The following is a 57,671-nucleotide window of genomic DNA, read 5'->3' on the forward strand; positions in this document are numbered from 1 at the left end:
GATATCGACGCCTTGTTGGATGAACCTGAGGAAGGTGAAACAGAAAGTGATGATGATATCGAGGCCTTGTTGGAAGAATCGCAAGATGATGAGCCATCGCTTTCATCAGAGATGGGCGAAAGCCAATTCGATGTTTTGCTCGATGATGATGACCAAGATATTCCAGAGTATCCATTAAGCACTGATGGAGAGTCAAAATTACAAAGCGTCGATGAACTGTTAGATGAATTAGATAGAGAAGAGCAGGAAGACTGGCATGATGAGCCTCTAGATGAGGAGGAAGTCGCGCTTGGTGATGATCCTCTAGCAGATGAAGTTGATTTGTCGGAGGAAGACAATGATGAAGAACTGGAAGATCTAGTTGAGCCAAGTATTGAGCTTGATAGCTACCCTGAGCTTGAGTTAGATGATACGTCACAGCCTTCTAATATTAGTGAAACAGAACGCAGTTTGGCTGAAACATTAGCTGACGGCGGCGCTTCTGAAGATGATTTAGACGCTGATCTGGATGACGAGTTATCAGAGCTTCTTATTGATGATGTACTGGATGATATGCCAGACAGCATGGATAACGACGAACTAGATTTAGAGTCGGGTGAGTTTGACGAGCAAGCCGCACAAGAATCAATGGCCGATGAGCCAGAAGAGTCAGACGTTGTAACGGATGAGCTTGATAGCGACGATGATGAACTGGACATAGAGTCTTTGGGCGAGTTTGACGAGCAGGCTGCACAAGAATCAATGGCCGATGAGCCAGAAGAATCAGACGTTGTAACCGATGAGCTTGATAGCGACGATGATGAACTGGACATTGAGTCTCTGGGCGAGTTTGACGAGCAAGCTGCACAGGAATCAATGGCTGATGAGCCAGAAGAGTCAGACGTTGTAACCGATGAGCTTGATAGCGACGATGACGAACTGGACATAGAGTCTCTGGGCGAGTTTGACGAGCAGGCTGCGCAAGAATCAATGGCCGATGAGCCAGAAGAATCAGACATCGAAACCGATGAGCTTGATAGCGACGATGACGAACTGGACATAGAGTCTCTGGGCAAGTTTGACGAGCAGGCTGCGCAAGAATCAATTGCCGATGAGCCAGAAGAATCAGACATCGAAACCGATGAGCTTGATAGCGACGATGACGAACTGGACATAGAGTCTTTGAGTGAGTTTGACGAGCAGGCTGCGCAAGAATCAATGGCCGATGAGCCAGAAGAGTCAGTCATCGAAACCGATGAGCTTGATAGCGACGATGACGAACTGGACATAGAGTCTCTGGGCGAGTTTGGCGAGCAGGCTGCGCAAGAATCAATGGCTGATGAGTCAGAAGAGTCAGATGTTGTAACGGATGAGCTAGCAAGCGACGATGACGAACTGGACATAGAGTCTCTGGGCGAGTTTGACGAGCAGGCCGCACAGGAATCAATGGTCGATGAGCCAGAAGAGTCAGGCGTTGTAACGGATGAGCTAGCAAGCGACGATGATGAACTGGACATAGAGTCTTTGGGCGAGTTTGACGAGCAAGCGTCAATCACCGACGAACCAAAAGAGTCAGATGTATCAGAAGATGATTTTGACATGGATGATGTTGAGTCGTTACCTGAGTTTGAACTAGAGTCAGATGATGACACTGCTGGCTCGGAACAGGTGGACGAAGATATTGAGCTTGATGAAGCTGCAATAGAAGATGAGTTTATGTCTGATCTAACTCAGTCAGACTTTGATTCATTGCTGAACGAGCTGGCTGAGCCTGAACCCATTGAAAAAGTTGATTTAGATGAAGTTGATGTCGATTTTGAATCACTCTTGCAAGATGAAGAGAGTATTTCAGATATTGAAGGTGATGAACAACAAGGTGATCTTGAAGATGAACAATTTGTTGATATAGACGAATTGCTTGCGCAAAGTGATGACTTTGAGTTAGAAGATGAGCCATATGCAGATCCTGATATGGATGTAGGGCTATCTGAGTTCGATGATTTGCTGGCAGGTGATAACGCAACCGATGTTGACCTTGAAGAAGAAGGGTATTCTGCGAAACTTGACTTAGCTAGAGCTTACATTGAAATAGAAGACTATGACTCAGCAAATAAAGTGATTGATGACGTTATAAGCACGGGCCCACAAAGCGTACAAGAAGAAGCTAGCGCTTTACAAAGTAAGATAAAAGGTAATAGTTAGAACATCTGGATATCTCATCAAGGACTGTGTCATTTCTGTGGTTAAGCAGTAATGACACAGAACCCTTCATTGTGACCTCTATTAGCAATACCATCGAGCCATCAGAAAAATCAAATATTCTGACACGCAAATGATCCCGTCCACTGTAGTTAAAGTGGGTCTAAGCTGAAAACTAATACTAGTCAACGGGCTAAAGGTTTGGTACTAATAAAGGAACTTTTAAATCAAGAACGACAATAGAGGGCCTTGATGAACACGTTATACCGCATTCTCATCAGTTTGCTGTTACTCATTGCTGCAATTGCGGCATACAGTTATGGCAGCACTACAGGTATTTTTCTATTTATCATTTTGGGGGCTGCTTTTGAAATGGCATTTTGGTTTAAGCTATTCCCACTTAAAAAAAGCGGTAAAACCAATTGCTGAACCACCAGCGCAGCTTGCTCACAGGTTTACTATGACTATCACAGCAAACCTGTAATGCTATCTTACTCGCTAGGCTATCCGTCGGCTTTATAGGCGAGAATATCACCAGGCTGGCAGTCTAAATACTGGCAAATTTGCGCCAAGGTCTCGAATCTTACGCCTTTTACCTTACCGCGTTTGAGCAGTGACAGGTTGGCTTCAGTGATGCCAATGGCTTTGGCTAACTCTTTTGAACTGACCTTACGCATCGCCATGACTACGTCTAGATTTACGACTATTTCCATATCAGACAAACTCTTTGTTTTCATCTTCGATGGCTTTGGCCGCCTTGAGTAAATAGGCAACGACACCCATCAAAATTAATGTGGTTAGGTAGCCAAATTCAAATTGTATGATCAATAGGTTGCTATCAAATAGGGCATCGTGCCATTTTGCGACAACAAAGCCCAACAGCATTTTATATAGTAAACCTGCCACCTTAGTCCAAATAAAGGCCACATAGTAACGTAGCGCTAAAGGGCTGAAAAACTCACCTTGTTGAAATTGCCCAAGCAAAGCCAAGATCCAGTAGACGCTTAGGATCATCAGCATGAGGATCGGGGCGAGTAACAAAGCGACAAGGCTGTTATTGGCTTGGTCTGATTCCCAAAGCTCATGAAGCATATGATTCTCAAAGTACACAATTGTGTTTGCAACCCACTGTTGATAAAGCAAGTAGGAGATCACAACAACTGCAATAAGCACCACTGTCCAGCGCATGACGCCACTGATTTTCTGTATTTTATCCATTATTGATTTGCTCTTATTGTTCCTATGTTATAACGGTTATTTTGCCTTAATTATTATAAATCACAAAGTAATGATTGCAAAAAAACAATAAATTATCGTTTTACAATAATAAAATTATGTGTAATGATGATTTCAAATTTAAGGAGGAGTAATTCTATGACAACACAATTGACCACTTTTAAAAGAACCCTACTTGGTACCGCTATGGCTGTAGCCGTATGTTTAACTGGATGTCAGGGAGCCGCAGTGCTAACAAATGCCAAGACTGCATCTGTCGAGCAGCAAAGCGCATTGATCCAGATGGAAGATCTATTTGATAAAGCGCAAATTAGTCGCGTAAAACTGTCTAAAGACGGTCGCTTTTTGGTGTTTTTGAAAACCCTAAATGGCGCAAATAACCTGTTTATTGTTCCCAAGGGTGGCAAGGCTTCTGAAGCGGTTGCACTCACACAGCTTAAAGACCCAGTAGATAGCTATGCTTGGTCATCAAGAGACGGGGAGCTTTTCTTTTTCAAGGATCACCAAGGAGATGAAAATACTCAGCTTTTCTCGTTGAAGTTTGATGTTAATGACCTACAAAAAGCACCGAAAATAACAAAACTGACAACCAACCCTAACGCACAGTTTGAGTTCATCCAACAACTGAGTGAGCAACCACAAACATTAGTGGTTAAGGCAAACCACAGTGACATCGGCAGATTGGATGTGTATCACCTTAACGCAGATACCCTTGAGTTTAAGTCAGTTCACACTAATACGCTGTTTTTTGCTGACGAGTATATAAATGAGCAAGGTGAGGTGGTACTTGGTTTAGTTAAAAATAAAGACAATACCCGCACCTTGTATCGTAAGAATAATGGCCAATGGCATAAGGTTCTGACCACATTACAAGGTGAAGATATTGATTTTTATCACTTTGATAAAGACACAAATACGGCGTTGGTGAGTGCAAATATTGAAGGACGTGACAAAGAGCAGTTACTGTCACTGAACTTAAGCAATGGTGTTATTGAGCCAATTCACCAAGACCCGAAAAATGAGTCGGATTTAGAGAAGGTCATTCTCGATGATAACGGCGCACCATATTTGGTGACTTACTATGGCGACCGACTTCGTAACTATCCTCTACAGGAAGAGGCTAAACAGCAACTGGCTGTGATAGAGTCACAGTTTAGCGATGAAGACGTTGACATTTTAATCAATAAAATAGATCACGAAAAAGGTCATTGGGACATCAGTATCACTTCTTCGGTACAGCCGAGAAGACGCTTTGTTTATGAAGCGCAAACGCAAAAGTTGGTGGACTTATTGAATAAGGCACCAAAAATAGCGCCAGAGCTACTGTCACCTAAAAAGACCATTTATTACACAGCTCGGGATGGGGAGCAGATCCAAGCGTATCTCACTTTACCAAAGCAAAATGCACAAAACCTACCAACCATCGTTTTACCACATGGTGGGCCTTGGGCACGTGATCACTGGGCGTATGACAGCGATTATTTCAACCCAATTGCACACTATTTTGCGAATCGAGGCTATGCGGTGTTGCAGGCAAACTATCGTGGCTCAATCGGTTTTGGTAAGCGCTTTACCTTGCTCGGAGAGCGCAATTGGGGCACAGGCCACATGCAGCACGATTTAACTGATGGCGTGAACTATCTTGTTGAACAAGGTATTGCGGATAAAAACCGAGTTGGCATCCTAGGTGCTTCTTATGGCGGATATGCAGCCCTATCAGGTGCGGCTTTTACACCTGATGTTTATAAAGCAGTGATCTCTTATGTTGGCCCATCTAGCTTAATTACGCTGGTAGAATCTTTTCCAGAGCGATTTCGCCCATACCTAGGTGATTGGTTTAAAGCGGTTGGTGACCCATTAATTGAGGCTGACCGCCAAGATATGGCATCACGTTCTCCAATTAACTTTGTTGATGACATTAAAGCACCATTGATGTTGCTACAAGGCGCAAACGACCCAAGAGTAACTAAGGCTGAATCTGATAATATCGCACGAGCGTTATACCAAGCGGGTTCACCAGTGAAATATTATCTCGCCAAGGATGAGGGGCATGGTTTTTTAAAGCGTGAAAACAAACTCGCATCAATCCGCGCAATGGAAGAGTTCTTTGCTCAGCACCTAGGAGGACGTATGAGCAATAATGTGAGTGCGAAAACAGCGGAGCAATTGGCAAAGCTTGAAGTGGATATTAGCAAGCTATAAGCTAACGCGCTTGCGACTGACTGATATGTTTTAGGTTGGATAGGGCAAATTTGGCCTATCCAACCTCCCATCCAATTAGATAAATGCAGGTAAGATCCTTTGTGCGGTTAATTCCATAATACGTTCCTCACGAGTGCTCGCGGTAAAAACAATGATCAGGTCTAGCTCATTAACGATGATAATGTACTGACCACCACCACCTTGTGCAGAAGTAGTGGCATAGCGCTTATCTCCTACCTGCATATCCGCTTGCCAAAAATAATAGCCGTAACCTGGATTTATGATGTGCTCTCCTGTAAAGAAGATATCATCTTGTCCTAGCGTGCTATGACTTTGCGTGGCCTTGCTCATAAATTCTTTTGAGATCAGTTGCTCGCCTTGCCATTTTCCCTCGTTTTTAACCAGTTGGCCCCATTTGAGCATGTTACGAGAGGTCATCTGTGAGTGGTAAGGCGCCATGGGCAACCCACTTACGTCATCTTCCCATTGATATACTTCTATACCCAGTTTATCGAGTAGCTCTGTTTTGATGAATGCTTTTGCACCACCAGGCACGACAGCATCCAGTACTTGCATCACTAATTTAGGGTCAAGGTTCTGATAGTTAAAGCTCTGTGATTGCGCTGAGATAGCAGGGCTGTGCTGTAAATAGGTTTGCACTTGAGCTTGGCCTTTCATTTGTTCGCTTTGTTTGGCAAGTTCGTCTTGCTGCGCGCGTGTAAGGCGAATACCTGAACGCATATTTAGCGCTTTATGTAAGGTGATTTTGTCAGCACCTTTTACCATCTTGCTGGTGTCGAGTTGCTGCAAAAAATGAATGATGGGCTTGTTTAAGTCAGCCATTGAAAGATAACCCAACTCAATAGCGCGACCGAGGGCCATACTTACATAAGATTTGGTGGCCGATGCCTGCGGGTGAGGCAAGTCAACTCTGCCTCGTAAGTAATAAGACTCAAATATTAATTTATCTTTGTGGGCAATGAGTAAACTGTCAATATCGCTGTGCTTTTGATTTGCTATCTCTTTTGCCAGCGTAATTATGTGTGCTCTATCACCACCATCAATGCCAAGCTGGCCCACTTCTATACCATCTTTTCTTTTGCTAGGTGTACTTTCAAGGTAGGCCTTTTCGAGGTTTGGGAAGTCCCAAAATGACAGCGTTTTTTGTGTGTCTAATATCACAGGCGCAGGTGTTGTTGTTTTAGCACATGGCTTTGTATCTATGGTGTTGGCGTAAAGCGTTGTACTCATTGTAGATAGTACTGACATCGCCAATAGGTGTTTAACAAACATATTCATAACAAGTCCTTAGCAGAATTATTGGTGTGTGGTGTTTTTTAGGCCAGCCAGCCAAGTCAGGCTTTGCACTAAAGTTGCTGGAAAAGCACTTTGATGATCCCCTGTCACCTTAACGTTGGTGACGTTGACGTTTGCACTGTGTTTTTTGTTTAGCGTCGCCACAAAATCATTAATTACCTTAGTGCGGTCTTGTTCCAGCGTACCGTGGGCGATAAATACATTGATATTTGTGTCGAGTTGCTTGGCTTTTATGTTTTGATGTGAATCTTCAAGTTTGGCTAAGTTGTTTCTGAGTGATGGGCTACCCAGAATATAGTTTTGAAATGTGTTCGGTTGTGCCATTAAGGCATAAGCACCGAACAAGCCGCCCAGTGAATAGCCAAAGTAGGTGCGCTTAGTGGGGTCGCCTCGATAGTGATCTTCGACATATTTGATCACATCATTGCGAATAAACGCTAAGTGCTTATCTGCCTGACCAAGCTTATATTTAGCTTGATTGGCTGCATTTGTTGATGTTCTGATGGTGTAATCACGATACCGACTGGCATACTCTTCTTCATCCAGTAATAACGGATTGTGGTTATCTGTTTGCCATGATATGCCGACTAGAATGGCATCGGTTATCAAAAATTCACTAATGCCCGAGAGGCTTTCAATGTGCCACACGGCATCGGTGTAGTAGATCACGGGATAGGTTAAGTGTTTATTTTTTTTATAGCCTTCGGGTAATTTGATCAGTAGTTCATACTGATAGCCCATGCGGCTGTCTTTGAGATCAATGATGTGTGTTCTGGGCATCACATATTGGTTTTGCTCATTGGCGTTTGTCATCAAAATGGGTTGCAGTAGAAAAATAACGAATAAAATGGCTCTAGACATATCAGAAGTCCTTGTGCTTAGGTGTTGAATAACCCAAGCATCACGCAACAGCGACTTAATAACTTGATGTTAAGGTGATTTTTAACTGACGTCTTAATGATAAAATAAAAAGTAGTTTTATCAGTCTGTTAGGTATATTTAGTTTGACTAATGAACTGGGTTCGATAAGGTGTTCATCTTATTCAAGCTCTTTTTTGAATGCGCATATTCATCAAAATTAAGGTAACAAGCAATGCAGCACTACTGGATTGGTGACTTTTTTATAGATTTATCGAGAAATCAGATCACACAACATAACACCACGCAAATACTGGCACCCAAAGCGCTTGCGGTACTAACATATTTGGCGCAGCGACAGGGGGATGTGATAAGTCAGGATGAATTGCTTGATAACGTGTGGGCAGGGACGGTGGTGTCGCCAAATACCTTACAGCGTAGTATTGCGCAGCTGCGCAAGGCGCTCGGAGATGATGGTAAAACTCAGGTGTTGATAAAAACACATGCCAAAAAAGGGTATAGCTTGGAATGTGAAGTTCGCAGAGAAAAAGCTGCGACAAAGCGTGTCACAGATTCTTCAACAGAACATGCTACCACAGCAAGCATTACACAGCACGACGCCGAGGTCCATCAGCCCGTTGCGATGTCAGCTAAAGCCCCCGTAAAGTGGGGAAGTTTAGTGATTACTTTGTGTGTCATGTTCATGGTCGGTTTTCATTACTTTTCAACGTCAAACTCAGTGCGTATATCCGTTAGTCAGATAAGGGCTCTGACCGCCACTGACTATAAAGAAAGTACCGGTATTTATTCACCTGATGGTAAATTCATCGTTTTTAGCCGTTATTCAGATGAGTTATGTATTAACCATATCTGGGCTAAAAATATCGAAACGCAGGAAGAATTCCAACTGACCAAAAATCTTAGAGCCTATGGTCCACATAGCTTTTCTACCGATGGCAGTAAGTTGGCTTTTATTACACAAGACGAATGTGACAAGCCCATCACGCAAAAAATGTGTTATCAATTGGCCAGCTTAGATTTAACTCAAGCGCTAAATGCTCCTCAGTCACCCACGGTATTGATGGAGTGTAAGAACTCCGAGATCCGCAAGCCAATTTGGTTAAATAACAATGATATTGCCTTGTTACAAAAACATACTGATGCTTGGAAGTTGATACGTTATTCCGTGGCACAAGATGAGAGTGCGCTGTTGTACGAGATGCCCGGTGGCAGTATTAGTGACTATGATGTTGCCACCAACAGCAATAAAATTTCGTTGACTGGGTTTCATAATGATGGCCAATACTATATTGAAATGCTCTCACTGCAAGGTGAGGTACTATCTAGTCACCGCATTGAGTATCCAGAAAATATTGCAAAGCATACGCTGATTTATCCAAATTTTTCCCCGCAGGAAGATCAACTGATCTTTAGTACAGGAAGACGACTGTTTACGGTAACACAACAAGGCAAAATTTCAGAGGTTAGCTTGCCGCTTGATCAACCTATCGCTGCACCTGTGGTTCATCCACAAGGGGAGAGAATGTTGGCCATCAAGGGTTATTTCGACAGTGATGTGATAATCGCTACACTTGATGACATTACAAACAGTACAGCTGCACAGGAACAAAGCGATAAGCAGGGTGTGTATCGCGTACTGCATCGATCTAGTGTTGCGGATGATAGCGCAACTTTCCAGCCCAGCGGAGAGTTGATAGCCTATGAGTCAGCGCGTTCGGGTGATCCACAAGTTTGGTTAACCGACGGCCGCAAGACCCGCCAGCTGTCAAACTTTGCAATGGACTCAATGATGGCGGGTATGGTGTGGTCGAGGCAAGGGGATCGATTGCTGGTGAATTTAAATCGCTCACTTACCTTAATTAATTTAGAAGGTGAGGTAACTAGCTTTGTATTAGATCACCCTGTAGAACGTTTGTTTCAATGGCACAGTGACACCAATATGGCACTGGCTCATGTTAGGATTGCTGGAATCGTCAAGTTGGTACAGATCAACCTGAACTTAGCCAGCACCCAAGTCATTTTAGACACACAAGCCACCTGGGCAGACAGTAGCGATGATGGGCAAGTTGTATATAAAGACAAAATGAACCGCTTTTGGTTGTCTTCTGCCTTGGAGGACAGATACCTTGAAGCATTGCAAAATCAAGGCAGTGATAAAAACTTTGTCGTGAGAAACAATCACATTTACGGTATTAACGACGCACTCCAACTATGGTCATATGATTTAGACAGCGAAGAATTTACCGTTATTGGTAAGGTACCAAGTAATGTAAGCAACCTGACTGATGTTAATGCAAGCCAAGTGTTGATGGATATTACACTGGTTTCAAGAAAAGCTGTGGTTGAGTTGATTTTAGACGACTGATGTAAGTTACTGAGATCAAGGTGACGAACAACGAAAAAGGGACCCATGGTCCCTTTTTTAGTTGCCGCCGTGAATGGCTTGCATTAAGGCTCGAAGAACTTCTTGGTCCCGCTCTTTTTTAAGCAAAGGTTTGAGCTTTGACTTTACATCCACATCATCACTTTGCTGTTTTGCCACAGCATTTATTGCACTGAGGCGTAATGATTTGCTCGCTGATTTTTGGGTGTAAGCCATTAGGGTATCTAGCTGTCGGTGACTGAGCTTGTTGTTACCCATCGCCTCAAGAATCGCACTTTTAGCCTTATTGTTTTGCTCTGAACCTAAGCGGGTTTCGAGCATTTTTAGGCTTTGCGGGTTAGGCATTTTGCCGAGCGCTTCAGCTGCACGGCGACGTAGTTCGGCGTTGTCGTCACTCATATACTTATTGATATTATCTTGGTGACGCATATCGCGGCTATTTCCTAATGCATTCAATAAAGTTGCCTGCTTTTGCTGATCGCGCGTTGTGATGAGTTTGTCTGCAAGTGTGTCTGTCACTTTATGCGCAAAATCACTGCCACTTTGATTGTGAGCAATGACCCCCATGACCATCATGGCGCTGCGAGATAGTAGCTGTTCTTCATCACTCAGCTCGGTACTATCGAGCTGCGAAAAAATCTGCTCAGCCAATTTCTCAGAAAGTGGGTTTTGGATGTATTTAAGCGCCATTAAGCTACGAAAACGCTGCTTTGGGGCTATTTCACCATCAAGATACAAGTTAACCAACAACTGGTGTGCGTTAGTTGAATCATTCTGACCTAATTTTAAAAATAAGCGGCTTAGCGCTTTATCATTGAATAGGCCATCACGAATGGCTTGTTGCAATGACAGTAGGTAGGCTTGATTGTCATACAGCAGTTGTTCTAGGGTCTTTTCATCAAGACTTGCTAAGTCTAAGGCTGTCAGTGTATTGATAAACGTTTGCACATCTTGCAGTGGATTTGGCGCAGGTTTAGGGTATACCACACTGCTTGGCAACATTGGCCATTTCTTTGGATCTAGAGGCAGTGTTAATAGCAAGGCCTCTGAGGGCACAGGCTGTTGACTCGTTTTATACGATACTTGTTGTTGCACGTTGATGCGAATATCGCCCTTTTCACTTTCCACATAGGTTTTGTTTTCGCCCTCAAGCAAAGAGATCCAACAGGCATTTTGCTGAATGTTGAAAGTGTCGGCTTTTACTTCGGGTAGCTTGAAGTTAAACAGGTTGCTACCTTGAGTGGTTTGCAGGTAAACCAACTTTTGACGTATGAGCGATGTGTTATCAACGCGTTCATAGCGTACCTTGTAGCGCCCCATATTGTCATTTTCTTCAACCGTAACTGGAACAGTTAAATCTAGGTGTTTGAGGTGCTCGATATGCATTGCTTGATATAAAGCGATGAGCTTTTGTTCATCTTCACTTTTGAGCTTGGCAGCAAAATGGTATGCCAATATTTGGCCCGACTGAGCGCCAACTTTGACAGCAAATGGCACCTGATAGAGCGGCGATTTTGCAGTGTTACTATCAACGCTTAATGTTGCTTTGTGAAGTTGCAGACCTAACCAATACGCTTTCTCTGTGCGCAGTAGGGGTCTGTAAACCAATGCGCCTGAGATGCTTAAGCGGTTGTTACTAGGGCTGTTTAATGTAGTCATTTGTGTACTTGCTGAGGTTGTAAAGTTACCCCAGCTGGTACAGTTATCGTTGGCGCTAGCACTGACACTGCCAAATGGCAGTGTCAGGGCGCTAACCATAAATAAGGTTAAACGCGACATGTTACTCCTTAATTAGCGAAGTTCAGAGTGTCTTGGTAGTTAACTAACTGCCAAGTTTTATCGTATAAAGCGCCTGTGTTGTAAAGCGTTTTTGTGGCTTCTCTGGTTGGGAATGAACAACAGAATTCGTAGCCTGGGTATTTAACCCATAGATAAAACTCACCCTCAATCGCTTTCATGTTGTTGCTAACATCGATGCCATAGATAAACTCTGAGTTTGAGATAACATTGCTGATATCTACATAGGCTTCTGCCGAGAGCGTATCGGAAATAATCAAGAAGTCGACGCCGATACCACCGCTGGCAATTAATAAGTCAATCCCAGCCGTTGCGTATGCTTCAAGGCTTGCTGTTAATACGTCGCCGCCAATACTAAAGCGTTGATCTTCATATTTAAGATCTGTGTTAATACCAACACTGCCTTTTACGCCTGCTGAAACGCTAATTGGCACAATCACAATCGTGAAGGTCGTGGAGAATAGCTTTTGTTCTTCTTCCCAATCAAGGCCATAGCTTTTATTTAGGGCTTCGAGTGTTTGCGACTCATCAATGAGAGAGTTACCTATCAAGCTCACATTCACACCATACTTGATAGTGCCAGCGCCACCATCTGCATTACCATAGGCACCTACGCTAAACAGGCTCTTACTTTGATTAAACATGTATAACGAAAAAGCACCGCTGGCGGCTGCTGTAGCTCGACCACCGTTGACATTGGCATAGGCTAAAGACGACGTAAATAAAGGAACAACAGCGACTTTTGACTTATCGCCATACACATTAGCAAACATGTCCATGATAAATAGCGAGTCTTGTCCTTTTACAACGACCGCAGATGTATCGACGTTATCGTTGATGGCTCTTGCAGCATACGGATAAGGCATTGCATTGGATTGAGCTGCTACTTGATTGAGTTCATCAGCCATAGGATGATCGTCAGGCACTTCATTTTTATACAGCGAGTATGGCACCTCAATAGTCAGCGTATTGTTAGCTGTGTTGCTTTCATCATACTCAGAGGTGTCTTCAAGCGTCATGGTTAGCTCAAAGCTATTGCTATCAGCGTTTTCATCATATGCTTGTTGTAACTTACCAAGTAACACACCATTGATAGCAATATCATACGGGAAATAATGGCTTTGCTCGTGATCTTTAAACTCAATATGCATCTTATCATCATAGTGATTTAGACCTTCTTGCCAAAAGTGAACAGGCAAGGTTTCGCCGTTGATGGTAATGGTCGCTGATACATTTGCGCTGTTTACACCTGAGCCAAATTTACTGGCATCAAAGTGGCCAATTAAGTCCGCTTCTTTATGTTCTGGCGCATTATCAGATGTGGTTTCACGCAAACCAATGTAAGGGAAAAGAGCATAGCCATCACCTACAACCAGCTTGTCCATCACAAAATCGTGATACTTAGACGAGTCTACCGTAACTTGTGCGTAGGTGGTGAAGTCACCGCTTTCGTGTCCGCGTGAGGCATTATCTTCTAGGTCTTGCTCATTTTCGATGCTGCGTGCACTATCAACATAGCCTGCTACTAGGTATTCACCGCTTGGCATCTCTTGGTTTGGTAGCATCAGCTGGGCAGTAAAGCTTTGCTCTCCGGGCGTTAGCTGCGCGATGTAATGCACACCTAAGTTATAACCTTCTGGATTGTCGTGCGTTTTTAGCTGCTCTACTTTGTCTTTTGGAATAGCCATAAAGGTCACACCAACGTGCTCAGTTTCAAGCAATGTCGTATTAATTGTGAAATCTAGGCTGATAGGTTGACCTGGTTGGAAAAGCCCTTGTTCGGGATTTTTAATTTCCACTAATGCAACGTTTTCAACATCAGTAGTGATTTGGTCATCTACAGTAACTTTTAGAGCGTTGTCGTCGCTCGAACAGGCCGCTAAAAAGAGTGGTAGCACTAAGGCTAGATATTTTGTGCGCATATTTTCTTATTTCCATTATAAAAAACAGTGCTTTTGTAGCAATTAAAAATGGAGGGAATATGGAGGGTTATTCTGTTCAGACCAGTTTTTAGTGATTAATTATTCTTTGTTATTCAGTCACTAGAGGGCCTCATCGATGATGATGAATTGAAAAGGCCGAGTACGTTTTTTGTAAGTTTTAATACAATCCGCCCGATTCGCAGGTGTGAAATGTATTGTGTTGCTGTGGGTATTTCCTATTGCTGATATAGCGTCTCATTCACAGTGTTTGATTACACGGTGAGCTTGAATATATGGGCCCTGTTGATGGTGCTCTGTGCTATCACCGCGCATAAGCAATTAGTCATCAGTGGTGCAAAGGCAAACCAAGCTTGTAACGTTAAAACTTAACTTCGCTCTCATAGTGCTGCGCCCATGTTTGCTGTGTGCTTTCTCCTTGTTGCTCAAGCGTTGTTATCAAAAAATCTAGAAATACTCTGACCTTAGCAGGCAAATATTCGCGTTTTGGGTAAATTGCAAATACACCGCTGTCGATTTGTGGTGGCCGGATATGAGGATACAAAGACAGCAAAGCGCCATTTTCAAGATGTTGTTTGGCTAAAAAGTGCGGTATTTGCGCAATGCCCATTGCGCTTACGCACATATTTGCCATGGACTCACCATCATCGGTTATGTGGGTTCGGTTGAGCTCGCATAACTCAAACTCGCCGTGCTCATTGGGTAGGTAAATAGGTTGTAGTTGGTGTGTCTCCTTGATGCGAAAGCCAATCCACCTATGATGTTCGAAGTCTTGGTATGTTCTTGGCGTACCGTGCTCTTTTAAATATAAAGGAGATGCACAGGTAAGAAAGTCCATAGGGCTTAGTTTGCGGGCAATCAGGCGACTGTCTTTTACAAATCCCGTTCTTATCGCTATGTCGATATTGTTGTCGATAATATCAACATGTAGGTCATTAATTTCTAATTCCAATTTGATATCCGGGTAGCGTTTACAAAAAGCAGGTAAAATCCGGCTTAGATACAGATGTCCGTAACAAACGGCTGAGCTGATCCGTAATGTGCCGCGTGGCGCATCGTTGCTATGGCGCAACTCCTTTTCAACATCTGACAGCTCTTGGACAAGTTTGCGTACGGTGTTTGCATAGTGCAGGCCACTGTCAGTGATGCGCAGTTGTCTTGTTGAGCGCTGAAACAGAGTTAGATTTAACTGTGCCTCTAAGCGAGAAATCGCCTTACTGACTGTGGATGGGTCGGTCTTACAGGCCTTTGCAGCATAGGCAAAGCTGCCACTGTCACAGGTGGCTAAAAACATTTCCAACGCTCTAAGTTTATCCATTCCTTGTATCTCAGTTACCCAGTATCAATGTTGAATATAGCAGTAAGAATTCGTGAATACTATTCATGATTGTTTGGTGAGAACCCCCATTTTTCTCTTTTTTTCAGCAGCATAGAATCTAGCTCATGAACAACAAATCAATTTGTGAGTACATCATGTTAAAACACATTCGACTCGGTAAAGTATCGGCCGATAGCATGTTAGGTTATCTATTTATGGCTTTTGTTGCCATGGTGGGTCTGGCTTATCTTAACTTTTTACCCTCTGTTGTGGATGCTTTAGTGGGTGGTATGGGATTGAGCGAATCGCAGGCAGGGCAGGTTGTGGCGCTAAACGGATATGGCGCTTTATTGGGCTTGATGGGCGTGACACTGCTAATCGACCGTTTGCCATGGCGAAGCATGCTATTTGTTGTGCTGGCGTTATTGTGCGCGGTAGATATTGGTACGGTTTGGCTTAATGATAACTCGCTGATACATAGCTTGCGGTTTATTGGTGGCGTGCTTGGCGGGATGGGCGTTGGTATTGCGTTTACCATCTTAGCTAAGCTGCACAATGGCGATCGTGCTTTTGGTTTACTGTTGTTGATGCAGTTTGGTATTGGCTCCTTGGTGATCTATGTACTTCCTATGTTAAAGGCTTGGGGAGGTGAACTGGCGGTGTTCTACGTGATGGCAGCACTGTGTGCACTTGGTTTGATGTGTACTTTGTTGCTACCTAACTTTAACGCTCAGCGCGTGCCCGCAAGTACCCATGAATCACATCAGGGTAAAAAGTCACAATCAAGCTCGCAGGCATATCGACTATTGTTTGCTATGAGCACTTATTTAATTGCTGCTAGTGCTATTTGGAGCTACGTGGGCCAAATCGGCCTTAAAGCGGGGTTCGATGAACACACGATCCATATTTCCATCGCGCTGACGGGGTTGTTGGGGCTGGCAGGGGCCATGTTGCCGATCATTGGTATTCACCGAGTGGGGCGTTGCTACTGGTTAATGATTGGGGTTGCGCTATCGATAGGTAGTGCTGTTTTACTGTGCTTTTCACATCAGCTGCTGGCCTATGTTATTGCCATGTCGTTGCTATTTTTCGCTTGGCCTGCGGTTCATTCCTACTTACTTTCGTTGATTACGCAACATAACAACCATGTGAAGCTGGCAAGTATAGCTGCATTGGTGTCATACGGTGCGTTGGCAACCGGACCTATGCTGGGGTCTGTGTTACTTAGCAAAGCACACTTTTCTATCATGCTAAGCGGCTGTGCATTGTTGTTTGCCTTGAGCTTTTTATTGCTGATCAAGCCAGTGCTTAGACACAAAGCAACCAACAGTAAACCGCTAAACTCGCCATCACATCAACAGACGGTGCGATAGCGTGTAGAAACAACGATACCAATAACTGCTCAAGGAGATGACAATGATCAACTTTATATTGAATAAGACCCTGCGTGCTCACGCTGAACGTTACGATTACGACGTGAGTTATATGCAAGACATTTTAACCAATGACTTATCGGCTTTTACAAGGTTTATGGGGTTTCAGACGATGGCCGCTTACTCAGGTAATTTGCCGGCAGACGCTGTCTTTGCAGCCAGGCTTAGAGCTATCCTTTGGGAGGATTGCGGCCCGTGTACACAACTGGTTGTTAATATGGCCTTAGAAGCGGGTGTGAGTGCTGAGCATATTCAAGCGGTTATCGCCAATGATACAAAACTGTTACCTCAAGAGTTAGCGCTGGTTGTTGAATTTACAGACAGCGTGTTGGCTCATAACCTCTATGCGGATGAATTAAGAGCAAAGATCCAAGCGATTTGGGGGCAAAAGGGGATTGTCTCGCTCGGCCTTGCTATTAGTTCGATGCGGGTTTATCCCACACTCAAATATACGCTGGGTTATGGCAAAAGTTGCAGCCGCATAACGCTCAATGATATGACACTGACCCCTAACATAAGCCGTGTTTAGCGGGGGGAGGTTTGACATGTCACAACGAATGAGTGTCACAATCGCATTGCTGTTAGGTGTACTTGCTGTGGCAAACGGAACATTTATGATCTTGGCTCCCGAGCCTTGGTATTGGCTGGTGCCAGGGGTACCTGACAGAGGGCCATTTAATCAACATCTTGTGCGAGACATAGGCATAAATTACTTGCTCATTGGGATTGCCTTTGTACTTGGTTGCACCTTTGAGAGATTTCGGTTAGCACTTTGGTTCTATCCCGCTGCTTGGTTGTTAGGTCATGGCATTTTTCATATTTGGGAAGTCCTCGTTGGTCTATGTAGTCCCGTTTTTCTTGCGATAGATTTTTTAGGGGTGACTTTACCTGCCCTGTTAAGTGTGTATCTAACTTATGTCAGTTATACATTGCATCGTTTGTAGGCGCTTCAAGCTGACAATTTGCGTTATTTGTGTGGCTATCTTGCTTGGAGTGGCGTTGTCTTTTTTTGCCCCCAAGGCTACGTCGGTAAGTGGTATTGAGTGGTTAGAAAAGCCCAAGCATATAGTGAATTTCAGTCTGCAAACACAAACAGGAGAATACAACCGACAATCACTACTTGGTCGTTTTACTATTGTGTGGTTTGGCTTCTTAGAGTGTGTTGATGTGTGCCCATTGGCTTTAATGCAGGCTTCGGAGCTTGCAAAACAGCTTAGACGTTTGGGCAGAGAATCTGTGCCGATATCTTTTGTTTTTGTATCCGTTGATCCTATGAGAGATAGCACAGAGCGCATAACACAGTTTGTAACGTATTTTGATACATCGTTTGTGGGCGCAACGGCAGACAAGCTAGCACTTGAGAGGTTCACTGGTAGTTTAGGGGTACGGTTTCGTGTCTCATCTACAGAGCAAAACTATAGCGTATCACACAGTGTGATGTTTTCTGTGATAGCGCCAGATGGCACCTTGGTAGGGCGGTTTGCACCTGATTTTGATGCCAAGGTATTAGCGCGTGAGTTACGAATAAAAATGCAAGCGAGTATGTCGCCTCTCCAAGAGAAGTCATAGAGTGTGATTGTTATTTCAACCAACAAATTTAAATCACTCAGCATATTAACCAACGAGTTAACGGGGAGGGTTTGGCTGTGATAAGAGTGGGTATGAGAGATAATAATATTAACAGGCATCAGGCCGCTAACAGATACACAACAGAGCTAAGGCTGCGTTTTCGCGATTTGCGTAGGGAAAATGGCTTATCACAAGCCAAGCTCGGTGAACTAATCGGGGTAGATCAAGCCACGATAAGTAACTTTGAAAGCGGAAGAACGGTGATGAGTGTCAAGCAAGCCTATGAAATGGCTTTGATTTTTGATGTTGAATTAGCATAACTGATATAGCAATACATTTACTGAGCTGAATAAGTCTTAACTTTACCTGTCAGATTTGATTGTTAGGGCTTAATCAAATCTGACCGTCGTATAAGGCAAACTCCGCCGTTCAACAGCAACTTAATATCTTAAGTCCCGGGTGTTCACCCAACTCGTATTTGGACAGAAACGCGTTAGAGACTAAGGGCAGCTTTGTGCCAAAATCGGAAATTCAAAGCGTGAATGTGACACTCTGTTGGGTGGCGCCTTCGGCTTAACCAACCTACCAGTTGACGTAGGTCGGCATAAGGCGCGCAGCGCCGCCATCCGACAAAAATAATGAGTTTACTTAGAAATAGCCTGACCTATCGTATTTAGAAAACAAATCGACTTATCGCAGGAATGAATTAGATGAACGGCCGTTTTGTAGAATGACGCAACATAGCCATATAATGATGATCTTGAAGCGCTCAAAGCCGCCTGTCAGGCGAAGTCTAAACCTGTTCTTTAAACTGTAAGATCGGATATGAGCTAATACAACTGAGCATGTTCATTGACATAATAAGTTGCAAAGAAAAGGGCCACAAGGGCCCTTGATTCTGGGGAACGATTTTATTCGTTTACGGTAATAAGGAGCGTTTTTACGCTTAAGTAGTACTCATTATCTATTGCTGCGACTTCTACTTTCTGTTCGCCGGCTTGACTAAACTCATATTCAAGTATGGCTTCTCTAGAGCTTAAGTATTCGCCGTTTATTCTCCAAACGAAAAATTCAACCGAGCCGTCGGGGTCATAGCTTTTTGAAGCATCAAAGTGACAACTTAGCTTTTCACACTCGTAGCTTACATTGGTTACGGGCAGAACAGGGCCATCCATTTCGAAGCTTTTCTCAACAATGGTACGCTGAGCATAGTTGTTCTCGACCTCTAGTTTGGCTGTTTGTGTACCTTTGAGCCCCCAAAACTGTACGCTAGGTCCGTGCAATGGTACTTCGCTGTCATTGATGTACCACTTGTAGGTTAGAGCGTCCCCTTGAGTTGGCTCTTTTGTTGCGGTCAGCGCGCAGCCGCCATATACACATTCTGTTATAAAGTTTGCCTCAGGTGCTGAAACAGGGGCTGGAGCGTTATTATCAAGCGTCAGCTGTTGGGTTGCTTTGACGCCCCAATTACCATCTCTATCCTGTGCTTGTACAATAAAGGTGTAAGTGCCGTTTGGCCAATACCGAGTATCTAAAGTGTGACTGATGAACTCCTCGGGCGTATCAAATACACCATCAATAGGGCTGAGCTTAACTTTTTTGCCAAACTTTTTACCGTTGCGCTCAACTCTCAGGCGTACTTTTTTGATAGCTTGACCTGCTTCGATTGGGCCATTATCAGGTGCCAATAAAAACTCATCGCTGATTTTTGCTTGTAAGGTTAGTTCACTCCCTTGCGGCACAGCCATTGAGCCTGCGCCAGAGATCCTTAAATCTAGCACTTCTGGCCCTTGTGGTGTGATGTAAGGGGTGCCAGCTACTTTGGCTGCATAAAGCAATGCTTGTAAGTTGTTGGGCAATACTTCCTGTTGATAGTCTTGACAGCTTTCAAAGAAGGTTCGGCCTAGCTCAAATACAAAACTGGGGACGCCCAATTCAGAGTAACCAAGCCCTAGTGACGTACCATCTGCTGGATACAAGTCTACTGCGGGCATTGCACGGTAGCCCGTGAAAGCTGCAAAGCGCTGAGCCAATTGTTTTAACTGCGGCTCATTGGGAGCAGGTTCATAGGTTGTATCAAAGGGATATAAAATCATACCGCCCGCGCTGTGAATATCCAAAAATAGACCCGGAGTATCCAGTGGTGCTGGGTCGGTTGGTAAGTCGCCACGACGGTCTTCAAACAAACTGCGTACATAACGCTCAATAGCCTGAACTTCAGGCTCTGAAGCGGCAACTGGGCCACGGTAAGTTTGGTCACATTGCTCACCACTGGAGCCATTATCAATCGCAAACCATTCGTAGCTAAAGTTACGGTTCAAATCGACACCACGTCTTTGCGGTGTATCTGCGCAATAGTTTTCATTGGTATTCTTACGCCACAACACTCCCGTTTCGGCTTGTTTGCGGCCATCAGGGTTGGCAACAAAGAGAATATGGATGTCACGCTCTTGTAGTATCCATTGTGCGTCGGCGTTACTTTGATAGTTGTCTACCAAATAATTAGCAAATGCTAGGGTCGTGGCCGCTGTTGTGTATTCTCTGGCATGTAATGCGCTTTGCATAAACAAAATAGGTTTAGGCTTTTTGCGTTTTTTGCTGTTATCACCAAGCACAAGCACGTTTAGATCATAGCCACCTAAGCCTTGTTCTTTTTGCCAAGATGGGCCAATTGAGCGCCATGAGGCCAGTTGTGGGTAACGTTTTGCAATATTTTGCGCCTGTTGATAGGTTTCTTCCACAGTGGGGTAACACGCAAACCCAGGGATCCCAGCTGACTCATTTAGATTGCTCAATTTGGTTGAACGCGTCAGTTTGCTGGTGGTTTTTTGTTGTAGCGCTTGCTGTAAATAAGGCTGATTTTTAAGCACTTGTTTGCTTTCTACTTGCACGACTAAGTGCCCACGTTCACGCAGCTTATCGGCATCATGTTCGTCTAACAATAGCGTCACAAAGCGGTTTTGTCTGTCTATCAGGGCATCATGATATTCGTGCGCCAGTTGATAGCTGTGTTGCGCACTGTCGGCGAGTATATGATAAGTTTTTAATGAATTTGTTGTACTTGCAACATCGCTAGGAAGCTGAGAATGTGATTGTGTGGTGGCGTAGCTGGTCGAGACAGACAACGCCAACAGCATCATTGCTGATGTTAGTTTCATGTTATTTCCTTATTACTGATAGTTATTGTTATTTGGTGATATTTTTACAGCGTAAATGCTTTCCTTATGTTGATTGTGTTTAACCTACCGTAATTTGAAGTTGATTATTTTTCAATCTCATTTTTCATCTAAATTACCTCTTTTTGAGCCAATTTATGCAAAATTTTGTGCTCAGCCTAGGTATATTCTGCGCTACAGGGAAATGAAGGGATTTATAAAAAATTCATAAAAATTATATAGCTATGAAAATAATCATATCTATGCGATATGTTTGTCTCTTAAATGGGTGTTTTCGGTGAGATACATGGTGTGGGTTTAGATACCAAACAATATTGACAGCAAACACAATGCGTTTTAGCCTTAGCACCTCTAGCCATGAAGTGAGGACGACCTCACCGCTCTATCTCATTCGGGGACGGCCCCATAGATGGAGTGTAGTATGTCTTGGTTTTATCTTGTTCTGGCTGGTTTGTTTGAAGCTGGCTGGCTTATCTTTTTAGAAAAATCTGCATCATTTTCTAAACCACCGTTTGTGTTTTTAGCATGTGGTTCAATGGCAATTAGCCTTTATTTATTCGCAATATCAATCAAAGATATAGAAGTTGCAATTGCCTACATGGTATGGCTTGGTGTGGGCGTTTGTAGCCTTATCTTTTTTAATCATGTATTTCTGGGTAGCGCAGTGTCACTCATGCAGGGCATTTTTATGCTGTTGTTATTTATTGCAATCATAGGCCTTAAGGTGAGTAGTTAACAGTATTTAGGAGAGTAATTATGAATGGTGAAACTAACTTAGCAATCTTGCTTAAATCAATGCAACCTACCTTGTTAGCTGAGGAGTTTGTATTTATCACTTTGCAGCAAGGCAAGTATGGTGATGCTGCACAGCTAAACCCCATTGCTATGTTCATGGAATCAGAAGGGATGACTTTGGTTATTCCCAAAGCGCGAGCAGATCAGTATCAGCAGGCTTATAGCTCGGTATTCAAATGTATTACGCTCAATGTACATTCGAGCCTCGATGCCGTAGGACTAACAGCGGCGTTTGCCACACGATTAACTGAAGAAAAGATTAGCGCCAATGTGATCGCGGGTTTTTATCATGATCATATTTTTGTGCAAGCGCACAAGGCACAGGATGCGCTGGTTGCACTACGCCAGTGTTAGCAAGTACAGTGTCTGAGCACTAAAGTTATCTCTTTGTGGAACGCGACTATCAATTAAGTTGTGACACATTTTGTAATACTTTCAGACACTTTTTTAATCCATTTTCTGTGGTTCCGTGTATAGACTAAGGGACAACATGAACAATGGGATAAAAAATGAAAAAAATAATATTAATGCTCACTGTGGTGGTGCTAGCAGGCTGTTCCACCAAATTCGTGTACAGGAACGCTGATTGGCTAACTTACTGGTATTTAGATGACTATATCTCGTTGGACAGTGAACAAGAAGCGCGTTTTGATGAACGTTTGCTTGATTGGCTGCAATGGCATAAGTCGCAAGAGCTTGGTAAATATGTTGCGCAACTGAACGACTTAAAATCCGATATACAAACCGGCAATATAACCGAACAAAGTATCGAAGCACACCAAAATAGAATGTTGTCTCATTGGCATAGAATTAGAGATAAGCTAACTCCTGATTTGGCGCAAATGGCAAATATGCTTAGCCAAGAGCAAGTGGATGAACTCTTTGATGAGCTGGCGGAATCCCAGTCGAAGAATGCTAAAAAGCGTGAAAAGCGAACCGAAGAGCAGCGCAAGAAGCGCTGGGTTGAGGGAAATAAAGATAATTTAGACCAGTGGTTGGGTAAGCTAACCGATGAGCAAGAACAGTTAGTGGAAGATTTGTACGGGAAAAAACAACACACAGCGGATCTTTGGCATCAATATCGTACGGAATATCATCAACAACTAAAAGCGGTGTTTGAACAACCTGATAGAGGTGAAAATTTCACTCACACTTTGCTGGCACTATTGAACAATCCAGAGCAGTTTAGATCTGAACAGCTCAATGCAAGAAATGAGCATAATCAAGCGTTAGACCGCATGTTTCTAGTTAAAATTTATAAAAGTTTAACGGACAAGCAGCGCAAACACTTGCTTCGAGAGCTTGACGATCTGGCAGAAGATTTGAGTTCTTTGCAAAAGTAACGCCGTAGCGGCTTATCAGATGAACCGCTAAGTTTTGTTTTGTTAGAAAAATATTATAAGCAATAAAGTAATGCCCCTCGCGCTAGTTTCAGGTGAAAGTCGCTTGAAATTGCAGATGCAGTTTAACTAAGCATCCTTAGGCCTTTATTGGTTGTTACACGACTTTAGGAGCAAAATAATGCGTTGGTTTTTGTTGTTTATCGGTTGGTCTTCGGTTGTCGGAAGTTTTGCTGATGGCGCGCTTGGGCTATACGCCTTGTGGGTGGTTGTACAATCCAGTGGTAATGAAGTGTTAATGTCTTTGGATGCATTCATAAAGCAGCATGTTGCATTTATTTATTGGCTAAAGCAGCTCGCTTACTATGTGATGCCAAATGGGTTTGTCACTTGGGTGTTTTCACTACCCGCGCTGGTGTATTTTCCAATTCGTTTAGTAACGAGTATCGTCATAGGCTGGTGGGCGCTGAAAAAGGCAGCAGAACTATCAACACATCGGCAATTATGAAGGCTGTTTAACCAACCCCAAAGCGAAGCTGTCAAAATAAGGGCAAGCATATGAGTATCAACTTCCAAGTGTTTAACAGTAACGATGCTAATTATTTAAAAGTGATCGATTTATATAAAGAGGCATTTCCCAGTGCACAACGTATACCGACTTTTGTGCTTCGTTATAAATTGAGAAATGGTCCCAAAAGCTTCAATGTATTGTATGAAAATGATAAATGGGTGGGTCTTATTTATTGCACATATTACCAAGACATTGTTTTTGTACAATGCTTAGCTATCGCAGAGCAGTTTCGCTCCAAAGGATACCCAAGCAAGGTAAAGAATACTATGTCGGGCATGTATCCTAATAAGAGAATCGTCCTAAATATCGAACAAATTGATACGCGAGCAAAAAATCTTCAACAACGGGTAAAACGTATAGCGTTTTATGAAAAAAATGGATTTACTTCTACGGGCTTTCTTGTCGCAGAACCTGGTGAAACACACGAAATGCTTATACGTGGAGGAAATATTAACCAAGAAGAAATCGAATCAATGTACAAAAGCCTCTTTGGTAAAGTTATAGGGTTTTGCATTCGCCCAAAAGTCATAAAGATCTGAGCCAAGGTTGCAAGTTAGCTATTTTATTCGGCGCCGTAAATTCAAGGTCATAATCTCGTCGTAACTTAGTGGTGCTTCACTTTGAACAGGCCACGCAAAGTGATGTTAAATGCGCAAAGCACTCGTAATACGAAGTATCTGGTTGAGTCATATAACAAACTGTTTAGACATTAAGGAGTGAGTGATGGAAGACATAGGAAAGGTTAAGCTCTATTTACTCAGAGCGATGTATATTTTTATCTTCGTGGGTCTGGGGCTGTCAAATACGCCTGAGGCCATATCTGAAATGGGAGTATCCACAGACTCCTACACTGTGATCAATGCAATGCTCATGGGCTTTATGTTGATGTCACTACTGGGTGCCTTTTACCCATTAAAAATGCTGCCAATTCTAATGTTTGAGTTATTGTGGAAAATATTATGGTTGGCGTTGTTTGCATTACCCATGTATTTGAATGCTGGTTTGGATGAATATGCTATAGGTGTTGCGTTTGCGTGCATCATTGGGGTTGTTTTAACGCCCATTGTTTTGCCATGGCGTTATATCATTAACACGTATTTCAATTAAATATATTATGCCCTTAGCTGCGTCAAAGACCATGAAATAAGCACAGAGAAGGGGAGCCTCTGTGCTTACATTGGACTAATCTAAGATCTTAAAATTCCCAGTTAATACTGGCGAAGTAAGTTCTGCCAAAGGTGTCGAATAACCCACCGCTAGTGCCAGTGTAGTAGCTAGCACCGCCAATATCAGCCTCAGGCATTTGTGGTGTTTCTTTATCAAACACGTTATTGGCACCTATATTGATACGTAGCTGCTCATTGATGTTGTAGGATGCCGTTAAATCGGTATACATCATAGTGGGTGTTTCATGAGGTGTAACGATAGATGCTGTATAGGTATCTTTGCTGCGCTGATTGCCCACATAGCGAGTTGATGCACCAATGCGGAAGTCGTCATTTTCATAGCTAAGGTTAATTGTACCTTTCCAACGCGGATGAGCAAACAGGCCAACTGTAGGTTCTAACTCAAGTGTAGGGTCGGTTTGAATATCTCGTCTAATGAGCTTTTGCACTATGGAGTTAATGCCAAATGTGCCACCTAATGCATCAAACTTATAGTTTGCAATTATGTCTAAGCCACTCGTACGACGTTCGTTTAAGTTCAGGGTTTTTAGGTTGACGTGGGTGATGATGCCATCAGGCTGGCGCGTTAACAGGGCACAGAATTGATTATCCAGTGAGCTTTGCTCAACACAGGCATCAACAACCGTAGATACATTAAAACTGCTAATTAGCCCAGAGAGCCTAATATCCCAGTAATCAAATGTCACTTCAAGGTTTTCAATACTTTGCGGGGTGATCACCAAACCTGCTGTTAGGGTATTGGCAGTTTCTACATCTAACTCTTTGTTACCAGAGGTGAGCAATATGCCTGGTTGGTACCAACGAATATCACTGGTGGTGATACCATCTTCATTTTTAAAGACATTCACACCCAGTTTTTTGCAATTCTCAACCACATGTGGTTCGGCAGTTTGAATGCGGTTTTGACTACATGGTTGATATAGCCATGCAAACCCTTCACCGTCAGAGGTAAATTGCTCACTAATATTTGGCGCACGGGCCGAGCGAGAGCGAGATACACGTATCGTTAAGTCATCGATAGGCTGCCAAGTTGCACCGACATTCCAGCTAGTGTTTTGACCTGCTTCACTATAATGTGCTGAACGGGCGGATAAGCTCATATCAAGCTTGGAGGCCATAAACACATCTTTGAGCAACGGGATGTTTGCCTCAACAAAAACATCTTTAACATCGTATTCTCCCACCACAGGACGTGATACAGCGTAGCCTGCGCCGTAACCTTCTCGAAGCGCTTCTGACGGTTCTGTTTCGCTACTTTCCTTGCGATATTCAGCACCTAAAGAGACTGCGATTGGGCCAGCCCATCCTTCAAAAAGGTCACCGCTGGTGTTGAAGTGCAGTACCTTTTGAGTTTGCGATTGCGAAGAGGTGTGCTCAAGGTCAATATAGTTGAGTAAGTCATCCGTCATGGGGGTGAACACATCATGGGGAACACAATTACTGTAATCGTTGCCCGGAATTGGGGCGGCTGTACTATCAATGCTTGCACGACAAACGGCATTGCCATTTTCGTCTCTTACTGAATCAAGGCTAGCAAGCCATCGGTCTTCATAATAGCTATTGATGGTGGTGTTATCTGCGTTAGCCTTACCGTATTGTGCATAAAACTCCCATAGCCAGTTGTTGGAGAACTCGCCTTGAACCGCCGCGACAATCTGGAACAAGTCTCGGCTGTAATCACTGCCTTGTTGGCCCATTTCACTAAAGTGACGGGCAATGGGCAAATAGTACATTTCGTTCTGATCCATCAACGCGCCGAGATCTGAGCGAATAAAGGCGTTATCTCTGGTAAGCGGTACACTGCCATACAATGAGTGCGGAAACATACGAGATTCAGACTCAGTTTTGACATACTTGGTGTCCAAAGAGAAATGGTGGCCCGAATCAAATTCATAGTTAATGGTATTATTAAATAGGGCCTTTTCAACTGGTACGCGTAGGCGTTGGAACTCATATGCGCCTAGCTGCTCACCGCCTTCATCGGTTTGAATACCAGTTAAGCCATTTTCTGGGCGATACAGTTCACCGCTGTTACCCAACTTTACTGGGCGCATAGAGCCATCATTGTTGAAGGTGTATGCGACACCACCGATAAATACCACAGTGGTGGGGCTGGCAGAAATTGAATAACGTCGAGCCATGATGTTGTTTGGGATATCATCATGTTTGGTGATCTCGGTCACTTCTTCAGAGGTTTTACCTTCCGCGAGCAGTCTTAGTTTTAAGTCAACGTGTTCTGGATTAGGTAAATATTGCCAGTTTGCGTTGGTATATGGTCGGTCTTTGGCGTCTATTTCTGCTTCCTTGTTATAAGAAAAGTAGAATGTAGCGTTACCTTTGTTGTCGTTAAAATTTAGACCGTGAAGAAAGTTAAAGCCGTGTTTTTCACCATCTGAGCGAGAAGATATACCCGCTGACAAATCTAATTTTGAGCCAACATAATCCGTTTTAGTGATGATGTTTATTACACCTGCTACCGCATCGGCACCATATACCGATGAAGCACCCCCTGTGAGTACTTCAATACGTTTGATAAGCCCAGTTGGGATAGAGCTGATATCTACCGTACTTTCACCCGGAATTGAGCCAACATGGCGACGGCCATTGACCAGTGTCAATGTTCTTTTAGCGCCTTGGCCACGTAAGTCCTGTGTGCTGACACCAGCACTGCCGTTATAGTTACTGGTACCTGAGCTTAGGCCGGGTGCCATGGAAGGAAGTTTGTTCAGCAGTTCTGCAATATCTGTTGCACCACTGGCTGTAATTATGTCCTCTCCAATCACGGTCACTGGAGAAGGCGAGGTGGCTTCAATACTTAACAAACGACTACCTGTTACGGAGATCCGTTCGACTTTTTCTTCACCATTTTTATCTGTATTTGCTTGTACACAAGAAGTTGATAAAAAAGAGCATATGCCTAAAAGGCTGAGAGTTATTTTATTGATTTTTTGCACGGTTTTTTACTCTTTAGTTGTTGTCACTGGCGCTACCTTATTACAGTTTTATATATGGGAACACGGATTGGAATGAATACAATATTCATAGATGTGGATTATTGTTTACGATTAATTTACCATTTCGTCCCATAAATCGGGCTGAATATTTTAAGTTTTAGCTCTAAGTAAGTGGATGCTTACATATTTGTGTTTTTTATTGAATATTGTTGGGTATTTTGCATTTTTAACGTGCTAGATGTGGCAAGGGGTTTGTGGGTTTTTATTCTCTAATTTTGAATAAAAAACCTTTTTAGTTTCATATCCCCGTATGCTGTTCTATCTGTATTTGGAAAAAGTGTCGTAAAAATGTCGGCTAAATTTTGGCGCTCAGCTGTAACGAACTCTATACAGTGGAAGCAAAGAACGAGTTGTGAAAAGGTATGAAAATAAATGCAAAGCAAGTTGTCCGATTTCGGCGCAGTAAATCTTGGTCTCAAGAGCAATTGGCTGAACAAACAGGATTAAACCTGAGAACAATACAGCGCATTGAAAATGAAGGTGTAGCTTCAATGCGCTCAAGTAAGGCGTTGGCTGCTACATTTGATGTTGAGGTCGACTCCCTAAGCGAGTTGGATGAACAAATACGGTATGAATTTAAAGTAGTGGAAATAGCATTTGATGCACGTATCGCATTGGATTTTAACAAGCCCCTAGCCTCTGAACTCAATGCGGAACTAAACAAGCATGGACAGGCAGGTTGGAAACTGGCGCAGGTTATCGCACCAGATAAAATTATGGGTAATTATGCAGTGCCAGACAATAAGCTGCTGGTGATTATGCAAAGAGAAGTTTTGTCTTAGTCGCTATTGATGGAGTTAACTGATAGCAGCATAAGATCGATATCTAACTTGGCTGTATTGGTTTTAAACGCAGTAACATGGCCAAAGACGTGGGCGCTCACACAAACATGGAAAGTAACCCTGTTTGTGTGAGCAAAACATTGCGTTAGTCTTTTAGGTCAACCTGCCACACGGCAATAGAACCTGAAATTTCATTGCCGATAATCAACAGCGGTTTGCCTGTCGCGCTTTGCTCTGCGCTGACGAATGTCATCCCCTCAGGCGCTAGATCGCCTGAAATGTCAGCATCTTCTACCAAGCCTCGGTTATAGAAATAATCAGTGAACTTAACGTCATACGGATTAGTGATGTCATACACCATCACACCACCCATGCGCTCAAGTCCGACAAATGCGAATAGGCGCTCACCGACATTACCAATAGCTAGCGCTTCAGGCTCTGGACCTTTGGCATCGGAGCGGGTATCACCCTCGTTGGCATCTTCATCGTTGTTGAATGCGTCGCCGTGGATAGCGGCTGTGATACGCTCTATCTGATCGCCAGAATCAAATACCACCAAACCATTGCTGTCCCAGATGGTAAACGAGCGCGCACCATAGGTGTAAAGCTGTTCGTACTGGCCGTCATTGTCAGCATCGCCCTTAACCGTGGTGACTTTTAATCGGCCAATGTCGTCATTGTCATTGTTCAGGTATGAAAAGTTACTTGCAAGCGTTAGGTCTTTCGCTCGGCTTTCATCAATATAAGCTAAGCAGCCATCGTCTTCATCGTAATCTAGACCACCCTTGGCAGCACAGTCAGCTTCACTGTTTACGTCAAAAAAGTACTCGCGACCATCACCTTCGTTGGCGCTGACAATAAAGTTCGCACCCTTCCAAGTAAAATTGGAAATGGTGTCAGGTTGGTACATACCATACAACCCAGGGTACGTGCGAAAGTTGATTTTACCGTCTTTGTCGGATGCATCCATGGTCAAATTTGACCAGTCTTTAAAGCCCAGACCTAGTAACTTCACGCTATTGTCGGTTAGATCAACCACCGCCATACCATTGTTTTCTTGTATTGAAACATACGCATAGCGATTGTCTTTAGTGATGGTGACATATTCTGGCTCTAAATCCATTGCAACAGTGGTATTAATGAGTTTGCCATTGATCGTGCGACCTGTTGGGTTGGCAAATACCATGCCTTGCGCTTCAAGTTCTGCTTGTTTGTCGTTGAAGGCTGTGAAGTCAATGTGCGTCGCAGTATCTGCAACTGCGCCGTTAGTGACATCGATAATACTGATACTACCTTCAGGGTCAATGCTGTAATCACCAGTGGGCTCACCTTCGTTGGCAACCACCACTTTAGTTCCATCAGGGCTGAAAGTGACCATGTCGGGTAGGGCACCAGCTTGGACGTTTTTCAAAAATACAGGGGTATCTCCAGAGATGTCGTAAAATGCGATATGACCCGCAATACCTGTGGTTTTTGAAGCCATCGCGACTGCGAGCAGCTGGTTGTTGTTGTCGATAGCAATACTATTGGCATCGCCTGGTGTATGTTCATTTAACAAAATGGTCATGGCGCTACTTAAGTTTGTGGTTGTCACCACACTTTCGTTATTTTTGGCAAGCGCTACGGTATCAAATGAGGTAGCGGGTAGAATTTCTACCACCGCGCTATCACCAGAGCTGTTTATTGCATAGATCCATTTTTTCGAGGTTTGATAGGCAACAATCTCGGCGGCACCTTCTGGGCTTTGTGGGTTAAGTACAGCGCGACCCACTAATTGAATATCTAATAAGCGGTTGGCGTCTTTTCCGTCAGAGCCATTTTGCCCATCTAATCCATCCTGACCATTGTCGCCTTGCTCCCCTTTATCACCGGCCTCGCCTTGTTCGCCAACAGGCCCTTGCGCACCAATTTTACCATCGTCTCCATCTAGCGAGCAGCCTGACAAAATGGTGGTGATAGATAACGCGATGAGGGAAGATTTTAATGAATGCTTCAACATGTTTGACCCTTTAATTTTGATTACATTAAAAAGGGAACAGTCAAACATAAATTGATGACTCTGATGTGACTATATTCTTTCAGTTTAATTGCTCATATCGCAATAGTATTTTGCTCGGATATCAGTAATCGTAACGGAACATGAAAACAGGCGCTTGTCGCTTTTTTAAAAAGGAAGAGATATAAAGCGTAACCCCATTGTAAGGGGTTACGCGCTGATGTTGGCTTGTTACATCGGACCTGTGTACCACAACACGTATACATGGCCTGAAGCCAGAGAGTAATTGTACTCGCGCCCACCTGCAGCGTACCAGCAGTGACCATTTACTAGTTTGCCCGTCATGTAGTTACCATGCGCGTCTTTAACGCCACACACGTACATAGGGTAACCACTGTCTCTGCCACTTTTTATTAAGTATTTACCTGGGTGGAATATATTGCCCTCTAAGTCGACACGAGTGTTTACTTGTTCCCACTGTATGTAACTTGGGTGTACCTCAAGAATATCGAAAGTGCCTTCTGGTTGAGGATACTCTCTGCCATTTGATGGTACATAGCAGGTGCCATTAACATATTTACCTACTAAATCACCACGGTCGCGGCAAACGTAAACATTTGCGCCATTTTCTGTGCCTTTATCGAAGCGAACGGTATTGGGCGGAAGTGGATCTCTACCATCTATTGTATTCCATAGACAACGAGCATTATGGCCTGAATATTCATTGTCTTTACACTGAGCATATTTGTAATCAGTTGCAAATGCTTGTTGCCCAAATAGTGCAGAACCTAGCAAGAGTGCTGAAGTTAAGATTTTCTTTTTCACTGTAATTTTCCTTATATAAAAAATAAATAATGAATATCGCTCACTTGTTGTGAGCTGGTATGTATTCTTATTGGGAACTTGAAAATTACGAGAAAAAAACTGTAAAAAAAAGGTGATAATTGTTTTTTCTTTATCTAAGGTGTTGATTTATTGGGTTATATTTTATTTGTGATGAGGTCGAATTTTTTGAATAAACCTCAAAGCATGAAGGTAAAGTGTATACCTTCAGTGCTTAGTACCTGCTTAAAAGGCTAGCGCATGCTTAATATTTATCGCTGTTACACAGATAAAAAGGGAATTTAAATACACAGCCTATCTGGTCGTCCTTGCGCTTTGCTCACGAAACTTATCAGCGTTAAATTACGTGCGTTAAGGGGGCTTTCATGTGTTGCAATGGGTGGTGTTCTGTTATGGCAAGAATACGCGTGTGAGAAGTAGGGCATGAAAAAGCCGAGCGATTAAGCTCGGCTATGTAAACTAAATATAATATTAGAGATGGTGTGTTTAATGAGTTTGTTTACCAGGCATTACTTTGACAAGCTTTACCATATTTTCTTTTAGCTCAACCACTTCCATTGGGTAGCCAGAAATAATTAAGCTCAAAGGTGCATCGGGAATATCCTCTAGGTGCTCAACAATCAAGCCACTGAGCGTCTTCGGGCCTTCCGTTGGTAACTCCCAGTTCATTTCTTTGTTGATATCACGGATATTTGCCGCGCCATCTACCAACACCGAACCATCGCTTTGTACGTCAACTTCGTCGCTGGCGGCGGGAGTTTGCGTGGTAGTAAAGTCACCAACCACTTCTTCAAGAATATCTTCAAGTGTCACGAGGCCTTGAATATCACCATATTCATCAACCACTAAGCCAATACGCTCCTTACTTTGCTGAAACTTTAATAACTGAGTATTCAGTGAGGTATTTTCAGGAATGTAGTAAATCTCACGTACTGCTCTTAGCAATGATGGCTTATCAAACTGCTCTTTAGTCAGTAGTCGCAACGCATCGCGGGCATGGATAAAGCCAACTGCATCGTCGATTTGATCGCGATACAACAGTACGCGGGTGTGTTGCGCATTGGTCAGTTGTCGAGAAATATCTTTCCAGTCATCGTTAATATCGATAGCGTTGATCTCGTTGCGCGGGATCATAATGTCTTCAACGGTGACTTGCTCTAAATCTAAAATAGACGTCAGCATGTTTTGGTGATTGCTTGGTAATAACGCGCTGGATTCATTCACCACAGTTTTGAGCTCTTCTTTGCTGAGGCTATGCTCTTCAATTTGCTGATTAGAAATACCGAATAGCTTGAGCATGCCGTTGGTGATCCAGTTAACTGTTATAACCAGCGGGAACAGTACTTTTAATAAGCCTTTTAAAATAATCGAGCTTGGAAAAGCGACTTTTTCAGGGTATAACGCAGCGAGCGTTTTTGGTGTTACTTCGGCAAAGATCAGTACCACAAGTGTTAGTACAAAGGTTGAAATTGCAATTCCCATATCGCCGTACAAACGCAAGCCGATAATCGTGGCAACTTGCGCAGCTGCGATATTCACTAGGTTGTTACCGATAAGGATCAGGCCGATAAGCCTATCGGGGCGTCGTAGCAACTTGCTGACGCGTTTAGCTGCACGGTGGTTTTCTTTTTCGAGGTGACGTAGTCGAATACGGTTTATTGACATGATCCCCGTTTCAGAGCTAGAAAAATAGCCCGAGATCATGATAAGCAAGCCCAATATAATAAATAAGGTGCTTGTAGATATGTCGTCCAACAGTGGATCCCTTTCTTTCTTACGAACGTGTATTAAGCGTTAGCCAGCGCAAAGAGTCAAGTTAAAACTTGCCTAAGATGACTTCTTGAATAAATCGACTGCCAAAATAGGCCAGTGTTACTAAGCCAGATGCAACCATAATTGAGAATACCACTGCTTTACCACGCCAACCAAACTGATGATGACCAAAGGTGACACCTGCAAAAACCACCCAAGCCGCTAACGAGAGGACCGTTTTGTGAATAAACTCTTTGGCAAACATACCATCTAAGAATACAAACCCCGACAGCAGCGCTAAAGTAAGCAGCCCAGTGCCTATGGTTAACAACTGGTACAGTTGTCTTTCTACTTGCATAAGCGGTGGCAAATGACTGTGCATAATGGCAAGGTCTTTGTGTTTTAGGCGGTTATCGATATAGAAAAACTGTACAGCGTACAACGTGGCGATAATGAGCACACAATAAGCCAGCAGTGATAAGGAAATATGTACAACCAGACCTAAATCAACATTGATGGTTTGCATTACAATATGATGCGGAATAAATAAACTCGCAGTGAGTAATATCGCGGCAAAGCCATACACCACGGGCAATAGCAACGTAGCAGGGAGCTTTAACGACACCGCCGTAACACTGACCACAATGACCCAGCAGGTCAACAGCGCGACGTTTACCGTGCTTAAGTCTTGTCCTTCGCTGGTAAACACTGAGTTTACCAATAGCAGCATATGCGAGAGAATCGCCAGTGTGCTAAGAACAATGGTCAGTTTTTGATTTGGCCCTTCTTTATGAAATAGCCTTGATAAAACGTGGCCGGTTGCAAGCACGTAAAACAGACTGGCGAATAAAGACAAGCTGATAATCAACATCAAAGTGTGCCCAATATTTAATTTCCTTTGTAAAGCTATTGTATTTTAAGCGTTGCTGCTTGCATAGAGTTTCCAAAAAGAAACTTTGTCTGCACTTGAACACTGTATTAGTCGGGGCCATATCAGTATAATGTCGAGCAATTACGATTTATTGGAACCTAATACATGTTTGAAAACCTCCAGGAACGTTTAGGTAAAACGCTTAAAAACATCAGCGGCAGGGGCCGTCTAACCGAAGAAAATATTAAAGAAACTCTGCGCGAAGTACGTATGGCGCTACTTGAGGCCGATGTCGCTTTACCTGTAGTTCGTGAGTTTGTAAAACAAGTAAAAGAACGTGCCGTTGGCGTTGAGGTGACAAAAAGCCTAAGCCCAGGTCAGGTTTTTATCAAAATTGTTCGTGAAGAACTTGAAAAAGCCATGGGGGAAGCCAACGAAGAGCTAAACCTAGCAGCACAACCGCCAGCGGTGGTGATGATGGCAGGTCTTCAAGGTGCGGGTAAAACCACCAGTGTGGGTAAACTTGCTAAATTCTTAAAAGAGCGCAAGAAAAAATCGGTATTAGTGGTCAGTGCCGACGTATATCGTCCTGCGGCAATCAAACAGCTTGAAACCCTAGCCGGTGAAGTGGATGTTGAGTTTTTCCCAAGTGACATCTCACAAAAGCCAGTTGATATCGCAACGGGCGCAATTAGCCATGCGAAGAAAAAGTTCATCGATGTCGTGCTTGTGGATACCGCAGGTCGTTTGCACGTTGATAACGACATGATGGATGAGATTAAAGCCCTTCACAGTGCCATTGACCCGATTGAAACTTTATTCGTTGTTGACTCGATGACGGGTCAGGATGCGGCAAATACTGCCAAAGCATTTGATGAAGCGCTACCACTTACCGGTGTGATCTTAACGAAAACGGATGGTGATGCTCGCGGTGGTGCGGCGTTATCAATTCGCCATATTACAGGTAAGCCAATCAAATTTATCGGTGTGGGCGAGCGTACTGACGCGCTTGAGCCTTTCCACCCAGACCGTGTAGCGTCTCGTATTCTTGGTATGGGTGACGTATTGTCACTTATCGAAGAAGTGGAGATGAAAGTTGATAAAGACAAAGCTGCCAAAGTGGCCGAAAAAGTCTTTAAAGGCGATGGCTTCACCTTAGAAGACTTTGCCGAGCAGCTACGCCAGATGAAAAACATGGGCGGCATGATGTCTATGCTTGAAAAGCTACCGGGCATGAATAACTTACCCGATGCGGTAAAAGGTCAAGTGGGTGATAAGGCGTTTACGCAAATGGAAGCCATTATCAACTCGATGACACCGAAAGAGCGCGCTCGTCCAGACATTATTAAAGGTTCTCGCAAAAAGCGTATTGCAGCAGGTTCTGGCACCCAAGTTCAAGACATCAATAAATTGCTAAAGCAGTTCACGCAGATGCAAAAGATGATGAAGAAAATGAAGGGCAAGGGCGGCATGCAAAAAATGATGCGCGGCATGAAAGGCATGATGCCACCGGGTATGTTCGGCGGCGGTGGTCCGAAGTTTTAATCACTTACTTTTTTAAAACCCGGGCAAGGCTCGGGTTTTTTGTGCCTGTTTGCATTGCTTGTTTATAGTAAATAAATTGGCTGTTTTTTATACTGATGTAATTAAAAGCGTTCAAATTCGTAACTAGAGGCCCCGTTAATTTTTGCGTAAATTGTTTGTCTAAAGATCAGGCTGGATATTTATGTTTATGATTTATAATAGATTTAGCTTTTATAAACACGCTCACTCATTCTCGTTTAAGTAGATTCTCGCTTTGAACTACGGCCATTGTTATTTTTTAGAGGGTCTAATAGCATCTAACCTGCTAATATTTGGTGTAATTAAATTTGATAATTGGTGTGTTGTAGGGCTAGTGAGTAGAACATTAACGCGAATTCACGCTAATACACTGTTAGGCTCAACTCATAAATAGAGGTAGCAATGAAGTATCCAGGTCAACCTAAGTCTCCTCCAAGTTGGTATAGAGACAGAGGGCAGTCATATATTGAGAAGGAATTTAGTAAAGAGCTGGATGACTTAGCAAGTGCAATTGAAAGTGAACATTGGTTCGGAGACCAAGAGAAACATGGGCGATTCCGTGTTGATTTCATATTGAAAGATGCTCGACTAATAGTTGAGTTAGATGGGCACGAATATCATTCAACAAAAGAGCAGTTAGAAAAAGACGCCATACGGCAGCGTTACCTTTCAAGAGCTGGCTATACCGTTATAAGGTTCACAGGGCGAGAGATAAACCGAAACCCTAAATCATGCGTTGCTGAAGTTAGAGAAATATACAAAGAACGAATGCAAAGAGCACCGGCTAAGTACCGTGTAATGTACATCGACTATCCTTTTCTTTATAGAGAAACTGCTAAGGCTTTACGTTTCTTTAAAGAGCTTCATCCAAATCGATTATTAAAGCCTGTTGAAATTGATGAATTTATCCCTCATGCCATAGAATGGCTTCATGAGAAATCATTTATCACTGCGTTTGTCTTCCACCCACCAGAAGATGGACATGAGATAAAGCATCTTGACGGTTCAACAAAGGATTATGAAAAAGGTGAAATTAGGGTAAATACCGTTTCTGAAGAATGGTATACACTCGAGTTAGGTAACCATATGGAAAGTTTTTCGCACTTATTTGATGAGTTTATTTTAGTTGCGGATGATCCTGTTTATCTTAAACCTCTTCGTGCTGTCCTTCCTGAACAGCTAAGTGATAAGCAACTGGGAACCCTTAATTTCAAATACCTGTCCAATGGGAAATTACTTCGGCATGGTAATGAGGAAACATCATTCATTGGTTATGACCTTGAGCGTGTGCTCTGGCAGAGAGTTTGGTACGCTATAGGTGCTTCAATGGGTTTGAGCTTATATGAAATGTAGAGCCTAACAAAGTTGTCAACGCGGACAAAAAACTTGTTGGCTGTTACGCTTCGCTTCACATTTTAGCCAACAATTTTTTGCCGGTTACAACGGCGTTAGCTTTCTAAGAAGTTTAGATGACATTAAATGACTTAACGGTAAATTTCTCGCACCTTGAACGAGACTCTCTGTTATCTGAATGGGAGTGGTTATTGGGTGGAGAATATTTACCTATATTGCTTTTAGCTTCCGGCGATGCATTTGTTCAAAATGTAAATAATGGCCAAGTTTGGTGGCTTGACTCAGGAGGCGGTGAGTTCTCACAAGTAGCTGAGACATCTGAAGGCTTCAATGAGTTGTTAGCTGATAAAGAGTTCGTTATAGAATACTTTGCAGTTCAAATGGTAGGCGATTTAATAGAATCAGGTAAATCATTATCACACAACCAAATTTATAGCTTAACAAAACCTTGGCTGTTGGGTGGGGAGTATAAAATTGAAAATATTGAACCAACTGATATTGAGGTTCATTTTTCCCTAACAGGTCAAGTGGCACAACAAGTTGGTGTAAGCGAAAGCTAACAAGGCCGTTAAACAAAGGAGACAAAACAGCAGGGTAGTATGAATAGCACAAAAGTAGTTGCAATCAGTGGTCCATCTGGTGCGGGAAAAACCACGATGGTTAATGAACTTGCTAAAGAGTTTGGTTGCTCATTTCTACTTTTTGATGACCACACTGATAAACATACATATCCTAAAAACATGAAAAGTTGGCTGATGAATGGAGCAAACGTTTCTTTGATTAAAACGCCAAAATTTGTCATTTCATTGGAAAGCTTAATTTCAAAAAGTAGTAGCCGTTTCATTTTTATTGAAGAACCATTTGGTAAAGAGCGTGATGCTATGTCGCCATTGATAGATTACGTTGTTTTGTTAGATCAGCCCTTGGAGTTGTGTCTATCTCGTATTATTAGGCGGCATACTGAGCAACCGAGCTCTAATTCAATATGTTCTATCTCTAATTACTTAGATAGATATGAAGATCACTTTAGGGATATTTATATCTCAGCTGTTCAACAAGTTAGAAATAATGCTGATTTAATATTTAATGAAGTAGCTTCAGTTAAAGATACCACCAATTATATTAGTAACTGGTTGAAAAGTAATACAAGCTAACACTTTACGCAAAAGGAGGCCTAACTGTTGGCTGCGTTCAATTCGGCTTTGTTTATTCCTGACAAGAACTTGAACCAAGCATTTATGCGTCCCATATTGGAGTGTTAGGTTGTATTTATTCAATAACAGCATGAAATTATGTTCGTAAGTATATGCCTTATAACAAGCCACTGAAGCGAGGCTGGTAACAGTTGACTTGGCTTCGCTTCGCTTCACATTTTAGCCCTCAGTTACCCGCTTCTTTGTGGTGTGTAATATGTAAATGGAGGAGACATGAAAAATAACGGAAAGCTGTTCTTTTTTTGTGGCAAAATGGGAGCAGGTAAATCAACGAAATCTAAGATTTTAGCGGCTGAAAATAGTGCTGTTTTGATTTCAGAAGATGATTGGCTATCGGCCCATTACCCAACTCAAATTAAAACCTTTGATGATTACATTACGTATTCAAACCTTATCAAGCCATTCGTTAAAAGCCATGTTCAACGCATACTGAGTGTTGGGGTGAACGTTGTCATGGATTTTCCTGCTAATACCATAAAACAAAGATCTTGGTTCACATCACTGTGTCTTGAAATCGGCAGCGAACATGAGCTTTGGTATTTAGATTTAACCGATGAACAATGTTTATCTCAAATCGCCAAGCGCCGAGTTGAGCAACCAAAAAGAGCTCAGTTTGATACAGAGGCTGTGTTTCACCATGTAACCCAGTACTTTGAAGTACCAACTGATAGTGAAAATCTTAACTTGATATGTGTTGTGCAGGGGCGCACAACAGTTTAATTGAGCAGACTCGCAGAGCTTGGTATTTTGCAGTTTAATACTACTCGTTTTTGGTTATTATTGAAGCGCTAACACTCAAGGAGAAAGTTGATGTCGTGGAAGTGTCAAAATTGCAATACAACAATTGACGATGACGCATTTGAAGTGTGCTGGAATTGCAGTTGTGAAAAAGGCAAGTCGAAACCTAGCGAGGAATTGACTAAATTAGCACCTGATTGTATTCGATGCCAAGCAAGCTTAACTTTTATTGGCACCAAGAACTTCCATGAAGGTACTCGATGGGGGGTGTTAGGTGAGCTTGGAGAGCTGTTTGTCAACAAAGAAAATTTAGACATGTATGCATGTAAGTCTTGTGGGAAAGTTGAGTTTTTTGTCGCGGGCTTTAATAAACACTTAACACGCACTTCAAGCGGATAAGCACAGTAGACTGTTTTTGCTACAGGAACATTGCAGTTAACTAAAACTTCCTGCTAATGTAGGCGTTAGCAATGTTAGAAACATAGCAATACCATTAAGTTTTAGAGTAAAAGGACTTTATTATGAAAAAACTGGTTTTAATTTTATCGTGTTTTGTTTCATCTTTGGTTTGGGCGAATGATTCGGCGGGTTTAATCGCAGCAAAAGCGTGGCTAAAAATGATAGACGCCGGTCAATACGGCCAAAGTTGGCAACAGTCAGACTCAGCATTTAAGTCACAGCTTACAGAAAATAAATGGGCGCAAGCACTTCAAGGTGTTCGCGCGCCTTTAGGGCAAATTAAATCGCGCTCCAAGCTTAGTGCACAGGCTTATTCATCACTCCCTGGTGTGCCTGATGGTGAATATCTAGTGATTCAATTTCAGACTGAGTTTCAAAATAAAGCGTCGGCAACGGAAACGCTCACGCTAAGTAAAGGCAGTGGTAATTGGTTGCCTGTTGGTTATTTTATTAAATAGCAAATTGTTAATTAAATATAGTGAAGTGGGTCAGGAGCAGATTGTTTGGTGTTAATGCGCTTAGCCACTAATAATTATAATAAGGAAACCCAAATGAGAGTTAATGCAAGTTTACTGGTCAGTGCCTTACTGTGCTCGGTATCATGTTTTGCGGCAGACACATACAAAGTATCAACCTCGGTGTATGTAGAAGGTGAGTTGTTGGCTTCACCCACCATGACTGTTGAAGCGGATAAAGTGGCCTCAATCACAATTGATAATGACGTTAGATACAACTTCACTATTAAGCCAAACCAAGACAACACTGCAGGGGTTATTGCGACAGTCACGGTGGGAGGTGAAACGATAAGGCCTTCACTTGTGGTTGCCTATGAGGAAGAAGCCATTGTGGAAGTCGGTTCTCAAAAATTAACGCTGCTGGTTAGTAAAGTGAGCAGCTAGGGGTTATGCCATTCAGGCGGTTATATGGAAGAAGTTACAGAAGGTTTATTCCGAGGCATTGCTCGGTTTATTAAATGGCTATTCATCGACATGCTTATCCAGTCTATTTTTTACGGGTGTGGTTATGCAACGTTAAAAGTTGTGACATTGGGGACTTATCCAAAGCCGAATAGAATTCATGAGGGTCTTTGCATTGCCGTCGGTGTCGTTTTATGGTTTGTCTTAATTGGAGTGTTCGCTTATTTGGGATAATGTCGTTGTATGACGATTTGTCGTGAATAAGTTCGCTCAAAGAGTATCGAGATCATAAAGTGATAGACTTTGCAGTTTTACCGTTATTTTCTTTTGGTGATATCTCCAGGCCCAGATTTAGTGTTTATCTCTAGCTATTCCTCGACAAAAGGATTTAAAGCAGGATTGATGATATCAATAGGCGTAATAATTCAAGGGCCGTATAAGTGACATTCCCAGAACTGACCACATCGCGATTGCGCCTAAATAAGTTATCTAAAGATGATGGGCCTGCTTTATTCGACATTTTCTCTGATCAGAATGTGGTGAAGTTCTATGACATTGATGCATATGAGTCACAAGCGCAATCACTGGCTTTAATTGACTTTTTCAACAACCGCTTTGATGAAAAAGCGGGGATCCGCTGGGCTATCCGAGTCAAAGAAACAGGTAAGCTAATAGGTACGTGCGGATTCAACTCGTTAAACCCCAAGATGAAAAATGCCAGCATAGGTTATGAGCTTTCACCTGACTACTGGGGGCAGGGGTTTGCAACCGAAGCACTACAAACAGTTATTGAGTTAGCTTTTTGTGCGCAAGCACCGTTTGGTGAGTTATATAGAATACAAGCGGATACGATGCTTGGTAATGTTGCTTCGGAGCAGGTATTAAAAAAGCTAGGTTTTGTTGAGGAGGGTATTCGACGCTCAAGTGGCTATTGGAAAAACGAATTTCACGACTTAAAGTGCTTTGGTTTGATAAAACCTGAGTTCCAAAAAATATAACAAACATTTCATCTCACGGGGCATACTATGCTTGGCTTGTGCTCTATCGATATTGGTTATAGCCAAGCCTTTATTATGCTGATTATTCAGATGTTATATATCTAAAGGATAAATATGGATATTGAAGTTTTCCGCCCAAAGCAGTTTCAGGATATGGCAAGAGATTACAAGTTGTTTGCTGATGGGCGAGAGGTTGCGCTAATCAAACGTGGGGTGACGCAAAGCATCTCATTACCAGAAGGTACGCAAGTTATTCAGGCTAAAATTGATTGGTGCTCCAGTGCCGAGGTTAAGCTAAGTGAGTTAAGCTCTAATCAAATCACGATTAAAAACACTTTTGCAAGCAACATACTTACGGCTTTGTTTTTGTCTGCGTATTATATTTCGTTTGGCAAGGGTAAATACCTCACAATAGAAAGTAGGATATAGCTGCGCGGTAAACCTAAGTGCTGTGTCATAGATTTAATTATGCGTAATGCGCTGGTTATTTGAGCGCCTTGGTGAGGTAGGAAAATAATGAAATTCGAAGTAGTCAATCTTGCGCCTAGTCTTGATGAATTTATCTCCTTACGCAGTAAGGTTGGGTGGACTAACCCTGAACCTGAAGTGGTAAAAAAGAGTTTAGATAATTCTCTCTTTCATGTATGTGTTTTATCGGGTTCAAATCTCGTTGGCTGTGGCCGAGTTGTTGGTGATGGCGCAATGTATTTTTATATTCAAGATGTCATCGTCGATCCGAGTTATCAAAAGCAAGGATTAGGCAAGTTGATCATGAGTGCCATCGAGTCATTTGTTGCTGACAAAGCGGTCTGTGGTGCAACAGTTGCTTTGTTGGCAGCTTTTGGCAAAGAGCGATTTTATGAACAGTTTGGCTATGTTGCCAGAGATGGAAATGCGCTCGGTTTGGGTATGTGCAAGTTTGTGGATTAAGTTCAGCACAACAAACATGTCGAGCAGCTCGTGCGGAATAGAGATGTCAGGTTTATGAATATCAAAGAAGTATCAGCTAATAATTTAGCGACTTATTTAAATTTAGCTCAGTGCTACGAGGCTGAGTTTTCTGTATTAACTAAGAAAAAGCCGGACAAAGATGGCTTGTTTATGCTTGATACTGAAATTGCACCTCCCACCAAAGGCTATATCGTTTATGTAGACAACGTGCCTGCGGGTATTGCAGCAATCGGGTGTCAGGGTGATTCAAATTACGAAGTTTATGAGTTTTATATCGTGCCATATTTTCGCAATGAAAAGCTAGGCACTCAGTTTGCGCATGGAATTTGGCAAATGTTGCCAGGTCACTGGGTTGTTAAACAAATTCAAGGTGCAAACCATGCCATTAATTTCTGGCAAAGTTGTATCAAAAGCTACCCACATAAAAACTATCAAGAGGGTACCTATCAAGATGAATATTGGGGCCAGGTTAACAAACAAAGTTTTCTGACGACGGGTCATTAACCTTGATAGCTACACAGAAACCAACCTAAAGAATGAATTGCGAGATAAACCCATGGGCGTCAGCATGGCTTTAGTTTGTTTTTAGCCGCATGTGCAGGCGCTGCTAACAATTCGTACCAGTCGCCAGATAGGGGCTATGTGACAATGTCGTTTGATATTAATGAGCAAGGTAGCGCAGAGAACACCGTGGTTTTTGAGTCCAGCCATGATGGAATATTTGAACAAGAAGCACTCAGAGCGCTAAAAGCGTGGCAGTATCACCAAAATTGCTAGATGGCGCTGCTGTCAGGCAGCATGACCTAGCGGTTAGGCTTGATTTTGCAGCCAATGTAGATAATAACTGACAAGATACTTTCTTTAGAAGTTTACTATGATGGAAATTCCATCAGAATGGACTACGGTTCTGTTTGAAATGAGCAATAAGAAATTTTTCATCAGTATCTGAGTTATTATTTTGTTAACGGTATTTATAAGGAATCGACTTTATAAAAAGCGTTGAACACAGTGTGGATACTTACTGGGCAAATTGTGTTGCAATATGGTTTTATATTGAGAATTATGTAATGAAAAAGGGAGGTTGAAGATGCTAGTTTGTTTATTTTTATCATTTTAATTCAATGTGTTACGTGTGTTTTAAAGGGGGTTTTACTATGTTAGGCTAGTCCCTCATAAAGGGAGGGGGAATAGTCTCAGTTGCATATATTAAATCAAGCGCATACTCACAATTTACTAAAAGATTTTAATCATGGACGATAATAAGTATCACCACTTCGAGTCAGGGCTTGTTTGCTTAGCTCTGGCAGGCAGACTTCACAAGCGTGCTGTCAACATTGATGAATTGAGGCGTAACTTCGCGGATCCTAAATTGTGTGAGCCGAAGTTTGCTGATATTCAGATGATCCGTGCGGCAAAAAGTCTTGGTTTTAAAGCTAAGTTTAGAACAACGCCAGTATCATCGTTGAGTAATAAAACTTTACCTGTGATTGCTAAACATATTGATGGGCATTTCGCACTGATTGTTAGTAGTTCAGACAAAGGGGTACTCATGCAAAATGTGACCTCTAAACAGGGTGCTTCATTGGTATCTCATGAGTAGTTTTATGATAGCTTTGAGCAGCAGGTTTTGATGCTTACTCCTAGAGGGGGGTTACTTACTCACACTGCGCGTTTTGGCTTTAAATGGTTTTTGCCAGCAATGGCAAAGTACAAGCGCTTTTTTACAGATGTGTTGGTCGCGTCATTTTTTATCCAGTTACTTGCGCTTGCTTCTCCGATATTTTTTCAAGTCGCCATTGACAAGGTGATGGTCCACAAAGGCATGACCACACTCGATGTCTTAGCGATAGGCTTCTTATTCGTCATTGTTTTTGAAGTGCTGTTAACCGGTTTACGAGGTTACTTATTTAGCCATACAACCAACCGAGTGGATGTTGAACTTGGCTCCCAGCTTTACGATCATATGTTGAAGCTTCCGATCGCATTTTTCAAATCTCGTCGAGTGGGTGATACGGTGGCACGGCTCAAAGAGCTGGACACTATTAGAGACTTTATGACAGGCTCTGCACTTACAGTTGTGTTAGACATGTTTTTTACGTTGGTGTTTTTTGCTGTCATGTTTTACTACGCTCCAGCTTTAACCTGGATTGTGGTTGGCAGTTTGCCGTTTTACTTTGTTTTAGCTTTTACTTTAGGGCCAAAGTTAAAGCATAACTTGGAACAAAAATTTCAGCGCAGCGCTGAAAATCACTCATTTTTAGTCGAATCAGTTCATGGTGTGGAAACTGTAAAGTCCCTTGCTATTGAGCCCCAAATGCGCAGTAAATGGGAAGATAAGTTGGCTGATTATGTCAGTGTGTCGTTTAAGGCTGGGCAGTTAAATAACATTTATGGGCAGTGCTCTTCTTTTATAACCAAACTTACTGGATTGCTCATTCTATATTTTGGTGCAATAGCGGTTACAGATGGAAACTTATCAATCGGTCAGTTTATCGCATTTAATTTGCTGGCACAGAGAGTGACCGCTCCAATTATGCGCTTTGCAAATCTCTGGCAAGACTTTCAGCAAGCGAGAATATCTGTTGAAAGGTTAGGAGACATCCTTAACTCTCCAGTTGAAAGTGGTGAGAAAAACAAGCTTTCACTGCCTCAGTTAAATGGTGCTGTACGCTTTGAGCACGTCAGTTTTAGTTATTCTCCAGAGCGCCCCAATGTACTAAGCGACATAAACTTAGATATAAAAGCGGGTGAAGTGATAGGTGTTGTCGGTCGGTCTGGTTCGGGAAAAAGCTCATTAACTAAATTAGTTCAGCGTTTGTATTTAGTGAGCTCAGGCCGAGTGCTAGTGGATAACGTTGATCTTTCCTTGATAAATCCTAGCTGGCTGCGGCAGAAAGTGGGTGTAGTGTTGCAAGAAAACTTTTTGTTTAATGCCAGTGTAAGAGACAACATTGCACTGAGTGACCCTTCTGCATCGTTAGATGCTGTGATTAGAGCTGCAAAACTGGCGGGTGCTCATGACTTTATTTTGGAACTACCTCATGCTTACGACACTGAAGTGGGTGAGCAAGGAGCCAACTTGTCAGGTGGACAGAAGCAACGTATTGCTATAGCAAGAGCGCTACTCACCGATCCATCCATTTTAATTTTTGATGAAGCAACGAGTGCGCTTGATTATGAGTCTGAGCGTATTATTCAGCAGAATATGCAACAGATAAGTCAGGGCAGAACGGTGTTTATTATTGCGCATCGTTTAAGCGCTGTGCAGCATGCTGATAGCATTGTTGTATTAGACAAAGGAAGGATAGTAGAGCAAGGTACGCATAAAGCGTTATTAGCTTCTCAAGGTCATTACCACTATCTGTACCAACTGCAGTTTAGCGAAACCAAACTAAATAGGCGGTCGGTATGAAGCCTCACATGATTGATTACGAATTTTTACCCGCAGCACTGGAGATTCAAGCTGCTCCCCCACCTAAACTAGCTCGCGGTATTGTGTGGACATTAGTTTCACTGCTGATAGTTGGTATTGCTTGGATATGCTTAAGCCCGATCGATATCGTTGCGACAGCAAATGGAAAGGTTGTTCCAAAGCAGCGAGTTAAAACAGTCCAGCCGATGGAGTCAGGGGTTATTTCTAAAATTCATACGTATGAAGGGCAAACAGTCAGCAAAGGTGACTTGTTGCTTGAGTTAGACCCTGCAATAAATGCCGCTCAAAGTCGAAATTTGGCACATCAGCAAAGTGACTTGCAACAGCAAATTTATCGCTTAACTCAATACAGCGCTTGGTTAGAAAATAGTTCAATGCAGAGTGTGGCAGAGCTGACGAGTGAGCAGGCTAGGCTGCTAAACAGTGAAAAGCGGCTTCACGAGACGCAAATCAGTATGTTGAGTTCAGAAGTTTTACGCCTTGAAGCTGAACTTCAGTCAGCCCAGCTAAGTAAAGTAAAAATAGAAAAAACTCTACCTTTACTGCAGGAGCGTACAGCTTCTTTAGAAAAACTACAAAGCAGCAAGATGGTGTCAAGGGAAGAATATTTGGCGTTGAAGCAAGAAGCATTGGCGCTAGAGGCACAACTCCCCATTGAAAGCGCAAACATTGAGCGCCTTAGAGCCGCGGTAGCAAGCGCCAATAGTAACTTACAACAAAAGCAAGCCGAAGCGATACAAAATACATATGCGCAACTAAGTCAGCTACAGGTTCAATATCACCAGACTAGTGAAGACCTGATTAAAAGCCGCTTTCTCGAACAGAAGATGCAATTAAGAGCGCCAGTATCTGGCACAGTCGAAAACTTAACCGTAACAACATTAGGTGAAGTTGTGACACCTGCACAAGAGCTTATGCGCATTATTCCAGAAGATGATGAGTTAATTGTAGATGCGGGCCTACTCAATAAAGACATCGGGTTTGCTTATGCAGGACAAAGTGTTGAAGTGAAAGTAGAGAGCTTTCCCTTTACACGATACGGGGTAATTGAGGGCACATTGATTGATGTGTCGACAGATGCCGTAGAGCACGAACAGTTGGGCTTGATTTTTCCAATAAAAGTGAAGCTTGATAAGCAGTCACTCAATGTGGATGGTAGAGAAGTGCCACTGAGTGCAGGGATGAATGTAACAGCAGAAGTAAAAACAGGGCAGCGATATATTGTGGAGTTTTTACTCTCCCCAATTATGCAACACGCACATGAAGGTGCAAGAGAACGTTGATATAAATATCGTTTAAAGAACAACCTTAAGGAAAGAGAGTTATGTTTTGGACGCAAATTTTTGAGCGCTCACCTCAGATGAGTTGGGAACGCGTTAACTTAACCAAGGTAAGGCTTATATGCCTTTTTAGTCTGTTATTCACCTTTTTACTTTTGCACATTGCTATTTACGCTTATTTGATAGAGCCAACGGAATATATACGCAGTAGTGGTCAATCAGGTTATTCAATAAGGTATATCGCGCTTATTGACTATTATTGTGTCCAGCTGCCGAACTTAGCACCTTACATACACGCATCGTTTAGAACGAACCCTTACAGTATTGCGCTATACACTGTTTGGATTTTATTCTCCTTTTTATTTTTTATATATGGTGTTGTGTTTTTTATTTTAAGTCGATTTTGTAAAGAAAATGATAAGGGTGAGTAGTGATGGCGGGTAGTTTTTTATATTTGCTAGCTTAATGAGAGGGGATATGTCTTTTAAACAACGCTTTTTGGAAGAAATTCAGAAGCCGTATTCGGTTACTGGTATTCAGCGCAAAGAGATTGAGTGCTTTATTCATTGGATGTTAGCGTTGTTCTTGGCGCTACACGTTTTGATTTATTACGTGTTGATTGACCCTCAAGCATATGGCGTGTCTGGGGGGCTTGACGGTTACCCTAGATGGCTTGAGCTTATCGTTAATTGGCATAGCAGCGTTAACCCTGTAGTGGTACATCAAGCAAAGGCATCTGGTTCTATGGAACTCTATCATGGTGCGGTTTATACCGTGTGGGTCGTATTTTCGATGCCTTTGATAATATCTGGAATGCTCTTTGGTGACCTGTTTTTATTTATATCCCATACTAAAGAGAAAGTTAAAGAAAAATCTTTTTTTATATCATTTATTTATATTCTTAATCTTGTGGTTATGCCATTTTTGATAGTTTTGTTTGTATATTACCACTTTGTTTTGATGGGTGTTCCTTATATTGATGATGGTGGTGAGGTGGATAGCTTTTTTATATATGAAACAAAAGAAATATTGCTAATTATTGGGGCTCCGGGGTTGTTGGTTTTTACTTATTTTGTAGGTGTTATTTTTAATTTCTTAATTAGGTTTTTGTTTGTGTTTTTATCCTTGCTTTTTAGTTTTAAAAAGTAGTTTTTTATTTTTTATGAGGGTTATTTAAATGGATTTTTTAAGTCATAGGTATTTCCAAGAATATAATTTAGCAATACCTGTTATCCCAAGGCAATACACCTTGCCTGATGGGACCAAACGTTGGGTCAATACTGATGGTTCAATAACAGAAGGGGGGCCCGCTGGCTCAGCGCTTGCCGTTGATACAGGGTTAGTTGGCGGGGTTGATGCAGATAATGTCCTGGTGCACTTTGATCCTCAGCTAGATACGATCGCGAATGCGGTGACTGCAAAACCTTATCGTCCTGATACTTGGGGGAATGAGATCACCGCTGTACAAGGTGCGTTAGACTCATTTCTTTCAATTTTTGAACAGTTATCAATCAACAAACTATCAGCACAAGAAGTGGCTGCATTTCAAAAGGTTATCAAATATACCAAGACAGGACCACTGACGGTATTGGATTTGATGGTCAATGTAAAAACTGAAGGTGCGGTAGCTGGGTCCTTAAAATCTTTTGTATCGTTTGCTGCGGGTATTGGAGCTGGTGTAATGTTGGCTTCAAGCGTTTCGGTTATAACTGTTGCTGTGGCTGGAGCTGCGGCTGCATATGGTGTGTCTGTCGCTTGGGATAAGTTTGAGTTAAGTGATTATGTGAATGAGGCGCTAGACTCAAGCAGTGAATTTCTTGACCAAAAGTATAATGATGCGAAAGATTATTTAGGCGACACTTTCAACAGTTTTTCAGATTGGATGGCTGGTCAAGCAGGCGACATACTAGAGCGTGTTAACAATATCGATCGTTCTTTAGATGGTTGGTACGACAGGATGATGGATGCCATATCTGGTCGGGTGTTAAGTGTAAGTTACATGGCATCTGGCAATGGTAATGCGTCATTTGAAACCGCTATGGCGTCGTACTCTGAGTTTGGCGTGGCTGAAACTGCAACACCCAAAGTGCCACCCCTTACACCCACACCTCAGCCAGCCTCACCACTTGTATTAGACCTCGATGGTGATGGAGTTGAAACCGTGGGCCATGAGCAAGGTATTTACTTTGACCATGAAGGTGATAGTATTCGCGAGTTGTCTGGCTTTGCTGGCGCGGATGATGGGTTGTTAGCCATTGATTTAGATGGCGATGGTAAAATTACCAGCGGGCAAGAATTGTTTGGCAGTCATACCATACTAGCCAATGGCGAAAAAGCTGAACATGGCTTTGCTGCACTGGCCCAGTATGACAGTAATGGCGATGGGGTGATTGATAGCAACGATACGGCGTTTTCCCGCTTGCGTGTTTTTCAAGATAAAAACCAAAATGGTAAAACCGACGACGGCGAGCTTCTAACGCTTGAAGAGGCGGGGGTTGGCAGCATTTCATTATCTCATCAAAACTCCGAAATCGTCGATAATCATGATAACGAGCACCGCCAACTTGGATTTTTTACAACCAAAAATGGTGAAGTACGTGCAATGAATGATGTGTGGTTTGATGTTAATTTAACACAAACGCAACTCACCCCATTTACAGCGCCTGAACATATCGCAGCACTACCTAATGCCAGAGGTTATGGTAATGTTCGCTCACTTCATGAAACCATGGCAAACGATACATCAGGTCAGCTTAAAGAACTGGTTGAGGGCTTTGTTAATGCTGGTAACGCTCAGCAGAGGCAAGAGTTATTAAATAAAGTGATTTACCGCTGGACAGGGCAAATTGATAATGAAGGTGGCAGATATTATCAATCGCCGATCGATAGAAGAAAAATTAAGGCATTAGCGCAGTTTTATGGCTTTGAGATTCCTGATCCTCAGGGAACGGGTATAGACTATGCGCGTGAATATGAAGCCATCTTCGCAAAGTGGTCAGATAAGCTGTTTTTTAAGCTTGCTGCGAGTAGTTTTTTAGAGAACTTTTTCAGTCAAGTTGATTGGTCAAAAGACGAAGCGACAGAACAATGGCACGCTAATTTTGACTATGCAATTGATGGGGTAATTAAGTATGTTGATGCACATCCTGAAAAAGCTCAGTTATACATCTCAGATATTGCCAAAGCAATCAATGGAATAGATCCATACAGCGACCGTCACCTCAAGCATTTTGTAGCGCAATTTACAGCTAAAGTTGACACTGGTGAACTAGATGGTTACTCCGACTTTACCAAAGCGCTGTTGTCAAACCTTGGGAATATCCTCAGCTCTGAAGCTTCAACAGGGGGAGCTGATGACTTTTTATTTGGTCTAGATGGAGATGATACGCTTGATGCGGGTGCTGGAAATGATGTAATTGATGGCGGCACGGGTAACGATGTATTGATTGGTGGCGAAGGTAATGATGTATATCGTTTTGGAGTTGGCTATGGTCAAGACACCATACGTAATGTGGATGCATTACTAGATAGTCAAGGCAATAGACGTCGTGACACGGTTAACTTAATAGGGTCACTTACTCCTGCTGATATTACCTTGCTACGTAGAGGCGATGACCTCGTCATAGAAATAACAGGTACAGGCGACAGGTTATTTATAGAGTCCCATTTTACAGTTGACGGCATCGCAAGACACATTGATGTCATTGTATTTTCCGATGGTAGCGTCATTGAAGTAGGGCCAGAGCACTTTGATACGATCAATGCAGTAACTCAGCACTTAAATGATAGCGATAATGAGATTCATGGCACTGTGGATGGTGACAACTTCAACACACTTGCCGGAGATGACTTGGTATACGGTAAAGCGGGTGATGATGTACTTACTGGTGGCGCGGGTAACGACACTTTACACGGCGATGAAGGTAACGATCATTTACAAGGACAAGGTGATAGTGACCAACTGATTGGTGGGCAAGGCAATGACTTACTCGATGGTGGTGACGCACAAGATACGCTTTTGGGTGGTCAAGGTGATGATACGCTGATTGGCGGTGCAGGAGATGACATTTTAGATGGTGGTCAAGGTAACGACCAATACCATTTTGAGCTAGGTTTTGGGTTAGATGTCATTGTCGAAAATGCCTCTGACAAAGGTATTAACGAAATCGTATTTGGTCAGGGGATCCGTGCTCAGGATATTAAGCTTGTTAGAACAGGCTATGATGTGCGCTTGATTATCAATGAAGGGGTTGATGAAATTCGTATTATTGGACAATTTAATGAAAATAGTACGATTCAACAATTTACTTTTACTGACTCTGACAGCGCTGACATGACTTGGAGCGTTCAGCAACTTCTAGAAAAGCTTACAGTAGCTACTCAGGAGTCAGATACTCTGTGGGGAAGCCACGACTCTGATACCCTAGATGGACTTGAAGGTAATGACTTTTTAAAGGGTCAGCAGGGAGATGATCTGCTATCTGGTGGGCTAGGTGATGATACTGTTGAAGGTGATGAGGGAAGCGATCAGCTATTTGGTGATGAAGGTCACGATATACTAAAAGGGGGCTTAGGAGACGATCAACTTGCTGGTGGTTCAGGGAACGATAAACTCAGTGGTGGCCTAGGCGATGATGTGCTTATAGGAGGTTTGGGGGACGATCATCTATTTGGTGGTTATGGCAATGATACTTACCTAATTTCGGCGGATGGCAGTCGAGATGTGATCGAGAGCACCAATAATGCAAACTCTTTAGAACGAATATTATTTGCACAAGGGATCAATAAAGAGGAGGTGAACTATCAACGAACTGGTAATAGCCTATTGATCACGATTGATAGTAATAACTTAAATACCCAAGTGATTGTGCAAAACGCATTTATAGGTTCTCAATTTGGACTTGACCATTTAGCGTTCCATGATGGAAGTACTGTAGCGTTCTCTCATGTTATTACACAGCTAAAAGACTGGGCTGGCAGTGATGGTGATGATGATATTTACGGAGATGAACAAGATAACATTTTTAACGCGGGTAAAGGCCATGACAGGGTATATGGGCGTGCCGGAAACGACTTGATATTAGGTGGGGATGGTGTAGACCGCTTATATGGTGACACTGGGAACGATGTTTTAAAAGGTGAGGCAGGAGACGATCGCTTATTTGGCGGTGACGGTGATGACACGCTCAACGGTGGTGAGGGTGATGACATCATGCAAGGTAACCTCGGTGATGATAGCTTCAACGGAGGGGCTGGTAGTGATATTGCCAATGGTGGCTTTGGCTCTGATACTTATTACTTTAATGTTGGGGATGGTAGTTTCGAAATCCATGATAAGAGCGACAGTAACGACGTCAACAAAATTATATTTGGTATCGGCATAACACCCGATGATCTACAAATTGACTTTGCCTCGGAGGAAAATGTCGAGAGTGAGGGAGATGTTAGTTTTCCTACCAGATATATGACCTTGTCTCTGAGAAATGGAGAGAGTGTTAGCATCAGAAACTTTGCGAATCATCTAGAGCAACCGATTGTTAACTTTGAGTTTGAATTTGCAAGTGGTGAGGTCTTAAATTACGAAGCTCTAGTTGCAAACTACCTTAACGGTACTTCACAAGATGATACTATTAATGGCTTTTTGACTAATGATGAAATTAGTGGTCAGGCTGGTAATGACACCATTCACGGATTTATCGGCGAAGATACCATCTACGGTGGTGAAGGAAATGACACCTTATATGGTGATTACAATGATGATCAACTTTTTGGTGGGTCAGGTAACGATGCGCTTTTCGGTGGTGAAGGGAATGATACGTTAGAAGGGGGCAGTGGGGATGACATTCTCCAAGGAGGCGAAGGAGATGATATCCTTAAAAGTGGTGCTGGAAATGATACGCTAGAAGGTGGCTTTGGAAACGATATCTATCACTTTGCGATAGGGGATGGCCAAGTAACTATTAATAACTACGAAGCTGGCGCGCAAGTTGCCCATGACACGTTGCAATTGGCTGATGGTATTTCCATGGCAGATGTTGAAGTCATTCATGACACCAGTAATTTCACAGATAACCTAATTCTTTCCTTTGGTAATGATGAGTACATAACGGTTCGCCATTACTTCGATGATATTAGATTTACGCTAGATAAAATTCAGTTTGCTAATGGTGATGTTTGGCAATTGGGTGATGTTAAAGCTCGCTATTTACAAACCGCGGTGACGAGCGAAGCGGATCGTATATTTGGCTTTGAAGATGCTGATCAAATTAATGGTTTAGCGGGACATGACTACATAGAAGGTCGTGGTGGCTACGATATTTTATACGGCGGTGAAGGGAATGACACGCTCAATGGTGGTAATGGTGATGACAAATTATATGGTGGTCCTGGCAGCGATAGGCTGATAGGGGGGACTGGCCGAGACGTCTATCATTACTACGAAGGTGATGGTTACCTCACTATTGATGATAGCGATGACAATCAAGAAAATGCAGGCAAGCTTATATTCGGTGAAGGTATTCAACAGTCTGACTTGCATTTAAAGCGCTTTGGAGAAGATCTTATTATTTCTGTTGGCGAAGGAGAGCAGGTTAAGGTCGAAAACTACTACACCCAATCAACTAACGCATATTACAAGTTAGCTGCGGTTACATTTGCAGATGGCAGTGCGCTTGATTTGACATTGTTGGATGATTTGTCGGACCTTGCTGGTACGCTGGGGGATGATGAAATAGAAGGCACATCTTCTGGCGATATTATCAACGGGTTAGGCGGAAATGACACCATTAAAGGTGGCCTAGGTGACGACAAACTATATGGTGATGAAGGGGATGACCAACTCTATGGTGGTGAAGGCAATGACGAGTTATCAGGTGGTGCTGGAGCTGACTTTCTAGCAGGTGGTGAAGGGAATGACGTATACCATTATCATCGTGGTGATGGCACGGTAGAAATTTTAGATAGAGACAATACTGGATTTGGTGTTGGCAATACCATTAAGTTGGGGGAAGGCATTTTCCCAAGTGACATCTCATTCGAACGAGATTTAAAAGCCAATGATTTATATGAAAGCCTGACATTGGTCTTAAGTGATGACGAAAAAATAAAGATTACCGACTTTTATTTTGACGGAAAGCTGTCAATTGGTGCTGTCGAGTTTGCGGACGGGACTATTTGGACGCCACAGGATATTCAGGCAATGATCACAGCTTCGAGCAATGGTGATGACCTTATTCAAGGTGTTGCAGTTGACGACGTCTTAGATGGCGTGGCTGGTAACGATACAATATATGGACGTGGTGGCAACGATGTGATCTCTGGTGGTACTGGTGATGACGCATTGTATGGCGGAACGGGTGATGATGTGCTCATCGGAGGTCAAGGCAATGACTTTATGCAAGGTGGACAAGGAAGTGATGTCTATCAATACTCGCTGGGTGATGGCAATTTAATCATTGATGCACAATACGATCGAGCTGATAAATTAGTACTTAATGGTGGTATTAATAAATCAGATCTTCAAATACAGCGAACTGACGAGGACTTGGTTCTAACGCTGGCAGCAGGTCAGCAAATTACTATCAAAGGTTATTTCTCCGAGCGTTGGTATTCTAACATTTATCCGATATCAAGTCGCAAAAATGAAGATGCAGGTCTAACCATTGAATTTGACAACGGTAATTTATTAAAACCACAAGAAGTCCGCGAGATGCTGCTAAGTGCATCAAATGGAGATGATGTATTGATAGCTTATGCTTTGCCTGAAGACACTGAACAGCCGATAACACTTAACGCTTTGGATGGTGACGATGTTGTTTACGGTCACTCAGGAAAAGACGAGTTTAATGGTGGCCGTGGTAATGACAACTTGCTCGGAGCTGGTGGCGATGACACATTAGTTGGCGGAGCTGGAGATGACATACTCAAAGGCGGCGATGGTGATGATTACCTTACTGGCGGAACAGGTGCAGACTACGTAGAGGGTGGGAAAGGAAGTGATACCTATACTTATGCGCGTGGAGATGGCCAACTTACTATAAATAATTACGACTCTGATCATTTAAATTCAACAGACAGGCTCATTTTTGCTGACGACATTAAGACTGAAGATGTTCGGGCTTCTCGATTCGGAGACGATTTATATCTGACCTTTGAGTTGGGAGATGAGATAAAGATAGAGAACTACTTTGATGTGTTTGCAGAGCGCTCTTCATATCGTTTAGATAGGATTGAGTTTTCTGATGGCACGCTTTGGGAATATGCTCAATTAAAAGACGCGCCATTTAGAGTACCTGACGGCACAGAAAATGATGACCATATTATTGGCTCTGATAGAGACGATAACATCAGTGGCTTAGCGGGTAATGATAAGCTAGAAGGTGGTGCAGGTAACGATATACTCAAGGGTGGAGAAGGAGATGACGAGTTAATTGGTGGAGAAGGGAATGATCACCTTTATGGGGGAGCTGGCAATGACATAATGGACGGTGGTTTAGGGTCAGATACATATCACTATGAGCGGGGCGATGGCGAACTCACAATTAATACGCGAGTGTATCAGGATACTCCGCAGCCTAAAGATACTCTTCAGTTTGGCGATGGTATCTCGGCGAGTGATCTTACCTTTTCACGTAGTGCTAATGATTTAATTATCAAACTCCATGGTGGGGGAGAGTTGCGAGTCACAGGTTACTTTTGGGCAACTGACATAGGAACTCTCGCGGCAATTAAGTTTGCTGATGATACTCACGTAGATTTAGCTGTAGTCAATAAAATACCACCTGTAGGTACTGATAATGGAGAGGGGATATCTGGCACGTCGTTAAATGATTACATTGATGGTCGCGGTGGAGATGATGGTTTGTTTGGCCATGATGGAGATGATGAAATTCATGGTGGCTTAGGAGACGATTATATCAATGCTGGCAGTGGTAACGACAGATTATATGGCGAAGACGGAGATGATAATCTGCAAGGTTTCGCGGGAGATGACTATTTCGACGGTGGTACAGGCGAAGACTACCTTAAAGGTGGAGACGGTAATGACATCTTATTTGGTGGCCTTGATAATGATAACCTGCACGGTGACCTAGGAGATGATGACCTACACGGCGGCGAAGGAGATGACTACTTGTACGCAGGTGATGGAAATGATCAACTGACAGGTGGCGTAGGAAACGATTATTTATATGGACAAAGTGGTCATGATAAGGTTGATGGAGGTATGGGAAATGATCGGCTATCGGGTGGCTTGGGCAATGACGAGATAATCGGAGGAGACGGCGATGATAGACTCGAAGGAGAGAGCGGTGATGACATTCTCCTTGGCGGAACTGGCAAAGATAGATTAGACGGCGGAGATGGAGATGATCATTTGGAAGGTGGAAATGGTCAAGATGAACTTCTCGGCGGTAATGGTAATGACTATCTAGATGGTGGTTCTGATAGAGATGAGCTATATGGTCACGATGGACACGATACGCTTACAGGTGGAGATGGTGATGATGACTTATATGGTGACAGCGGTAACGACAAATTAAATGGTAATACAGGGAACGATACACTCTTTGCTGGAAGTGGAGATGATACTTTGTATGGTGATGAGGGTAATGACTACCTTTATGCCGGATACGGTAATGATAAGTTATATGGTGGTGTTGGAGACGATTACCTAGAAGCTAGTTCAGGAAATGACGAACTTTATGGCGGCGAAGGGAATGATGAGCTGTGGGGGAGCTGGGATCAGAATGTGCTTGATGGTGGCAGTGGGGATGACCATCTTTATGCTGGCGCTGGAGATGAAATTTTGATCGGTGGTAGCGGGTCAGATAGCTATTATTTTTATCACGGTGCAGGGCATGATGTCATTGCAGCTGAGCAAGCGGAAATGGGTGTCACGAACAAGATTGTTTTTGCAAGTGGAGTAGACTCTTCACTGCTTTCTCTTAAGCGTGTTGGCCGTGAGTTAGTAATAGAAATTGCTGGCGGCACAACAAGGAATGGCAATATAATTGAGCCAGGAAGCATCACTTTACAGCAATTTTACAGTTCTGATAATGATGATACTTTTTCTGATACGCAAATTGATTTTGTAGAGTTTGCCGATGGTACTGTTTGGGATAAGAGTATTTTGCATAGCAAGGTTGCTTCAGGTTTGTCCAGTCCTTTAGGCAGCACTACGGATGAA

The 57,671-nt window shown here is 42.8% G+C and carries 47 protein-coding genes and 1 pseudogene (1 of these 48 cut by a window edge); 35 read left to right on the forward strand and 13 right to left on the reverse strand.

The features are described 5' to 3' along the window. Together BET10_RS21890 and BET10_RS21535 are read left to right on the forward strand one after the other, a co-directional pair. Positions 1-2,181 (forward strand): FimV/HubP family polar landmark protein (locus BET10_RS21890; protein WP_276204899.1); only part of this gene is annotated, 2,181 nt, incomplete at its 5' end. Between the two features lie 249 nt (positions 2,182-2,430). Further along, a complete protein-coding gene (locus BET10_RS21535; RefSeq protein WP_170829170.1) occupies positions 2,431-2,607 on the forward strand; it encodes a hypothetical protein in 177 nt (58 codons plus the stop codon). Positions 2,608-2,681: 74 nt separating this feature from the next. Here the strand turns inward: BET10_RS21535 and BET10_RS16495 are convergent, their stop codons facing one another. Beyond that, complete coding sequence (locus BET10_RS16495) at positions 2,682-2,891, reverse strand: helix-turn-helix domain-containing protein (protein WP_070986686.1); 210 nt, start codon at positions 2,889-2,891, stop codon at positions 2,682-2,684. 1 nt (position 2,892) lies between these two features. Further along, positions 2,893-3,396, reverse strand: a complete 504-nt coding sequence (locus BET10_RS16500; RefSeq protein ID WP_070986687.1) for a hypothetical protein — start codon at positions 3,394-3,396, stop codon at positions 2,893-2,895. Positions 3,397-3,552: 156 nt separating this feature from the next. On the opposite strand from BET10_RS16500, the gene BET10_RS16505 reads away from it, so the two are divergent. Beyond that, a complete protein-coding gene (locus BET10_RS16505) occupies positions 3,553-5,616 on the forward strand; it encodes an alpha/beta hydrolase family protein (protein WP_070986688.1) in 2,064 nt (687 codons plus the stop codon). A gap of 75 nt (positions 5,617-5,691) precedes the next feature. On the opposite strand, the gene BET10_RS16510 is transcribed toward BET10_RS16505, so the two are convergent. Together BET10_RS16510 and BET10_RS16515 are read right to left on the reverse strand one after the other, a co-directional pair. Continuing rightward, a complete protein-coding gene (locus BET10_RS16510) occupies positions 5,692-6,915 on the reverse strand; it encodes a serine hydrolase domain-containing protein (RefSeq protein WP_070986689.1) in 1,224 nt (407 codons plus the stop codon). 18 nt (positions 6,916-6,933) lie between these two features. Continuing rightward, the gene (locus BET10_RS16515; RefSeq protein WP_070986690.1) at positions 6,934-7,794 is read right to left on the reverse strand and encodes an alpha/beta hydrolase; all 861 of its coding nucleotides are present in this window, start codon (positions 7,792-7,794) and stop codon (positions 6,934-6,936) included. A gap of 232 nt (positions 7,795-8,026) precedes the next feature. Between BET10_RS16515 and BET10_RS16520 the strand changes: the two genes are divergently transcribed. Further along, positions 8,027-10,177: a winged helix-turn-helix domain-containing protein gene (locus BET10_RS16520; RefSeq protein ID WP_070986691.1), complete on the forward strand. Its 2,151-nt coding sequence runs from the start codon at positions 8,027-8,029 to the stop codon at positions 10,175-10,177. A gap of 57 nt (positions 10,178-10,234) precedes the next feature. Here BET10_RS16520 and BET10_RS16525 read toward each other — a convergent pair whose 3' ends face one another. The 3 genes from BET10_RS16525 to BET10_RS16535 form a co-directional block, all read right to left on the reverse strand. Beyond that, on the reverse strand, positions 10,235-11,974 hold the full coding sequence (locus BET10_RS16525; RefSeq protein ID WP_070986692.1) for a HEAT repeat domain-containing protein: 1,740 nt from the start codon (positions 11,972-11,974) through the stop codon (positions 10,235-10,237). Between the two features lie 8 nt (positions 11,975-11,982). Further along, entirely contained in the window at positions 11,983-13,914 is a 1,932-nt protein-coding gene (locus BET10_RS16530; protein WP_070986693.1) for a hypothetical protein, read from the reverse strand. A gap of 379 nt (positions 13,915-14,293) precedes the next feature. Then, complete coding sequence (locus BET10_RS16535; RefSeq protein ID WP_070986694.1) at positions 14,294-15,250, reverse strand: LysR family transcriptional regulator; 957 nt, start codon at positions 15,248-15,250, stop codon at positions 14,294-14,296. 125 nt (positions 15,251-15,375) lie between these two features. On the opposite strand from BET10_RS16535, the gene BET10_RS16540 reads away from it, so the two are divergent. From BET10_RS16540 to BET10_RS16560, 5 genes are all read left to right on the forward strand, one after another. Further along, a complete protein-coding gene (locus tag BET10_RS16540; RefSeq protein ID WP_070986695.1) occupies positions 15,376-16,623 on the forward strand; it encodes an MFS transporter in 1,248 nt (415 codons plus the stop codon). A 43-nt stretch (positions 16,624-16,666) separates the two neighbouring features. After that, positions 16,667-17,212, forward strand: coding sequence for a carboxymuconolactone decarboxylase family protein (locus BET10_RS16545; RefSeq protein WP_070986696.1), 546 nt, complete (start codon positions 16,667-16,669; stop codon positions 17,210-17,212). Positions 17,213-17,228: 16 nt separating this feature from the next. After that, positions 17,229-17,627, forward strand: coding sequence for a hypothetical protein (locus BET10_RS16550; RefSeq protein WP_070986697.1), 399 nt, complete (start codon positions 17,229-17,231; stop codon positions 17,625-17,627). 55 nt (positions 17,628-17,682) lie between these two features. Beyond that, a complete protein-coding gene (locus BET10_RS16555) occupies positions 17,683-18,252 on the forward strand; it encodes an SCO family protein (RefSeq protein WP_170829171.1) in 570 nt (189 codons plus the stop codon). A 92-nt stretch (positions 18,253-18,344) separates the two neighbouring features. Next, on the forward strand, positions 18,345-18,572 hold the full coding sequence (locus BET10_RS16560; RefSeq protein WP_070986699.1) for a helix-turn-helix transcriptional regulator: 228 nt from the start codon (positions 18,345-18,347) through the stop codon (positions 18,570-18,572). 591 nt (positions 18,573-19,163) lie between these two features. On the opposite strand, the gene BET10_RS16565 is transcribed toward BET10_RS16560, so the two are convergent. Continuing rightward, positions 19,164-21,410, reverse strand: coding sequence for a M14 family zinc carboxypeptidase (locus tag BET10_RS16565; protein WP_070986700.1), 2,247 nt, complete (start codon positions 21,408-21,410; stop codon positions 19,164-19,166). Between the two features lie 439 nt (positions 21,411-21,849). On the opposite strand from BET10_RS16565, the gene BET10_RS16570 reads away from it, so the two are divergent. The 6 genes from BET10_RS16570 to BET10_RS16595 all read left to right on the forward strand — a co-directional run bounded on the left by BET10_RS16570 (position 21,850) and on the right by BET10_RS16595 (position 25,241). After that, positions 21,850-22,164, forward strand: coding sequence for a DMT family transporter (locus BET10_RS16570; protein ID WP_070986701.1), 315 nt, complete (start codon positions 21,850-21,852; stop codon positions 22,162-22,164). Positions 22,165-22,184: 20 nt separating this feature from the next. Continuing rightward, entirely contained in the window at positions 22,185-22,577 is a 393-nt protein-coding gene (locus BET10_RS16575; RefSeq protein WP_070986702.1) for an ACT domain-containing protein, read from the forward strand. Positions 22,578-22,732: 155 nt separating this feature from the next. Next, on the forward strand, positions 22,733-23,566 hold the full coding sequence (locus tag BET10_RS16580; protein WP_070986703.1) for a DUF6279 family lipoprotein: 834 nt from the start codon (positions 22,733-22,735) through the stop codon (positions 23,564-23,566). 178 nt (positions 23,567-23,744) lie between these two features. Next, complete coding sequence (locus BET10_RS16585; protein ID WP_070986704.1) at positions 23,745-24,071, forward strand: hypothetical protein; 327 nt, start codon at positions 23,745-23,747, stop codon at positions 24,069-24,071. A 50-nt stretch (positions 24,072-24,121) separates the two neighbouring features. Further along, positions 24,122-24,673, forward strand: coding sequence for a GNAT family N-acetyltransferase (locus tag BET10_RS16590; RefSeq protein ID WP_070986705.1), 552 nt, complete (start codon positions 24,122-24,124; stop codon positions 24,671-24,673). 184 nt (positions 24,674-24,857) lie between these two features. Beyond that, a complete protein-coding gene (locus BET10_RS16595) occupies positions 24,858-25,241 on the forward strand; it encodes a hypothetical protein (protein ID WP_070986706.1) in 384 nt (127 codons plus the stop codon). A gap of 88 nt (positions 25,242-25,329) precedes the next feature. Here the strand turns inward: BET10_RS16595 and BET10_RS16600 are convergent, their stop codons facing one another. Next, positions 25,330-28,275: a TonB-dependent receptor domain-containing protein gene (locus BET10_RS16600; protein WP_070986707.1), complete on the reverse strand. Its 2,946-nt coding sequence runs from the start codon at positions 28,273-28,275 to the stop codon at positions 25,330-25,332. A 422-nt stretch (positions 28,276-28,697) separates the two neighbouring features. Between BET10_RS16600 and BET10_RS16605 the strand changes: the two genes are divergently transcribed. Further along, positions 28,698-29,117, forward strand: coding sequence for a helix-turn-helix domain-containing protein (locus tag BET10_RS16605; protein ID WP_070986708.1), 420 nt, complete (start codon positions 28,698-28,700; stop codon positions 29,115-29,117). A gap of 145 nt (positions 29,118-29,262) precedes the next feature. On the opposite strand, the gene BET10_RS16610 is transcribed toward BET10_RS16605, so the two are convergent. The 4 genes from BET10_RS16610 to BET10_RS16625 all read right to left on the reverse strand — a co-directional run bounded on the left by BET10_RS16610 (position 29,263) and on the right by BET10_RS16625 (position 34,579). Then, positions 29,263-31,116, reverse strand: coding sequence for a choice-of-anchor I family protein (locus BET10_RS16610; protein WP_070986709.1), 1,854 nt, complete (start codon positions 31,114-31,116; stop codon positions 29,263-29,265). Between the two features lie 228 nt (positions 31,117-31,344). Further along, positions 31,345-31,938: a hypothetical protein gene (locus BET10_RS16615; RefSeq protein ID WP_070986710.1), complete on the reverse strand. Its 594-nt coding sequence runs from the start codon at positions 31,936-31,938 to the stop codon at positions 31,345-31,347. Between the two features lie 504 nt (positions 31,939-32,442). Beyond that, complete coding sequence (locus tag BET10_RS16620; RefSeq protein ID WP_070986711.1) at positions 32,443-33,711, reverse strand: HlyC/CorC family transporter; 1,269 nt, start codon at positions 33,709-33,711, stop codon at positions 32,443-32,445. A gap of 61 nt (positions 33,712-33,772) precedes the next feature. Then, the gene (locus BET10_RS16625; protein WP_070986712.1) at positions 33,773-34,579 is read right to left on the reverse strand and encodes a cytochrome C assembly family protein; all 807 of its coding nucleotides are present in this window, start codon (positions 34,577-34,579) and stop codon (positions 33,773-33,775) included. A 165-nt stretch (positions 34,580-34,744) separates the two neighbouring features. Here BET10_RS16625 and ffh point away from each other — a divergent pair, with 165 nt between their 5' ends. The 19 genes and pseudogenes from ffh to BET10_RS21900 all read left to right on the forward strand — a co-directional run. Beyond that, entirely contained in the window at positions 34,745-36,124 is a 1,380-nt protein-coding gene (gene ffh, locus BET10_RS16630) for a signal recognition particle protein (protein ID WP_070986713.1), read from the forward strand. Between the two features lie 420 nt (positions 36,125-36,544). Next, the gene (locus tag BET10_RS16635; RefSeq protein ID WP_070986714.1) at positions 36,545-37,495 is read left to right on the forward strand and encodes an endonuclease domain-containing protein; all 951 of its coding nucleotides are present in this window, start codon (positions 36,545-36,547) and stop codon (positions 37,493-37,495) included. Positions 37,496-37,611: 116 nt separating this feature from the next. Then, positions 37,612-38,055: a T6SS immunity protein Tdi1 domain-containing protein gene (locus tag BET10_RS16640; RefSeq protein ID WP_070986715.1), complete on the forward strand. Its 444-nt coding sequence runs from the start codon at positions 37,612-37,614 to the stop codon at positions 38,053-38,055. 39 nt (positions 38,056-38,094) lie between these two features. Further along, positions 38,095-38,649, forward strand: a complete 555-nt coding sequence (locus BET10_RS16645; RefSeq protein ID WP_070986716.1) for a nucleoside/nucleotide kinase family protein — start codon at positions 38,095-38,097, stop codon at positions 38,647-38,649. A gap of 273 nt (positions 38,650-38,922) precedes the next feature. Then, on the forward strand, positions 38,923-39,429 hold the full coding sequence (locus BET10_RS16650; protein WP_070986717.1) for a P-loop nucleotide/nucleoside kinase family protein: 507 nt from the start codon (positions 38,923-38,925) through the stop codon (positions 39,427-39,429). A 90-nt stretch (positions 39,430-39,519) separates the two neighbouring features. Beyond that, entirely contained in the window at positions 39,520-39,846 is a 327-nt protein-coding gene (locus BET10_RS16655; protein WP_070986718.1) for a hypothetical protein, read from the forward strand. A 122-nt stretch (positions 39,847-39,968) separates the two neighbouring features. Next, complete coding sequence (locus BET10_RS16660; RefSeq protein WP_083330585.1) at positions 39,969-40,364, forward strand: DUF4019 domain-containing protein; 396 nt, start codon at positions 39,969-39,971, stop codon at positions 40,362-40,364. Between the two features lie 93 nt (positions 40,365-40,457). Next, positions 40,458-40,805 (forward strand): hypothetical protein, encoded by a 348-nt coding sequence (locus BET10_RS16665; protein WP_205987550.1) that lies wholly within the window; start codon positions 40,458-40,460, stop codon positions 40,803-40,805. A 24-nt stretch (positions 40,806-40,829) separates the two neighbouring features. Then, positions 40,830-41,057 (forward strand): hypothetical protein, encoded by a 228-nt coding sequence (locus BET10_RS16670; RefSeq protein ID WP_070986721.1) that lies wholly within the window; start codon positions 40,830-40,832, stop codon positions 41,055-41,057. Positions 41,058-41,263: 206 nt separating this feature from the next. Continuing rightward, positions 41,264-41,821 (forward strand): GNAT family N-acetyltransferase, encoded by a 558-nt coding sequence (locus BET10_RS16675; protein WP_070986722.1) that lies wholly within the window; start codon positions 41,264-41,266, stop codon positions 41,819-41,821. Positions 41,822-41,935: 114 nt separating this feature from the next. After that, positions 41,936-42,250, forward strand: coding sequence for a hypothetical protein (locus BET10_RS16680; protein ID WP_070986723.1), 315 nt, complete (start codon positions 41,936-41,938; stop codon positions 42,248-42,250). Positions 42,251-42,337: 87 nt separating this feature from the next. After that, on the forward strand, positions 42,338-42,751 hold the full coding sequence (locus tag BET10_RS16685; RefSeq protein WP_070986724.1) for a GNAT family N-acetyltransferase: 414 nt from the start codon (positions 42,338-42,340) through the stop codon (positions 42,749-42,751). Between the two features lie 54 nt (positions 42,752-42,805). Continuing rightward, positions 42,806-43,276 (forward strand): hypothetical protein, encoded by a 471-nt coding sequence (locus BET10_RS16690; RefSeq protein ID WP_070986725.1) that lies wholly within the window; start codon positions 42,806-42,808, stop codon positions 43,274-43,276. 75 nt (positions 43,277-43,351) lie between these two features. Then, complete coding sequence (locus BET10_RS21230) at positions 43,352-43,549, forward strand: energy transducer TonB (RefSeq protein ID WP_276204900.1); 198 nt, start codon at positions 43,352-43,354, stop codon at positions 43,547-43,549. A 472-nt stretch (positions 43,550-44,021) separates the two neighbouring features. After that, the gene (locus BET10_RS21895; protein WP_240503710.1) at positions 44,022-44,372 is read left to right on the forward strand and encodes a cysteine peptidase family C39 domain-containing protein; all 351 of its coding nucleotides are present in this window, start codon (positions 44,022-44,024) and stop codon (positions 44,370-44,372) included. Between the two features lie 21 nt (positions 44,373-44,393). Further along, positions 44,394-46,184: pseudogene (locus BET10_RS16695) on the forward strand (type I secretion system permease/ATPase); the annotation flags it as partial. Next, the gene (locus BET10_RS16700) at positions 46,181-47,488 is read left to right on the forward strand and encodes an HlyD family type I secretion periplasmic adaptor subunit (protein WP_070986726.1); all 1,308 of its coding nucleotides are present in this window, start codon (positions 46,181-46,183) and stop codon (positions 47,486-47,488) included. The pseudogene BET10_RS16695 and the gene BET10_RS16700, both read left to right, overlap by 4 nt. A 474-nt stretch (positions 47,489-47,962) precedes the next feature. Next, complete coding sequence (locus BET10_RS16710) at positions 47,963-48,634, forward strand: hypothetical protein (protein WP_070986728.1); 672 nt, start codon at positions 47,963-47,965, stop codon at positions 48,632-48,634. A gap of 28 nt (positions 48,635-48,662) precedes the next feature. After that, a protein-coding gene (locus BET10_RS21900) for a calcium-binding protein (RefSeq protein ID WP_083330587.1) crosses the window boundary here: on the forward strand, positions 48,663-57,671 show its 5' portion. It continues 123 nt past the right edge of the window; the window shows 9,009 of its 9,132 coding nt (coding positions 1-9,009); it begins with the start codon at positions 48,663-48,665; its stop codon lies beyond the right edge, outside the window.

This window comes from Pseudoalteromonas amylolytica, from assembly GCF_001854605.1.
In the GTDB taxonomy this organism is placed as follows: domain Bacteria; phylum Pseudomonadota; class Gammaproteobacteria; order Enterobacterales; family Alteromonadaceae; genus Pseudoalteromonas; species Pseudoalteromonas amylolytica.

Coding starts and splice junctions, on each gene's coding strand:
- BET10_RS21535 (WP_170829170.1), top strand. CDS start 2,431: ATGAACACGTTATACCGCATTCTCATCAGTTTGCTGTTACTCATTGCT.
- BET10_RS16495 (WP_070986686.1), bottom strand. CDS start 2,891: ATGGAAATAGTCGTAAATCTAGACGTAGTCATGGCGATGCGTAAGGTC.
- BET10_RS16500 (WP_070986687.1), bottom strand. CDS start 3,396: ATGGATAAAATACAGAAAATCAGTGGCGTCATGCGCTGGACAGTGGTG.
- BET10_RS16505 (WP_070986688.1), top strand. CDS start 3,553: ATGACAACACAATTGACCACTTTTAAAAGAACCCTACTTGGTACCGCT.
- BET10_RS16510 (WP_070986689.1), bottom strand. CDS start 6,915: ATGAATATGTTTGTTAAACACCTATTGGCGATGTCAGTACTATCTACA.
- BET10_RS16515 (WP_070986690.1), bottom strand. CDS start 7,794: ATGTCTAGAGCCATTTTATTCGTTATTTTTCTACTGCAACCCATTTTG.
- BET10_RS16520 (WP_070986691.1), top strand. CDS start 8,027: ATGCAGCACTACTGGATTGGTGACTTTTTTATAGATTTATCGAGAAAT.
- BET10_RS16525 (WP_070986692.1), bottom strand. CDS start 11,974: ATGTCGCGTTTAACCTTATTTATGGTTAGCGCCCTGACACTGCCATTT.
- BET10_RS16530 (WP_070986693.1), bottom strand. CDS start 13,914: ATGCGCACAAAATATCTAGCCTTAGTGCTACCACTCTTTTTAGCGGCC.
- BET10_RS16535 (WP_070986694.1), bottom strand. CDS start 15,250: ATGGATAAACTTAGAGCGTTGGAAATGTTTTTAGCCACCTGTGACAGT.
- BET10_RS16540 (WP_070986695.1), top strand. CDS start 15,376: ATGAACAACAAATCAATTTGTGAGTACATCATGTTAAAACACATTCGA.
- BET10_RS16545 (WP_070986696.1), top strand. CDS start 16,667: ATGATCAACTTTATATTGAATAAGACCCTGCGTGCTCACGCTGAACGT.
- BET10_RS16550 (WP_070986697.1), top strand. CDS start 17,229: ATGTCACAACGAATGAGTGTCACAATCGCATTGCTGTTAGGTGTACTT.
- BET10_RS16560 (WP_070986699.1), top strand. CDS start 18,345: ATGAGAGATAATAATATTAACAGGCATCAGGCCGCTAACAGATACACA.
- BET10_RS16565 (WP_070986700.1), bottom strand. CDS start 21,410: ATGAAACTAACATCAGCAATGATGCTGTTGGCGTTGTCTGTCTCGACC.
- BET10_RS16570 (WP_070986701.1), top strand. CDS start 21,850: ATGTCTTGGTTTTATCTTGTTCTGGCTGGTTTGTTTGAAGCTGGCTGG.
- BET10_RS16575 (WP_070986702.1), top strand. CDS start 22,185: ATGAATGGTGAAACTAACTTAGCAATCTTGCTTAAATCAATGCAACCT.
- BET10_RS16580 (WP_070986703.1), top strand. CDS start 22,733: ATGAAAAAAATAATATTAATGCTCACTGTGGTGGTGCTAGCAGGCTGT.
- BET10_RS16585 (WP_070986704.1), top strand. CDS start 23,745: ATGCGTTGGTTTTTGTTGTTTATCGGTTGGTCTTCGGTTGTCGGAAGT.
- BET10_RS16590 (WP_070986705.1), top strand. CDS start 24,122: ATGAGTATCAACTTCCAAGTGTTTAACAGTAACGATGCTAATTATTTA.
- BET10_RS16595 (WP_070986706.1), top strand. CDS start 24,858: ATGGAAGACATAGGAAAGGTTAAGCTCTATTTACTCAGAGCGATGTAT.
- BET10_RS16605 (WP_070986708.1), top strand. CDS start 28,698: ATGAAAATAAATGCAAAGCAAGTTGTCCGATTTCGGCGCAGTAAATCT.
- BET10_RS16610 (WP_070986709.1), bottom strand. CDS start 31,116: ATGTTGAAGCATTCATTAAAATCTTCCCTCATCGCGTTATCTATCACC.
- BET10_RS16625 (WP_070986712.1), bottom strand. CDS start 34,579: ATGTTGATTATCAGCTTGTCTTTATTCGCCAGTCTGTTTTACGTGCTT.
- ffh (WP_070986713.1), top strand. CDS start 34,745: ATGTTTGAAAACCTCCAGGAACGTTTAGGTAAAACGCTTAAAAACATC.
- BET10_RS16635 (WP_070986714.1), top strand. CDS start 36,545: ATGAAGTATCCAGGTCAACCTAAGTCTCCTCCAAGTTGGTATAGAGAC.
- BET10_RS16640 (WP_070986715.1), top strand. CDS start 37,612: ATGACATTAAATGACTTAACGGTAAATTTCTCGCACCTTGAACGAGAC.
- BET10_RS16645 (WP_070986716.1), top strand. CDS start 38,095: ATGAATAGCACAAAAGTAGTTGCAATCAGTGGTCCATCTGGTGCGGGA.
- BET10_RS16650 (WP_070986717.1), top strand. CDS start 38,923: ATGAAAAATAACGGAAAGCTGTTCTTTTTTTGTGGCAAAATGGGAGCA.
- BET10_RS16655 (WP_070986718.1), top strand. CDS start 39,520: ATGTCGTGGAAGTGTCAAAATTGCAATACAACAATTGACGATGACGCA.
- BET10_RS16660 (WP_083330585.1), top strand. CDS start 39,969: ATGAAAAAACTGGTTTTAATTTTATCGTGTTTTGTTTCATCTTTGGTT.
- BET10_RS16665 (WP_205987550.1), top strand. CDS start 40,458: ATGAGAGTTAATGCAAGTTTACTGGTCAGTGCCTTACTGTGCTCGGTA.
- BET10_RS16670 (WP_070986721.1), top strand. CDS start 40,830: ATGGAAGAAGTTACAGAAGGTTTATTCCGAGGCATTGCTCGGTTTATT.
- BET10_RS16680 (WP_070986723.1), top strand. CDS start 41,936: ATGGATATTGAAGTTTTCCGCCCAAAGCAGTTTCAGGATATGGCAAGA.
- BET10_RS16685 (WP_070986724.1), top strand. CDS start 42,338: ATGAAATTCGAAGTAGTCAATCTTGCGCCTAGTCTTGATGAATTTATC.
- BET10_RS16690 (WP_070986725.1), top strand. CDS start 42,806: ATGAATATCAAAGAAGTATCAGCTAATAATTTAGCGACTTATTTAAAT.
- BET10_RS21895 (WP_240503710.1), top strand. CDS start 44,022: ATGGACGATAATAAGTATCACCACTTCGAGTCAGGGCTTGTTTGCTTA.
- BET10_RS16700 (WP_070986726.1), top strand. CDS start 46,181: ATGAAGCCTCACATGATTGATTACGAATTTTTACCCGCAGCACTGGAG.
- BET10_RS16710 (WP_070986728.1), top strand. CDS start 47,963: ATGTCTTTTAAACAACGCTTTTTGGAAGAAATTCAGAAGCCGTATTCG.